Source organism: Streptomyces sp. NPDC056296 (assembly GCF_042268605.1).
Taxonomy (GTDB): Bacteria; Actinomycetota; Actinomycetes; order Streptomycetales; family Streptomycetaceae; genus Streptomyces.
The window spans coordinates 1-54759 of record NZ_JBHJRX010000006.1; the positions used below are offsets into that span (position 1 = coordinate 1).

Consider the following 54759-nt stretch of genomic DNA (forward strand, 5'->3'; position numbering starts at 1 on the left):
GACGCGCACGAGCCGGGCTCGCGCCCCACAGCGGCGCGGACGACGCGGGCCGGGCCACTGACGGCACTGACCGGCCTCGACCACTGACGCGCACGAGCCGGGCTCGCGCCCCACAGCGGCGCGGACGACGCGGGCCGGGCCACTGACGGCACTGACCGGCCTCGACCACTGACGCGCACGAGCCGGGCTCGCGCCCCACAGCGGCGCGGACGACGCGGGCCGGGCCACTGACGGCACTGACCGGCCTCGACCACTTACGCGCACGAGCCGGGCTCGTGCCCCACGGCGGCGCGGGCGACGTGGGCCGGGCCACTGACGGCACTGACCGGCCTCGACCACTGACGCGCACGAGCCGGGCTCGCGCCCCACAGCGGCGCGGACGACGCGGGCCGGGCCACTGACGGCACTGACCGGCCTCGACCACTGACGCGCACGGGTCGGCGGGCCTCACCCCAGCGGAACGCTCACCTCCCCGGCGCCCTCCGCGCTCGCCCCGCCGGCGACGCGCACGGTGAACGGGCGGTCGGTGCCGCTCGCCGTGACCCGCAGGAGGTCCCCGTCGCGCCGCACGCGGAACGTCGCGGCGGGCGTGCCCAGCAGGTCGGGCACCGTGACCTCGGTCGCGTAGTCGGGTCCGGCGGGCGGGTGGACCAGCAGGGCCGGGGCGTCCAGCCAGTCGCCGTCGGGGCGGCGGTCGTCGGAGGCCAGCGGCAGGACGGCGCCCTCGCGGACGTAGAGCGGCAGGCTGTCGTAGTCGTGCCGTTCGGTGCGCCAGGCCGGTCCGGTGACGCGCTCGCCGCTCAGGAGGTGGGTCCAGGTGCCCTCGGGGAGATAGACCTCGACCTCGCCGTCCTCGGTGAAGACCGGGGCGACCAGGAGGTCGGGGCCGAGCATGTACTGGCGGTCCAGCGGGCGGCAGCCCGGGTCGTGCGGGTACTCCAGGAGCATCGGCCGCATCATCGGCACGCCGGTGCGGTGGGCCTCGGCGGCGACGCCGTACAGGTAGGGCATCAGGCGGTGCTTGAGGAGGGTGAAGCTCCGGGCGACGCCGACCGCCTCCTCGCCGAACTCCCACGGCACCCGGTAGGAGGAGGAGCCGTGCAGGCGGCTGTGCGAGGAGAGCAGGCCGAAGGCCAGCCAGCGCTTGAAGACCGCCGGGTCGGGCGTGCCCTCGAAGCCGCCGATGTCGTGGCTCCAGAAGCCGAAGCCGCTCAGGGACAGGGACAGGCCGCCCCGCAGCGACTCGGCCATCGCCTCGAAGGACGACCAGCAGTCGCCGCCCCAGTGGACGGGGTACTGCTGGCCGCCCGCGGTCGCGGAGCGGGCGAAGAGCACGGCCTCGCCCTGTCCGCGCTCCTTCTCCAGGAGTTCGAAGACGGTGCGGTTGAAGAGGTGGGTGTAGTAGTTGTGCATGCGCTCCGGGTCGGAGCCGTCGTGCCAGACGACGTCGGTGGGGACGCGCTCGCCGAAGTCGGTCTTGAAGCAGTCCACGCCCTGGTCGAGCAGCGGCTTGAGTTTTCCGGCGTACCAGTCGCGGGCGGTGGGGCTGGTGAAGTCGACCAGGCCCATGCCCGCCTGCCACAGGTCCCACTGCCAGACGTCGCCGTCCGGCCGGCGCACCAGGTGGCCGAGGGCGGCGGCCTCGTCGAAGAGCGGGGACTTCTGGGCGATGTAGGGGTTGATCCAGGCGCTGACCTTCAGCCCCTTGGCCTTGAGCCGGGCGAGCATGCCGTCCGGGTCGGGGAAGACGTCCGGGTCCCACTCGAAGTCGCACCACTGGTACTCGCGCATCCAGAAGCAGTCGAAGTGGAAGACGGACAGCGGGATGCCCCGCTCGGCCATGCCGTCGACGAACCTCGTCACCGTCTCCTCGTCGTAGGAGGTGGTGAACGACGTGGTGAGCCACAGGCCGAAGGACCAGGCGGGCGGCAGGGCGGGGCGGCCGGTGAGGGCGGTGTAGCGGGTGAGGACGTCCTTCGGGGTGGGGCCGGCGACGACGTAGTACTCCAGCGTCTGATCCTCGACGCTGAACTGCACCTGGCCGACGGACTCGGAACCGACCTCGAAGGAGACGGCGCCGGGGTGGTTGACGAAGACGCCGTAGCCGCGTGAGGAGAGGTAGAACGGGATGTTCTTGTAGGCCTGTTCGCTGCTGGTGCCGCCGTCGGCCTGCCACATGTCGACGACCTGGCCGTTCTTCACGAACGGGGTGAAGCGCTCGCCGAGGCCGTAGATCTGCTCACCGACGCCGAGCGCGAGCCGGCTCAGCATGTGGTGGCCGCCGTCGCCGGTGGTGGCGAACGCGGTGCTCTTGGCGTCGGCGCGGGTCAGCTCGCGTCCGTCCGCGTCGTGGAAGGTGAGGCCCCAGGGGCCCTCGCGGTCCAGGCGGAGGGACAACGGGCCGCTGGTCAGCTCGGTGACCGTGCCGTCCTGGTGTACCGCGCCGGCGCCGTCCGCCGCGCCCGTGAGGGCGAAGTCGGGACCCGGCCGGCGTTTTCCGGCGTGGTGGGTGACGCGGACGCCGATGACGCCCTCGGCGGGAGAGAAGCACTCGACCGTGAGGAGCGGCGCGTTGAGCGTGTCCCCCCTCCGCGTCACCTTCTTCACGGCGGCATGGGCAGTGAAGCGCTTCGATTCGGGGCGCACATCGCGTACTTCAGTGGCGTACGAGAGATGCACGCCCTCGCGGATGAGCCAGAAGCCGTCGGTGAACTTCATGATCTTCCTCGGGTGGGACGGGAGCTGTCGGATGGGAGCACGGGGGCCGTCTCACAGCATTTTGATCGTACACAAAACAAACCCGGGCGAGGAGGTCCCCGAACCGGGCTCACTGCGCTGAACAGGCATTATTACCCATGAGAACAGTTCACTCACCCCCCGAAGTGGCGAGACCGAGGCCACTTTGCTCTAGCGCGACAGCAGGCCCTTGACGTATTAGTCATCACATCAAACAAAACGGTCCGGCAAGGAAGCCGGACGGTACGACAGCAAGGGCCGCACCATGTCGAAGCGCTTCACCTCCCTCGCCTTGACAGCACATCCTCCGGCTGCCACGCGCCGCGGGCGAGGACGCTCACGCCGAGCCGTCACCCCGTTCGCCGCCGTCTCCGTCCTCGTCGCCGGGGCGGCGCTCACGGGCTGCGGACAGCAGCGCGACGCCGACGTGTACACCGTGATGAACTCATCGACCGACGAGTCGTACCACCGCTGGGACGCGGAGGCGATGGCCCGCTGCGGCAAGCAGCTGGGCATCACCATCGAGCAGCAGAGCGTCCCGGCGTCGCAGGTGATGACGAAGGCACTGCGCATGGCATCGTCCAAGTCGCTGCCGGACATCGTGCAGTTCGACGCGTCCGAGATGCCGACCTTCGCCGACGCCGGCGGACTGGTCGACCTGCGGACCCTCGGACTGAGCACCGAGGAGATCCCCAAGGGCATCGTCGACTTCGGCTCGTACGAGGGGACGTACTACGGCGCGGCCCGGTCCGTGAACACGCTCGCGCTCTTCTACAACAAGGACGTCCTCGACGAGGCGGGCGTCGAGGTGCCCACCACCTGGGCGCAGTTGCGCGAGAGCGCGGAGAAGCTCACCGAGGGCAAGCGGTACGGGCTGGCGCTCAGCGCGGGCGGCGCGGAGGACGGCGTCTTCCAGTTCATGCCGTTCATGTGGTCCAACGGCGGTGACGAGACCAAGCTGGACAGCCCGCAGGTCGTCGAAGCCCTCGACTACTGGAAGGGCCTGCTGAAGGACGGTTCGCTGTCGAAGTCGACGGTCAACTGGACGCAGGCGGACGTCAACGACCAGTTCATGGCCGGCAACGCGGCGATGATGATCAACGGGCCGTGGCAGGTGGAGACACTCAACACCGACAAGTCGCTGCACTGGGGCATCGCGCCGATCCCCGTGCCCGAGGCCGGCGACGACTCGGTGGGCCCGCTCGGCGGTGCGGTGCTCACCGTGCCCAACACCGGGGACGAGGCAAGGGAGAAGACCGCAGGCAAGATCGTCGCCTGTCTGGCGAGCGAGAAGGAGCAGCTGACCTACGCGCTCAACAGCTGGATGGTCCCGGCCAACGCGAAGGCCGCCGCCGTCTGGCGCGAACGGGTGCCCGAGCTGGACTCCCTCGCCGACCAGGTGGCCGTCGCGCGGTCCCGCACCGCGAAGCTCGGCGCCGGCTGGTCGAGCGTGTCACTCGCCCTGCAGAGCGCCTTCCAGTCCGCCCTGACCGGCCAGTCCAGTGAGACCGCCCTGAAGCGCGCCCAGCAGCGGGCCACGAGCGGGAACTGAGGTACGCGCCCATGAGCACCACATCCACCGTCACCGCGCAGGCGCCCGCCGAGGCGTCCACGACGGCCGCCGCGCCGGACCCGGCCCGGCTCAGGCGCCGGCGCAGGTTCGCGCAGTGGGGGTTCGTCGCCCCCGCCGTCGTCTTCATGCTGCTGTTCTTCGGCTACCCGCTCGTCCGCAACGTCGTGATGAGCTTCCAGCACTACACACCGAAGACCTTCTTCACCGGTGAGGCGCCCTTCAACGGCACCGACAACTGGTCCGACGTGTTCCAGGACGCCCTGTTCGGCAAGGCGCTGTGGCACACCCTCGTCTTCACCGCGGGTTCGCTGCTCGGGCAGTTCTGCATCGGCTTGGCGCTCGCGGTGTTCTTCAGCCGCCGCTTCCCGCTGAACGGGGTGCTCCGCTCGCTGATCCTGTTGCCCTGGCTGGTGCCCATGGTGGTGTCCGGCATCGTCTGGCGCCGCATCCTCGACCAGGACACGGGCGTGCTGAACTCGTTCCTGGAAACCGTCGGGATCGGCGGCAGCACGCCTTGGCTGACCAGCCCGGAGATGGCCCTGGTGTCGGTCATCCTGGTCAACATCTGGATCGGCATCCCGTTCAACATGGTCATCCTCTACGGCGGTCTCCAGGAGATCCCGAGGGAACTGCACGAAGCGGCCGCCCTTGACGGCGCCTCGGCCTGGCGGACCTTCCGCTCCGTCACCCTGCCGTTGCTCAGGCCCGTCGTCACGGTCGTGCTCGTCCTCGGCTTCATGTCGACGGTCAAGATCCTCGACCTGATCCTCGCCCTCACCGACGGCGGACCCGCCGACGCCACCCAGACGCTCGGCACGCTGACGTACCAGAACTCCTTCGTGCAGCTGGACTTCGGCGCGGGCGCCGTCGTCGGCAACGTACTCATCCTGATCTCCGCCGTGTTCGCGGTGTTCTACCTGCGGGCCAACCGCACCGAGGGGAAGTGACCGACGATGGCAACCCACACGCCCACCGCGTCCCGGCGCCGCTGGGGCTCCACCGCCGCCGGTGTGCTCGTCCTCGCCGTGATGCTGTTCCCGCTGTACTGGATGCTCAACACCGCGCTCCAGCCCGAGTCGGGGCTGCTCCAGGTCGACCCGGTGCCGGACGGCCTGGATCTGTCCGGCTTCTCCAAGGCCATCAGCGACCAGGGCGGGCACCTGCTGACCTCGCTGGCCGTCTCGCTCGGCGCGGTCGCCATCTGCCTGGCGATCTCGGCGCCGGCGGCGTACGGGCTGGCGCGGTTCGGGCTGCGCGGCTCGCGCACCATCGTGTTCGGCACGCTGATCACCCAGATGGTGCCGGGCATCGTCATCGCCAACGCGCTCTACAACTCGTACGTCGATCTGGGCCTGGTCAACTCCTACTTCGGCCTGATGCTGGCGGACGCCTCGCTGGGCATCCCGTTCTCCATCGTGCTGATGCGCTCCTTCATGGTGTCGATCCCGGGCGAGGTGATCGAGGCGGCGCAGATCGACGGTGCCGGGCCGGTGCGGACGTTCGTGCGGGTGGTGCTGCCGATGAGCCGCAACTCGCTGATCACGTCGGGGCTGTTCGCGTTCCTGTTCTCGTGGAGCGACTTCATGTTCGCGCTCACCCTGAACACGACCGACGACGTCAAGCCGATCACCCTGGGTATCTACCAGTACATCGGCGCGCACGTCGGCGACTGGGGCTCGGTGATGGCCGCCTCCGTGCTCTCCGCGGTGCCGGCGGCGATCCTGCTCGTCCTGGCCCAGAAGTACATCGCCGCCGGGATCACCGGCGGATCCGTCAAGTGACCACGTCTGTTCAGGAGATGAGCTGCACAGCATGAGTGAGTACCCCAGCTTCCCGCCCGGTTTCGTCCTCGGCGCCGCGACCGCGTCGTACCAGATCGAGGGCGCGGCACGGGAGGACGGCCGCGGCCCGTCGATCTGGGACACCTACAGCCACACCCCCGGCCTGGTGGCGAACGGCGAGACCGGCGACGTGGCCTGCGACCATTACCACCGCTACCCCGATGACGTGGCGCTGCTGCGCGACCTGGGCGTGGACTCGTACCGCTTCTCGATCGCCTGGCCGCGCGTCGTGCCGGAGGGTTCGGGCGCGGTGAATCCGAAGGGGCTGGACTTCTACTCCCGCCTGGTCGACGAGCTGCTCGCGGCGGGCATCGAGCCGGCCGCCACCCTCTACCACTGGGACCTCCCGCAGGCCCTGGAGACGCCGTCCAACAGCGGCTCCGCCGCGGCAGGCGGCTGGCGGGTACGGGAGACGGCGGAGCGGTTCGCCGAGTACACGGCCGTGGTCGCGGAGCACCTGGGCGACCGGGTGCCGCGCTGGATCACGCTCAACGAGCCGTGGTGCAGCTCCTTCCTCGGCTACTCCATCGGCCGGCACGCACCCGGCGCGAAGGAGGGCCGGGGCGCGCTGGCCGCCGCCCACCACCTGCTGGTCGGCCACGGTCTGGCGATGTCGGCGCTGCGGGCGGCCGGGGTGCGCGAGGCCGGCATCACGCTCAACCTGGACCGCAACCTGCCGGCCACCGACTCCGCCGCCGACCTGGCGGCCGTGGTCCGCGCGGACACGCAGCACAACCTGGTGTGGACCGAGCCGATCCTCGCGGGCCGCTACCCGGCCACCGAGGAGGAGACGTGGGGCGAGCTGATCACCGGGGAGGACTTCCGGCGGGACGGCGACCTGGAACTGATCTCCCAGCCGCTGGACTTCCTCGGCGTCAACTACTACCGGCCGATCGTGGTCGCCGACGCCCCGCACCGCGAGAGCGACCCGGCGCGGCGCGTGGCGACCGACAACCGCTACGAGGAGGTCCGGCTCCCCGGCGTCCGGCACACCGCGATGAACTGGCCGGTCGTCCCGGACTCCTTCACCGACCTGCTCGTCCGGCTGAAGAAGCAGTACGGTGACGCGCTGCCACCGATCCACATCACGGAGAACGGCTCGGCGGAGGACGACGCGCCCGCCGCCGACGGCACGGTGCACGACGCCGACCGCGTCGCCTACCTGCGCGACCACCTCACCGCGCTGCGGGCGGCGATGGACGCGGGCGTGGACGTACGCGGCTACTACGTGTGGTCGCTGCTGGACAACTTCGAGTGGGCGTACGGCTACGACAAGCGGTTCGGCATCGTCCGGGTCGACTACCCCACGCAGGAGCGCACACCGAAGGACAGCTATCGCTGGTACCGGGAGATGATCGCCGCGAACCGCGCCTGACGGTGAGCGCCGGGGGCCTCGGCCGGGCGGGCGCCCGGCCCACCCGCGTCAGCTCCGCTCGCGCTCGGCGTACGCCGCCGGGTCGGCCAGCACCTCGCGGACGATCACGCCGGCCGCGCCCCGGGCCGCGTCACCGAGGGAGGACGACGCGCGCAGCCGCTTCCCGCCCTCGCTCCACAGCCCCGAGACGACGCGGAGCGCGAGTTCCCGGTCGACGGCGGGGGCCAGCCAGTCCATCAGCTCGCGGTAGACACCGCCGAGCATCACCGCGTCGGGGTCGAAGAGGTTCACCGCGCCCGACACCACGACGCCCAGCTGCCGCCCGGCATGCTCGATCGCCGACAGGGCGGCCGGGTCGCCCCGCCGGGCACGGCGTTCGAGTTCGGCGACGCCCTGCACGCCCGCGTCCGCGTCGATGCCCGCGGCCCCCAGCAGCGCGGCCTGGCCGGCGTACTGCTCCAGGCAACCGCGAGCCCCGCACCGGCACAACGGTCCGTCCGGATCGACGACCATGTGCCCGATCTCCCCGGCGAAGCCGTGCGCGCCGCGCAGCAGTTCGCCGCCCAGCACCAGGGCACCGCCGATGCCGATCTCGCCGGTCAGGTACAGGAAGCTGCGCACGCCCTCGGTGCCCGCGCCGAACCACAGCTCGGCGAGGGCGGCGGTATTGGCCTCGTTGTCGGAGCTGACCGGCAGGGGGCGCTGGGCGGGGCGCAGGGCGAGGAGCGCCTGGGCGAACAGCCCCTCGACCGCGACCCGTTGCCAGCCCAGGTTGGGGGCCTGGCGCACGGTGCCGCCGGTCACCAGGCCCGGCAGCGCGACGTGGACGCCGGCCGGCGCGAGGTCCTGTTCGGCCGCCGAACCGATGGCGCGGGCCGCCAGCCGGGCCGCACGGGCCAGCACCTCGGAGGGCTGGACCCCGCGGTTGTCGAAGTGCTCCACGAGCCGGACCCGGTCGGTGCCGGCGAGGTCGACGACGCATACGGTGACGTAGTCGATGTTGATCTCGACACCGAGGCCAGCCGGGCCCGACCTGGACACCTTCAGGACGGTGCCGGGCCGCCCCGCCTGACCGCTGCTGGTCTTGCCCCACTCGGAGACGAAGCCGTACTCCAGCAACTGCTCGACGAGGGACGACACCGCCGCACGCGTCAGTCCGACATGCGTGGCGATACCGGCCCTGGTCGACTCCCCCGCGTCGTGCACGGCCCTCAGGACCAGGCTGAGGTTGTGCCGTCTGACCGTGGCCTTGTCGGCCTTCGGCTCCAGGGGGGTGAGGTTGTTCTTCATGGTGGTGTCGAGCGTATGCGACGCCAGGGGCGCCGCCCCGTGGCCCCGCGCCCGGCCGGGACGCCCTTGCCCCACCCTCGGCCCCGCGCCCGGCCGGGACGCCCTTGCCCCACCCTCGCTCCACCCCTAGCCTGACTTTGTGCCGCAAATAAACAAAGCCCGATCGCACAACGCCGTGCCGGGCCCCAGCGACAACCTCACCCGCCTCCGCATCGCCCTGACCGCCTTCTTCGCGCTCGACGGCTTCGTGTTCGCCGGCTGGGTCGTGCGGATCCCCGCCATCAAGGAGCAGACCGGCGCCTCCGCCAGCGCCCTGGGCATGGCGCTGCTCGGTGTCTCGGCGGGTGCCGTCGTCACCATGACGCTCACCGGACGGCTCGTCCGCCGCTACGGCAGCCACTCCGTCACCGTCGCCTGCGCGGTCCTGCTCTGCCTCAGCATCGCCCTGCCCCCGCTCACCCACTCCGCGCTCGCGCTCGGCGCCGTACTGCTCGTGTTCGGCAGCGCGTACGGCGGGATCAACGTCGCCTTCAACAGCGCCGCCGTCGACCTCGTCGCCGTACTGCGGCGCCCGATCATGCCCAGTTTCCACGCGGCGTTCAGCCTGGGCGGCATGATCGGCGCCGGGCTCGGCGGACTCGTCGCCGGGTCTCTGTCGCCGGTGCGGCACCTGCTCGGTCTCACCGTGATCGGCCTGCTCGTCACGCTGGTCGCGGGTCGCGCCCTGCTGCGCTGCGAACCCGCCGTGCCGCCGGACCGTACCGACCGGGCCGCCAGCGCCCCGCGCCGGCTCGACCGCCGTACGCGCCGCCTCGTCATCACCTTCGGCCTGATCGCCCTGTGCACGGCGTACGGCGAGGGCGCCATGGCCGACTGGGGCGCCCTGCACCTGGAGCAGGACCTCGACGCGTCGCCGGGCATGGCGGCGGCGGGCTACTCCTGCTTCGCGCTCGCCATGACCGTCGGCCGGCTGACCGGCACGACGCTGCTGGAGCGCCTCGGCCGGACGACCACGGTGGTGGCCGGCGGCACGACCGCCGTGGCCGGCATGCTGCTCGGCTCGCTCGCCCCCTCCGTATGGGCGGCGCTGTTCGGCTTCGCGATCACCGGGCTCGGGCTCGCCAACATCTTCCCGGTCGCGGTCGAACGGGCCGGCGCGCTGGGCGGCCCCAGTGGTGTCGCGACGGCGTCCACCCTGGGCTACGGCGGCATGCTGCTCGGGCCGCCCGCCATCGGCTTCATGGCCGACTGGTTCTCCCTGCCCGCCGCGCTCACCAGTGTGGCGGCGCTGGCGGCGGTGGCGGTACTCGTCGCGATCGCGACCCGACGCGCGGCGGCATCGGGCTGAGGCGACGAGAGCTGGGGCGCACCTGCCGACCCGGAGGGGAACGAGTTCTGCGTCCTGGCGGGCCGCCGGCCCCGATCGACGCTTCGGTCCTTCCCCTCCAGCCCCTTCCATCCGGCACACTCCCTGCCATGGAGACTGCCACGTTCATCGAAATCCTGGACCGCGAGGGTGTGTTGCTCGCCGCGGCCGCCGAGTCGGCGGGCGCCGACGCCAAGGTGCCGACCTGCCCCGGCTGGCAGGTGCGGGACCTGCTGCGGCACACGGGGATGGTGCACCGCTGGGCCGCGGCGATCGTCGCCGGGGGCCACACCGGCCCCATCCCCGACGGCGGCCTGCCCGACCTCGACGGCTCCGCGCTCCTGACCTGGTTCCGGGAGGGCCACGGGCAGCTCGTCGACACCCTCGCCGGCGCCTCGCCCGACGTGCGCTGCTGGCACTTCCTGCCCGCGCCGTCGCCCCTGGCCTTCTGGGCCCGGCGGCAGGCGCACGAGACGACCGTGCACCGCATCGACGCCGAGTCGGCCAGGGGTGGCGTCCCCACCGGCATCGACACGGACTTCGCCGTGGACGGCATCGACGAGTTGCTGTGCGCCTTCCACGCCCGCCCGAAGAGCGCGGTCCGCACCGAGGAGCCCCGCACACTGCGGGTGCGGGCGACGGACGCGCCCGGCGCCGTGTGGACCGTGCGGCTGTCGGCGCGGCCACCGGAGACGGAGCGCGGCGACGCCGGGGACACCGACTGCGAGCTGACCGGACCCGCCGCCCGGCTGTACCCGGCGCTGTGGAACCGCCACCCGTTCCCCGAGGTGACCGGCGACGCCTCCCTCGCCGCGTTGTGGCGTGAGAGGTCGGGCGTCACCTGGAACTGAGCCCCGGCGGTTGCGGTCGACGCCGCGCTGCCGAATCGGCGCCGGTCTGGGAAACTTGCCGGCATGGACACCTACGGGGGACGGCGTACGCAGGGCGAGCGGGACGCGATCACGGTCGAGATCGGGTACGCGCTGTGCAGCGCCGTGTTCGCGGCGGCCGTGCTGTTCGGGGCCGTGGCGGGGCCGGCGTACCTCTTCGGCCTGCCGTCCGGCGTGCGGGGCGTGCTCGTCGGCTCGGGTGCGGTGCTGGCCGTGGCGGTGTTCTTCGTCCGTGTGGTGAGCGTGCTGGTCCGGTTCGCGCGCGGCGATCAGCCCAGCCAGCCCGGCCGCACCAACCCCGACTCGTAGGCCAGCACGACCAGTTGGGCCCGGTCGCGGGCGCCCAGCTTCACCATCGTGCGGCTGACGTGGGTCTTGGCGGTGAGGGGGCTGACGACCAGACGCCGGGCGATCTCCTCGTTGGACAGGCCGATGCCGACCAGGGCCATCACCTCCCGTTCCCGCTCGGTCAGCCGGGCCAGTTCACCGGCCGCCGCGGGTTCCTTGGAACGGGCCGCGAACTCGCCGATCAGGCGGCGCGTCACCCCCGGCGAGAGCAGCGCGTCGCCGTCGACCACCGCCCGTACGGCGCGCAGGAGTTCCTCGGGCTCGGTGTCCTTGACCAGGAAGCCGGAGGCACCGGAGCGGATCGCCTCGAAGACGTACTCGTCGAGTTCGAAGGTGGTGAGCATGACGACTTTCACGTCCCGCAGCCCGGCGTCCCCGGTGATCCGGCGGGTCGCGGCCAGGCCGTCGAGGAGGGGCATGCGGATGTCCATCAGGACGACGTCGGGGCGCAGTTCGCGGATCGCGCGCACCGCCTCCTCGCCGTCGGCGGCCTCACCGGCCACCTCGATGTCCGGCTGCGCGTCCAGCAGCGCCCGGAAGCCGGCCCGTACCAGTGACTGGTCGTCGGCGAGCAGTACGCGGATCACCGGTCCTCCTCCTTGACGTCCTTGGCGCTCTTGTGGCTCTTGTCGTCCTCGGTGATTCTCACGTCGATCGGCAGGGCCGCGAGCACCCGGAAGCCGCCGTCGGGGCGCGGGCCCGCCTCGATGGTGCCACCCAGCGCCGCCGCCCGCTCCCGCATCCCGGCCAGCCCGTTGCCGCTGCCGCCCGCCTCGGCGCCGGTCGCGGGACCGTCGTCGTCGACGCGCAGCCGCAGCGTGTTGCCGTCCCGGCCGACGTGCACCCGCGCGTGCCGCGAACCCGAGTGCCGTACGACGTTGGTGAGGGCCTCCTGGACGATGCGGAACGCGGCCAGGTCGGTACCGGGCGAGAGCCGCGGCACCTCCCCTTCGACCTCGACGGTGAGACCCGCGCTCGCCGCCTGCTCGACCAGTTCGGGAAGCCGGTCCAGCCCGGGGGCCGGCGCGCGGGGCGCGTCTCCGGGGCTGCGGAGCGTGTCCAGGACCTGGCGCACCTCGCCGAGCGCCTCCTTGCTCTTGGCCTTGATGGTGGTGAGCGCGGTACGGGCCTGCTCCGGATCGGTGTCGAGGAGGGCGAGACCGACGCCGGCCTGCACATTGATGACGGAGATGCTGTGGGCGAGGACGTCGTGCAGTTCGCGGGCGATCCGCAGCCGCTCCTCGTCCGCGCGCCGCCTGGCCGCCTGGGCCCGTTCGGCCCGCTCCCGCGCCCACTGCTCGCGCCGGGTCCGGGTCAGCTCCGACAGGGCCACGATCGCCACCACCCAGGTGGCGATCACGATCTCCTGGCCCCAGGACGCGGCCGAGTCACCGGACGGTGGCAGCCACTGGTAGAGCCAGTGCGTCAGCAGGGCCAGCCCGGCCCACATCGTCCCCATCGCCGCCCACGCGGCTCTGCGGTGCCCGGCGACGACGGCGCTGAAGCAGGCCACCGCGACTGCCACGAACACCGGCCCGTACGGGTATCCGACGAAGAGGTAGACGAGGGTGGTGACCGCCGTACCGAACACCACGGGCACCGGGTACCGCCGCCGCCACAGCAGCGCTGCTCCCGTCAGGAACAGCAGCACGCGCGCGAAGGGGTCCAGCGGGACCCGCTCGCTCTCCTGCGCGTGGGCGGCGAAGTTGGAGCCGACCAGCACGAACGCCGTGATCAACGCCGTGGAGCGCCAGGGCCACCGGGCGTGGTGCTCCTCCTCGCCCCGGTGGTTCCACCACGGGGGCCCGTGCCGCCACCACTGCGGCGGCCCGCCCCCGTGCTCGCGCTGTCCGTCCATGACCGCCACGCTAGACGCCGTGTGCCGCGGGCGGCGTCACCCGCGCGTGGTGATCACACGTACTCCCGGCGAAGTACGTCCTCCCCGCCCTGGTCATCCTCCCCGCCCGGGCCGTCCGCCCTGTCCGCCGGGGTCCGGGCCGGCGCCTCCTTCACCCGGAGGCGGCGCAGCGGTCGGGGCGCCCACCAGTTCGCGCGTCCCGCGAGCCGCATCGTCACCGGCAGCAGCACCACCCGGATGAGGGTGGCGTCCACGAGGATCGTCAGGGCCGTGCCGATCCCCAGTTCCTTGAGGAACACGACGCCGCCGGTGGCGTACGACAGGAAGGACAGCGCGAGGATGCCGGCCGCGGCGGTGATCAGCGGGGCGCTGCGCCGGATGCCCTCGCCGACCGCGCGTACGGTGTCCCCGGTGCGCTCGTGCTCCTCCGTGATGCGCGCCAGCAGGAAGACCTCGTAGTCCATGGACAGGCCGTACGCCACGCAGAACATCAGCACCGGGATGCTGGGCTCGATGGAACCGGTCGGGGTGAAGCCGAGCAGCCCGGACAGGTGCCCGTCCTGGAAGACCCACACCAGGCAGCCGAACATCACGGACAGACTGAGCAGGTTCAGCACGGTCGCCTTGGCGGGCAGCAGCACACTGCCCGTCATGAGGAAGAGGATCACGTACGTGGCCACCAGCACGATCCCGACGGCGTACGGCAGCCGGTCCAGGAGCGTGGCGCGGAAATCGGTGGTCTCGCCGGGGTAGCCGCCGACCATGGCGGGCGCCGGGGCCGGGGTGTCCCGGACGCGCTCGACGAAGGCGGGGACGTCGCCGTACATGGCCTCCTGCGTGGGTACGACAGCCAGCCGCACCCGCCCGTCCGGTGCCGTCAGGCGGTCCTGGCCGGGGGCACCCGTGCGCTCGCCCTGGCGGTAGGTGCCCTCAGGCGCGTCGACCTGGAACACGCCGGGGAGCCGGGAGAGCGCGGCGGCGTACGCGCTCGTGCCGGCGCCCTGGCCCGGGGCGACTCCCTCCAGTCCTTCCAGGACGACCTGGACCGTGTCCGTGGGTTCGGCGGGGAACTCCCGGTGCACGATCTCGGAGGTGGTGCGCGAGGAGGTGCCCTCGGGCAGGGTGCGTTCGTCGGGCAGCCCGAAGCGCAGGCCCAGCAGCGGCGAGGCGGCCACCAGCAGCACGGTGAGGACCCCGGCGCCCGCCAGGAACGGGCGGCGCATGGCCGCGAGCGCGGTGCGGTGCCAGAAGCCGGAGGCGGGCACGGTGGGCCGCTCGACGCGGTGGCCCCAGCGGGCGAGCGCGGCGGGCAGGAACAACACGGCCCCGGCGACAGCGGTGAGTACGACGAAGACGCCCGCGTACGCGAACGAGCTGAGGAAGAAGAAGGGGAACACCAGCAGCGCGCACAGCGACACCGCGACCGTGACCCCGCTGAAGACGACCGTCCGCCCGGCGGCGCGGGTCGCCCCGACGACCGCCTCCGGCTGGGCGTGCCCGGCGGCGCGCTCCTCGCGGTAGCGGTTGATCACGAACAGGCCGTAGTCGACGCCCAGTCCCAGGCCGAGGACGAGCGCGAGGTTCGCGGCGAACGTCGACACCTCCGTGACCTGCGCGACCGCCCGCAGCCCGGCGAGCGTGCCGACCACGGAGAACAGGCCGACGGCCACGGTCAGCAGCGCGGCGACGGTGCGCCGGTAGACCAGGATCAGCAGGAGCAGTACGGCCGGCAGGGCGAACAGCTCGGCGCGCAGGAAGTCGGCGCGGGCCTGCTCGCCGACCTGCCGGGAGATCTCCTCCTGGCCGCCCACCCGGACGTCGAGTTCGGGGGTCGTGCGGGTCAATTCCGCCGACAGGGTGGCGAGTTCCTCGCGTGTCTCGGTGGCCGTGCCTTCGAGGCGGGCGAGGATCAGGGCCCGGCGGCCGTCCTCCCCGCGCAGGGCCGCGCTCCTGGCGTCCCAGTACGCGGTGACGTCCGTGACGAGCGGCAGATCCCCTACCTCGGCGGCCAGTTCACGGGCGGCCCGTTCGGTGCGCGGGCTGTCCACGTCGCCGTCCCGGGCCGTGACCAGGAGGGCGAGGTTGGGGTTTCCGGTGCGGAAGTGCTCGCGCAGCCGGTCGCCGGCGTGCACGGACTCCGTGCCGGGAGCGTCCCAGCGGGAGAGGTCGAGGTCGCTCTGCGCGCCGGCGCCGTACGCGCCGAGGCCGAGGAGGGCGAGCAGGAAGCCGAGCAGCACCGCGCGGCTGCGCCGCACGGCCAGGCGGCCGAGCCGGGTGAGCATGGAGGGGCCTTTCTACCGACGGGTTGGTCCGCACACCGTCGGCCCGGCCGCTGGAAGGACGGCTGGAAGGACCGCTGGAAGATCCACTGGAATGCGGAGCCCGGGATACGCTCGACGCATGGGTGAGGGGACATCGGGGGCGTCGGCGGCATCGGTGACGACGGGTTCGGTGACGACGGGACCGACCGGCGCGACGGGCGCCCTGCGCTGCGAACTGCTCGGCCCGCTGCGCGCGTTGCGCGACGGCGTGGAGATCCCGCTCGGCCCGCCGAAGCAGCGTGCGGTGCTCGCGGTCCTGCTCCTGCAGGAGGGCCGCCCGATCTCGTACGACGGTCTGGTCGAAGCCCTGTGGGGCGGGGCACCGCCGGTACACGTGCGCAATCTCGTGCAGAAGTACGTCTCCGGGCTGCGGCGCGCACTCGGCGACGGCGCGGAGCTGGCGTGGACCGGGAGCGGCTACCGTCTCACCGGGGTCCAGGCCGACGACCTGCGGCAGCGTCGGGAACTGGTGGCGGAGGCAGTGGCCGCCCGCGACACCGGCGAGCTGAGCCGGGCCACCGAACTGGCCGGGCGGGCGGAGGAGTTGTGGCGCGGCGAGTTCGCCGAAGGCCTCCAGGTGCCCTACCTGGCGGCGGAAAGGCTGCGCTGGGCCGAGAAACGGCTCACCGTCCTGGAGGCTCGGCTGGCCGGCCAGATCGACCTCGGGCACTCCTTCGAGTACGTCCACGAACTAGTCCGGCTCGTGGCGGCACACCCCTTGCGGGAGCGCCTCAGCGAACTGCTCATGCTCGCCCTGCACCGCGCGGGCCGTCCCGCCGACGCGCTCACCGCGTACGAGGCGGTACGGCAGCGGCTCGCCGAGGCGATGGGCGCCGACCCGGGGCCCGGACTACGGTCCCTGCACGCGCGCATCCTGCGGCAGGAACCGGCATCGGCGCCCGGGGTTTCGACCGGGGTCGCGGTGGGGGGCGGGGTCAGGGTCGCGGTCGATTGAGGAACGCCGAGGTCCCCTGAGCCCTGCACCACACCGCACCGCCCCCGCACCGCACCGCCCGGCCCCGCCCCACTACGGGAAGACCAGGCCCACCCCATGGGCGAGCCGTTCCGCCGCGTGGCGGAAGAACGTCTCCCGGTCCTCCACGACCCGGTTGAACTGCCCGAACAACTCGAACCCGATCAGCCCGAACAGCTCGGCCCAGGCCGCCACGAACGCCGCCACCGTCTCCGGTGGCAGGTCGGAGGCGAAATCCGCCGCCATCCGCTGGGCCTCGGGCCGCAGTTCGGCGGGCAACGGCGGCTTGGCGAGGCCCGGGCCCTGGTGTGCGTCGCGCACGATGCCCATGAACACGTAGGCCACCCGCCCGGCGGCCGGGATGGTGTCGTCGGGCGCGGTGTAGCCGGGCACCGGCGAACCGTAGATCAGCGCGTACTCGTGGGGATGCGCCAGCGCCCACGCGCGCACCGCCTCGCACACCACGGTCCAGCGTCGGACGTGTCCGGCGTCGGCCACCGTGCCGCCGGCCGCCTCGGCTGCCTCGGCTGCGTCGGCCGCCTCAGCCAGCTCAGCCGCCTCGCCTAGCGAGTTGTAGGCGTCGATGATGAGGGCGGTCAGGAGGTCGTCGCGGCTGGGGAAGTAGCGGTAGAGGGCGGAGGACGCCATACCCAGCTCGCGGGCCACAGCCCGCAGCGAGAGCTTGGCGGCGCCTTCCGCCGCGAGCTGTCCGCGTGCCTCGTCCTTGATGGCGGCGGTGACCTCGATCCGGGCGCGGGCGCGGGCTCCCTTGGCGCCTTGTGCGGTGCTCATGCGAGCCAGTGTGCCAAAAGGAGAGCAGTGCACGCAATCGCGATCATCGCTCTCGATCGAGAGCGGCGCTCCCAAATCGGAGCACCGCTCTTGCTTTGGGCACCACTCTCGTGCAGACTCACCACCAAGCGAGAGCACTGCTCACAAAAGCGATCGGCGCTCTCCCTCATCCTTCGAGCAACCCTGGGGGCTCCCATGTCCACGCACGTCCAGAAGCCCGGCTGGCTCACCGTCAACGTCCTCAACCGCACCGTCGCCTGGCTGACCCGCCGCGGCCTCAGCGTCTGGGGTTCACGCGTCCTCGCGGTGCGCGGCCGCAAGAGCGGCCAGTGGCGCACCACACCGGTGAACCTGCTGACCGTCGACGGACAGCAGTACCTGGTGGCCCCGCGCGGCCACGTCCAGTGGACCCACAACATGCGCGCGGCCGGCGGCGGCGAACTGCATCTCGGCAAGCACGTGGACGAGTTCACCGCCACCGAGATCGGCGACGACGACAAGCCACTGCTCCTGCGCGCCTACCTCAAGCGCTGGAAGGCGGAGGTAGGGGCCTTCTTCAACGGCGTCGGCCCCGACTCCTCCGAGACGGAGCTGCGCCGCATCGCGCCCGACCACCCGGTGTTCCGGATCGAGATCAGGAAGTGACCTCGTCACCGGCGGGGTTCGCGGTGCCCGCGGTGCCCGGCGCTCCCGCCGAGCCCTCCGCGCCCGCGGGCCGGCGGTCGATCGCCGCCAGTGCCCGCTGCGCCAGCGGATGGCCGCGGACCAGCTCGCCCAGCGAGGTCGAACCCTGCGTAATGTCCTTGAACGCCTTCCAGGCCGGACGGAATCCGGTCAGCGCCGCGTGGAAGAGCCCCGGGCGGCGCTCGAACACCGCCAGCATCCGCTTGCCGACGCTCATCTCGACGCCGAGCCCGGCCTTGATGGCGAAGGCGTAGTTCAGGGCCTGCTTGCGCGCGTCCACGGCGTCGTGCGCCTCGGAGATCCGCACCGCCCACTCCCCGGCGAGCCTCCCCGAACGCAGCGCGAAGGAGATCCCCTCGCGCGTCCACGGCTCCAGGAGCCCCGCCGCGTCCCCGCACACCAGGACCCGGCCGCGCGACAGCGGTGAGTCGTCGGCACGGCAGCGCGTCAGGTGGCCGGAGGAGATGCTCGGTTCGAACCCGGCGAGGCCGAGCCGGCCGACGAAGTCCTCCAAGTACCGCTTGGTCGCCGCGCCCTCGCCGCGCGCCGAGATCACACCCACGGTCAGCGTGTCGCCCTTGGGGAAGACCCAGCCGTAACTGCCGGGCATCGGCCCCCAGTCGATGAGGACCCGCCCCTTCCAGTCCTCGGCGACCGTCTCCGGCACCGGAATCTCCGCCTCCAGACCGAGGTCGACCTGGTCGAGCTTGACCCCGACGTGCGCCCCTATCCGGCTGGCGCTGCCGTCCGCGCCGACGACGGCCCGCGCGAGCACCGTCTCTCCGCCCTGGAGGACGACGGCGACCGTGCGCCGGTCCGGCACCGCCGACCCGTGCTGCTCCACCCGCGTCACCGTCGCTCCGGTGCGCAGTTCGGCGCCCGCCTTCTGGGCGTGCTCGACGAGTTGCTGGTCGAACTCGGGCCGGTTGATCAGTCCGAACAACATCTGCCGGGAGCGCCTGGTCCGGGTGAACCGCCCGTTGTTCGAGAAGGTCACCGCGTGCACACGGTCCCGGAAGGGCAGTTCGAAGCCGGGCGGGAGGGTGTCGCGCGAGGGACCGATGATGCCGCCGCCGCACGTTTTGTAGCGGGGCAGGTCCGCCTTCTCCAGCAACAGCACGCGCCGCCCCGCGACCGCCGCCGCATAGGCGGCCGAGGCCCCCGCGGGTCCCGCGCCCACCACGACCACGTCCCAGACCTGACGCGCGTCGTCCGCCGAAGAGTTCTCGCTGCTCACGATGGTCTACTGCTCCCAACAAACCGCATGCCGCACCTGACCCCCGCATCCTACGGCGGGCATCGCCGCAGGCCACTGTGGGAGGATCGGGCCTACCAATCCCAGTACTCGTCGTACCCCTGTACTCCTCGTACTCCTCGTACTCCTCGGTACAACGTCGCACCCACAAGGAGCGTGCCCATGTCGTCGAATCCGGTCGCCGAGACCGTCTCCTCCCTGATGCCCAGGGCGAAGGAGGAGCTCACCGCGCTGGTGGCCTTCAAATCGGTGGCGGACTTCGACCAGTTCCCGCGCAGTGAGAGCGTGGGCGCGGCCAACTGGATAGCGGCCGCACTGCGCGCCGAGGGCTTCCAGGACGTGGACCTGCTCGACACGCCGGACGGCACGCAGTCGGTGTACGGGTACCTGCCCGGGCCCGAGGGCGCCAAGACGGTGTTGCTCTACGCCCACTACGACGTGCAGCCGCCGCTGGACGAGGCCGGGTGGGCCACCCCGCCGTTCGAGCTGACCGAGCGCGACAGCCGCTGGTACGGGCGCGGCGCGGCCGACTGCAAGGGCGGCGTACTCATGCACCTGCTCGCGCTGCGCGCGCTGAAGGCGAACGGCGGCGTCCCGGTGCACGTCAAGGTGATCGCCGAGGGTTCGGAGGAGCAGGGCACGGGCGGCCTGGAGCGGTACGCCGAGCAGCACCCCGACCTGCTCGCCGCCGACACCATCGTCATCGGCGACGCGGGCAACTTCCGGGTCGGGCTGCCGACGGTCACCTCGACGCTGCGCGGCATGACCCTCGTCCGTGTCCGGGTCGACACGCTCGAGGGCAACCTGCACTCGGGCCAGTTCGGCGGCGCGGCCCCCGACGCGCTGGCCGCCCTGATCCGCGTACTGGACTCGCTGCGCGCCGAGGACGGTTCGACGACCGTCGACGGGCTGGCGGGGGACAGCCGGTGGGAGGGCCTGGCGTACGACGAGGAGCAGTTCCGCCGGGACGCCCGGGTACTGGACGGCGTGGAGCTGATCGGTTCCGGCTCGGTCGCCGACCGGATCTGGGCGCGCCCGGCCGTCACGGTGATCGGCATCGACTGCCCGCCGGTCGTCGGCGCGACCCCGTCGGTACAGGCGGGCGCCCGTGCGCTGGTCAGCCTGAGGGTGCCGCCGGGCGTGGACGCCGCCGAGGCCACCAAGCTGCTCCAGGCCCACCTGGAGGCGCGTACGCCGTGGGGTGCCCGGGTCGGCGTCGAGCAGATCGGTCAGGGCCAGGCGTTCCGTGCCGACACCACCAGTCCGGCGTACCAGGCCATGGCGGACGCGATGGCGGTGGCGTATCCCGGCGAGGAGATGCAGTACGCCGGTCAGGGCGGCTCCATCCCGCTGTGCAACACCCTGGCCGCGCTGTACCCGCAGGCGGAGATCCTGCTGATCGGCCTGAGCGAGCCGGAGGCCCAGATCCACGCCGTGAACGAGAGCGTGTCCCCCGAGGAGCTTGAGCGGCTGTCGGTCGCGGAGGCGCTTTTCCTGCGCAACTACGCGGCGAGCTGAACCCGGCAGGCTCCGGTTCTGCCGTCGGCAGAGGGGTCTCGCCACCCGGCGGGGCCCTGCCTACGGTCGTCCCATGGACGTCATCGAGCTCCTCCCCCGCCTGCACCTGCTGCGCTTCCCGGTCGGCCAGGCCTACCTCTGGCGCGACGGCGACGACCTGACGCTGATCGACGCCGGGCCGGCCGGGTCGGGCGAGCGCATCGCCGCCTCGGCCGGGGCGCTCGGTCGCGTACGGCGTGTCGTCCTCACCCACTTCCACGAGGATCACGCGGGCGGGGCGCAGGAGGTCGCCGCGCTCACCGGGGCCGAGGTGGTGGCACACACCCTGGAGGCGCCGGTCGTGCGGGGCGAGGTGCCGGGCCCGCCGCCCGTTTTCGAGGACTGGGAGCGCCCGCTGCACGCGGACGCCGTAGGGCGGCTTCCGCAGGGCGGATTCGACCGGCCGGCGCGGGTGACCGAGGTGTCCGACGGTGACGTCCTGGACTTCGGCGGCGGGGCGCGCGTCGTCCACGCCCCGGGCCACACGGACGGCAGTGTCGGGCTGCATCTCCCGCTCCACGGCGTGCTGTTCACGGGGGACGCCGTCGCCGCGTCGCCGGTCGACGGCAGCGTCATGCTCGGTGTCTTCAACGTCGACCGGGACCGGGCCGTCGGCTCCTTCGGGCGGTTGGCCGGCCTCGACACGGAGGTGGCCTGCTTCGGTCACGGCGATCCGGTGACCGGCGGGGCCGGCGAGGCGCTCCGGGCATCGGCGCGGACCTACGGGGCGGTCGGCTGACGTCAGCCGACCGGGGTGCCCGCCTCCAGGTACAGTGCCGCGCCGCGTTCCCGGGCCCGCAGGGCCCAGCGCAGCCGCTCGTAGCGGACCGGGGGCAGCAGGCCGGCGGCCTCGTCCTCGCTGACGAAGCGCCAGTCACGCAGTTCGGGGCCGGGCAGCAGCACGCGGGCGGCGTCCGCGGAGTCGAGCCGGCCGCCGTCGAAGAGCAGCCGCAGTCCGCCGTAGCCGGGGGGCACGGGTGATTCCCAGTCGACGACCAGCAGGGCGGGTACGTCGGCGAGGCGGATCCCGGTCTCCTCGGCGACCTCGCGCATTCCGGCGCGGGCGGGGGCCTCGCCGGGTTCGACGACGCCGCCGGGGAACTCCCAGCCGGGCTTGTAGGTGGGGTCCACGAGCAGCACCCTGTCCCGCTCGTCGAAGAGCAGGACGCCGGCGGCGAGGGTCTCGGCGGTGGGCTCGGGCGTCTGCACGATGTCGCAGGCCGGCACGGCGCCGGTGCCGACGGCCTCGGCGATCCGGGCGGCGGCCTCGTACGGGGAGAGCGCGCCGGTGTCGATCGGGTGGGCGTCGGCGGTCAGCCAGGAGGCGAGTGCGGCACGGTACGGCTCGATGTGGTCGTAGGACCACTGACGTACGCGTATCTCGCCGTCGGGCAGGTCCGCCGGTATCTCGCGGCCCGCTATACGCTCCCGCAGGATCGTTTCCGCCGGAGCGAGCAGAACGTGCCGGACCGCGATCCGGCGGGCGGCGAGGCCGCCGAAGATCTCGTCGCGGTACTCCTGCCGCAGCAGTGTCATGGGGACCACGAGGGTCCCACCGAGCTCGGCGAGCATCGCGGCCGCCGTGTCGGTCACCAGACGGCGCCATATCGGCAGGTCCTGGAAGTCGCCGACCTCGGCGAGGCGTTTGGGCGGCAGCAGATGTGCGAGTGCGCCGCCGATGACCTCGGGGTCGAAGAGTGTGCTGTTCGGGATCAGTTCGATCAGTTCCCGGGCGGTGGTGGTCTTCCCCGCACCGAACGCGCCGTTGATCCAGACGACGGTCACAGGTCCCCCTCTTCTGTTGGCCCCCTGTGGCTTGCCCGCTCCACCCTGCCACGGAAACCAGGCCCAGTTGAGGGCGTACGACAGCGGCGCCGGCGTCCCCGGGGAGGGACACCGGCGCCGCGTGGTCCGGGCGGTGCGTGAGGGGCGGTGTGCGTCAGCCCAGCTGCCCGAGGGCGTCGTCGTCCACGTGCAGGCTGTCGACGGCGACGGTGTCCTGGACGGTGCTGACGGTGTCGTCCACGTCGAGGTTGAGCGGGAGGTCGGCCGGGGCGGCGTGGGAGGGGCTGACGGCCGCGACGACGAAACCGGTGGCGAGGGACGCGATGGCGAGCATGCTGCGCTTCTTCATGCCTGCTTCAACTGCGCGACGGCGTGGGGGTCACGGGTGCGGGCCCGGCAGCGGCGGAATCGACCCGGGCTCCCTGCTCAGGGCCCCGGGCCCGGCCGACCCACACCTGCCGGACTGCCGCCTGCCGCCTGCCGGGCCAGGGTGTCCCGTGCTCCTACTCCCGCCCTCCTGCTCCCGTATCCGTACTCCCGTGTCCGTACTCCCGCGCTCGGGCCGCAGGCCACGTATCAACGCACCCCGCGCGCACCCCGCGCGCACCCGTCGCGCAGCCGCCCGCGGCTCAGACCCGCGCCGGCGTGGCCCCCGCCGTCCTCGTGAGTGCCGCCGCGGCCGCCCCCACCAGCCCCGCGTCCGTGCCCATCTGGGCGGGTACGACGGCCAGGCGCTGTACGAAGGACAGGGTCGCGTAGTCGGTCAGGGCCTTGCGCAGGGGGGCGAAGAGCACGTCGCCCGCCTTGCCGACGCCTCCGCCGACCACAGCGATGTCGATCTCGACGAGGGTCGCGGTGGCGGCGATGCCGGCGGCCAGTGCCTGCGCGGCCCGCTCGAAGGACGCCACGGCGACGGGGTCGCCCAGGCGGGCCGCGGCGGCGACCGCGGCGGCGGAGGTGTCGCCGTCCGGGCCGGGGCGCCAGCCTCCGTCGAGGGCGCGCCGCGCGATGTTGGGGCCGCTCGCTATGCGCTCCACGCAGCCGCGCGCACCGCACGGGCACGGATCGCCGTCCAGGTCCACGCTGATGTGGCCGATGTGACCCGCGTTGCCGGTCGGGCCGGGGTGCAGCCGGCCGCCCAGGACCAGACCGCCGCCGACGCCCGTCGAGACCACCATGCACAGCGCGTTGTCGTGGCCGCGGGCGGCGCCCTGCCAGTGTTCGGCCGCCGTGATGGCCACGCCGTCGCCGATCAGCTCGACGGGCAGGTCGCCGGCGGCGTCGCGGACCCGCCGGACGAGCGGGTAGTCGCGCCAGCCGGGCACGTTCACCGGGCTGACCGTGCCGGCGGAGGCGTCCACCGGTCCGGCGCTGCCGATGCCGACGGCCGTCACCCGCCCCCACAGCGGAGACGCGGTCAACTCCCCGAGCACCGCCTCGACGGCGCGCATCACGGTGTCGCCGTCCTCCCGGGCGGGCGTGGCACGCTGCGCGCGCGCCTGGATGCGGCCGTGGCCGTCCACCAGCGCCCCGGCGATCTTGGTGCCGCCGATGTCCAGCGCTGCCACGAGGTCGGTGTGCATCAGAGTCGGATCTCCCCGTCGGACCGAAAAAAGCAAAAAATGACGAACACAAGAGCGCGCAGCGGACCGGCCCCACGGTGGGGACGAGGGCCGGAGAGTGCGATGGACAGTGTCTCTTGCATCTGACAACGTTGTCCAGGCTCTATGCTCGACGCCACATCCTCATACAAACGCATGACCGACACATCCCCCGTGGACGACAGGAGCCGACGCACTCCCGTGGACGACAGGACAGGACACCGCCGCACCGTGCCCGACACGCCCCGCCGCGCAGACCGGCTCCCCGGGAACCGTTACGGCAATCGCCCGACCATGAAGGACGTCGCCGCCCGGGCCGGGGTCGGTCTCAAGACCGTCTCCCGCGTGGTCAACGGGGAGCCGGGCGTCACCCCGGAGACCGAGCGCCGCGTCCAGGAGGCCATCGACGCGCTCGGCTTCCGCCGCAACGACAGCGCGCGAGTGCTCCGCAAGGGCCGTACCGCCAGCATCGGCCTGGTCCTGGAGGACCTGGCCGACCCCTTCTACGGGCCGCTCAGCCGCGCCGTGGAGGAGGTGGCCCGCGCCCACGGCGCCCTGCTGATCAACGGGTCCAGCGCGGAGGACCCGGACCGTGAGCAGGAGCTGGTGCTGGCACTGTGCGCGCGGCGCGTGGACGGGCTGGTGGTGATCCCCGCCGGGGACGACCACCGGTACCTGGAGCCGGAGCTCAAGGCGGGCGTCGCCACGGTGTTCGTGGACCGTCCGGCGGGGCAGATCGACGCGGACGTGGTGGTGTCCGACAACTTCGGCGGCGCCCGCGACGGCGTGGCGCACCTCATCGCGCACGGGCACCGCAGGATCGGTTTCATCGGCGACATGCCCCGCATCCACACCGCCGCCGAGCGGCTGCGCGGCTACCGGGCCGCCATGGAGGACGCCGGCATACCGGTGAAGGACTCCTGGATGTCCCTGGGCGTCACCGATCCCGTGCGGGTGCGCCGGGCGGCCGAGGAGATGCTCACCGACCCGCATCCGGTCACCGCGATCTTCACCGGCAACAACCGGGTGACGGTCACCGTGATCCGGGTCCTGGCCGAGCACGCGCGCGGCGTCGCGCTGGTCGGCTTCGACGACATCGAGCTGGCCGACCTGCTCCAGCCGGGCGTCACCGTGGTCGCCCAGGACGCGGCCGCCCTCGGCCGCACCGCCGCCGAGCGGCTCTTCAGGCAGCTGGACGGCTCCCTGATCGCGCCCGACCGCATCGAACTGCCGACCAGGCTGGTCACCCGGGGTTCGGGCGAGCTGCCACCGGCGGACTGAGCGGCCCGTGTCGAAGCCACTGGGCGGGGACCCTGCCCGGCCGCCCCGGCCCCCGGAGAGCGGCCGGGCCCCGGCGCGCCCGACCGGCGAGGACCGGACGTTGCGGGCGCTCGGGCTGGCGGGGGTGCCGCGGGAGGAGCCGCTGCTGTACCCGGGCGCGTGGCCCCGCGAGTCGGGGCTGCTGGACGGGGATCGGCTGCTGCCGCTGGACCGGCCGGTCCACGAGGACGGGGACGGCAGGGTTCCCGTGCTCGCGATCGGCTCCAACGCCAGCCCGGGCCAGCTGCGCCACAAGATGGCCGAGTTCGGAATCGACTCGCCGATCCCGATGGTCAGGACGCGGGTCACCGGCCTCGACATCGGTGTCTCCGCCCATGTGAGCCGCATGGGCTACGTGTCCGCCTCTCCGGTGGGCGCTCCGGGCGTCGTACGGGAGCTGTTCGTCCTCTGGCTCGACGCCGAGCAGCTGGCCGTGATCGACGCGAGCGAGGGAGTGCCGATGGTGTCCGGCAACTTCGACCGCGCCTGGCTCCCCGCACCGGCCGTGCGTGTCGAGCCGGTGGGCGGGGACGGAACGGTGCTGTGCGGCGCGTACGCCTACGTCAACCGCCACGGCGTCCTGCACGACGGCACCGGGGCACCCCGCCGGCACCCGGGCGACCAGCGCGTCCTGATCACCGATCTGCTCCAGGGTTCGCCCCGGCTGCGGGAGCTGTTCGGGGCGACGCCGGAGGAGTTCTGCGCGCGGGCGCGGGCCGACCGGCGGCTGTGCGCCCGGGGGACGCGGTTGTTCGCCGAGGAGAAGCGGGCGACGGAGTCCGGCCTGGAGCGCTACGTGCGCTCCGGCCGGACCGGCGAGCCCCTCCCCCGCTCCTAGGGCATGCCGTTGGATCATGCCGGCGTCGCGGGGCGTGGCACGCACATCTGCCGCGTTGTCGTCGGTTGCCAGGGCTCCGCCCTGTCGCCCTCCTCCGCCTTGCAGCTGCACGCACCACGCCCCGCTCGGGTGGGCTGAAAAGGCGCCGTCCCTCGCAGCCGACCTGACCCAAACGACAGGCCCCAGCCGCCGCCTACTGCGCCGATGCCGTGAGGTCGCCGCGCCGCGGGGACGAGAAGCCCTCCAGGTCGGCGCGGGTCAGGCCGGTCAGCCGGGCGACCTCGCCGATGTCGAGGGCGCCGCAGTCCAGGCCGCGCAGCAGGTAGCCGCTGAGGGCCTTCGCGGTGGCGGGCTCGTCCATGACGTCGCCGCCGGCGCGGTTGGCGTAGCGGGCGAGGCGGGCGGCGGCCTGCTCGAAGCCCTCCCGGTAGAAGGCGAAGACCGCCGCGTACCGGGTGGGGATGTGGCCGGGGTGCATGTCCCAGCCCTGGTAGTAGGCGCGGGCGAGGGCGCGGCGGGTGAGGCCGAAGTGCAGGCGCCAGGCGTCGTGCACCTTGGCGGTGGGGCCGACCGGCAGGACGTTGGTGGAGCCGTCGGAGACGCGTACGCCGGTGCCGGCGGCGGCGACCTGCATGATCGCCTTGGCGTGGTCGGCGGCCGGGTGGTCGCTGGCCTGGTACGCGGCGGAGACGCCGAGGCAGGCGCTGTAGTCGAAGGTGCCGTAGTGCAGTCCGGTGGCGCGGCCCTCGGCGGCCTGGATCATGCGGGCTACGGCGGCGGTGCCGTCGGCGGCCAGGATGGACTGGCTGGTCTCGATCTGGATCTCGAAGCCGATCCGGCCGGGCTCCAGGCCGCGCGCCTTCTCGAACGCCTCCAGGAGCCGCACCATGGCGGTGACCTGCTCGGGGTAGGTCACCTTCGGCAGGGTGAGGACCAGCCCGTCCGGGAGGCCGCCGGCCTCCATCAGGCCACTGAGGAAGACGTCGAGCGTACGGATGCCGCGGGCGCGCACCGGGGCCTCCATGCACTTCATGCGGATGCCCATGTACGGGGCCGCCGTGCCCTGTTCGTACGCCTCGGCGATGAGCCGGGCCGCGCGGGCGGCGGACTCGTCCTCCTCGGCGTCCGTGCGGTTGCCGTAGCCGTCCTCGAAGTCGACGCGGAGGTCCTCGATCGGCTCGCGCTCCAGCTTGGCGCGTACGCGGCTGTACACGGCCTCGGCGAGGTCGTCGGTGAGGCCGAGGACGGCGGCGAAGGAGGCGGCGTCGGGGGCGTGTTCGTCGAGGGCGGCGAGCGCCTGGTCGCCCCAGGAGCGGATCGTGTCGGCGGCGAAGACGTCACCGGGTACGTAGACGGTGTGGACGGGTTGCCGGGTGCCCGGGTCTCCGGGGTAGCGGCGCTCCAGCTCCGCGTCGACCGGCGCGAGGGAGGCACTGATCTCCTCGCCGACGCCGCCCGCGAGACTCGTCGCCACCTTCTCCTGCTGACCCATCCCACACCCTCCTGTTTTCCGCTGAACGGAATCAATAATCCGTAGAGCGAAGTTATCTGCCGGTCTCTCGCCGGTCAACACCATCCTGCGCAGACGCCGAGGCCCCCGCGACCAGGAAGGACGGTCGCGGGGGCCTCGGCGGCGCTGCGAGGGGAGGTTCAGCCCTTGCGGGTCTTGACTTCCTCGGTCAGCTGCGGGACGACGTCGAAGAGGTCGCCGACCACGCCGTAGTCGACCAGCTCGAAGATCGGGGCCTCGGCGTCCTTGTTGATCGCCACGATCGTCTTCGAGGTCTGCATACCGGCGCGGTGCTGGATCGCGCCCGAGATGCCGGAGGCGATGTACAGCTGCGGGGAGACGGACTTGCCGGTCTGGCCGACCTGGTTGGTGTGCGGGTACCAGCCCGCGTCCACCGCGGCACGCGAGGCGCCGACGGCCGCGCCGAGCGAGTCGGCGAGCGCCTCGATGATCGAGAAGTTCTCCGCGCCGTTGACGCCACGGCCGCCGGAGACGACGATCGCGGCCTCGGTCAGCTCGGGGCGGCCGGTCGACTCGCGCGGCGTGCGCGAGGTGACCTTGGTGCCGGTCGCGGCGGCGGAGAAGGACACCGACAGGGCCTCGACCGCACCGGCGGCCGGAGCCGGCTCGACGGCCGCGCTGTTCGGCTTGACCGTGATGACCGGGGTGCCCTTGGAGACGCGGGACTTGGTGGAGAAGGCGGCGGCGAACACCGACTGCGTGGCCACCGGGCCCTCGTCGCCGGCCTCCAGGTCGACGGCGTCGGTGATGATGCCGGAGCCCAGGCGCAGCGCCAGGCGGGCGGCGATCTCCTTGCCCTCGGCGGAGGACGGGACCAGTACAGCGGCCGGGGACACGGCCTCGTGGGCGGCCTGGAGGGCGTCCACCTTCGGCACGACCAGGTAGTCGGCGTACTCGGCGGCCTCGTGGGTCAGGACCTTCACCGCACCGTGCTCGGCGAGCGCGGCGGCGGTGTCGGCGGCACCGGCGCCCAGCGCGACCGCGACCGGCGAACCGATGCGACGAGCGAGCGTCAACAGCTCCAGGGTGGGCTTGCGGACGGCACCGTCCACGTGATCGACGTAGACGAGAACTTCAGCCATGGGACTTCTTCTCTCCTGCTTGCGAGATGTGAGGGGCGATCGGCGAAACCGGGGCTCAGATGAACTTCTGGCCCGCGAGGAACTCAGCGAGCTGCTTGCCGCCCTCGCCCTCGTCCTTGACGATCGTGCCCGCGGTGCGCGCCGGGCGCTCGGTCGCGGAGTCGACCTTGGTGTAGGCGTTCTCCAGGCCGACCTCGTCCTCGTCGATGTCGAGGTCGGAGAGGTCCCAGGACTCCACCGGCTTCTTCTTGGCCGCCATGATGCCCTTGAAGGAGGGGTAACGCGCCTCGCCCGACTGGTCGGTGACCGACACGACGGCCGGCAGCGACGCCTCCAGCTGCTCCGTGGCGGAGTCGCCGTCGCGGCGGCCCTTCACGGTGCCGTCCTCGACGGAGACCTCGGACAGCAGCGTCACCTGCGGTACGCCCAGGCGCTCCGCGAGCAGCGCCGGTACGACGCCCATGGTGCCGTCGGTGGAGGCCATGCCGGAGACGACCAGGTCGTAGCCGGCCTTCTCGACGGCCTTGGCCAGCACCAGGGAGGTGCCGATGGCGTCGGTCCCGTGCAGGTCGTCGTCCTCGACGTGGATCGCCTTGTCCGCGCCCATGGACAGCGCCTTGCGCAGCGCGTCCTTCGCGTCCTCCGGACCCACCGTCAGGACGGTGATCTCCACGTCGTCGTCGGAATTCTCCGAGATCTGCAGCGCCTGCTCGACCGCGTACTCGTCCAGCTCGGAGAGCAGACCGTCCACGTCGTCCCGGTCGACGGTCAGGTCATCGGCGAAGTGCCGGTCGCCAGTGGCGTCGGGCACGTACTTAACAGTGACAACGATCCTCAAGCTCACGCCGGCTCTCCTACTGCGTCGACATTTCAGTGCTGCCTCTTGCAGGCAGCATAGGCGCCCCAAGCGGCCGATCCCGGTCGGGGCGACCCGCGCTCCGCCCGGAATATTACTCGTCAGTACACCCAGTTCCTGCCCGCTAAGCAAGCGCTTTGAACTGTGACCTTCGCAACGCAGCGTAACCGGAACCCGACGGCTTCGCGGAAGCGCCTCCCGGTGACCGGTCAGTCGCGCAGAGCGTGGTAACGCCCCTGGTGGTACAGCAGGGGACGGCCGGCACCCGTGGGGTCGCCGAGGAGAACCTCGGCCAGCACGATGCGGTGGTCCCCCGCGGGAACGCGGCCGACGACGCGGCACACGAGCCAGGCGAGGACGCCGTCCAGCACGGGCACGCCCACGGGGCCCTCGCACCAGGCGGTCGGCGCCGCGTAACGGTCGGCGCCACTGCGGGCGAAGGTGGCCGCCAGGTCCTCCTGGTGGTCGCCGAGCAGGTGGACGCCGACGTACTCGGCCTCGGACACCGCGGGCCAGCTGGAGGAGCCGGTGCCGATGCCGAACGAGAGCAGCGGCGGCTCGGCGGAGACGGAGGTGAGGGAGGTGGCCGTGAAACCGACCGGGCCGGCGTCACCGCGGGCGGTGATCACGGCGACTCCCGCCGCGTGCCGCCGGAAGGCGGACCGCAGCAGGTCGGCGGTGGCGAGCCGCGGCGCGGCGACGTCGGGTGTGGCCGTCATACGGGGTGTCCTTCTGCGTTGCGCCTCGGTCCGGGGAGCCGGGAGCGAGGGCCTACGGGCAGGCTGACGACGGGTGGCACACACAGTCAAATACGTCCTGGGTCGTGGGGGCTGTGGAGAACGCCTCACGGGTGACGTGGCGGTGGTCACACCGCCTCGCCCAGTGCGGCGATCACGTCCGCCTTGCGCGGCTGCCCGACGGCGCGCCGCACGACACGGCCGCCGGCGTCGAGGACCAGCACGGTGGGCGTCTTGAGTACGCCGAGTGCGCGGACCAGCTCCAGGCGGGCCTCGGCGTCGATCTCGACGTGGGTGACTCCGGGGACCATGCCGGCCACCTCACCGAGGACCCGCCGGGTGGCCCGGCAGGGGGCGCAGAAGGCGCTGGAGAACTGCACGAGCGTGGCGCGTGCGCCGAGCTCCGTGCCCAGGTCGGCCGCGTCGAGCCGCGGGCCGGAGGTGTCGAGCCCCCCGCCGTCGCCCTGCCCGCGCACCCGTTCGCCCCTGTTCCGCCGCCACCGCGGCACTCCTGGACGCACGCGACACGCGCGCCACCAGTCCGGTCGTCCCCAGGTGCAGCGTTCACGGGGCGCCGGAGATTCCCGGGCTCACCGTCGTGTTTCGGCCACGAATCGGCCGAGGAAGTGATGAGGATCTCGCCGCGGGCGGGCACCAAGGCTGGTACACCGGCCGTTCTTGGGGCACGATCTGCGACAAGCCGTAAACCTACGGCTGCGTAACTTTCGACTGGGAGTCCCCTTCCCAGGCTGATAAGGAAGGGTCCGACCCGCCCATGGCAGAACTCGCCTACCGCCCGGCCATCGGTCTCGCCCGCACCCTGTTCAAGGTGTGGGACCTCAAGATCGACTGCCAGGGTTCGGAGAACATCCCGCGCTCGGGCGGCGCCGTGCTGGTGAGCAACCACATCAGCTACCTGGACTTCATCTTCGACGGCCTGGCGGCGCTGCCCCAGAAGCGGCTGGTGCGCTTCATGGCGAAGGAGTCGGTCTTCCGGCACCGGGTCTCCGGTCCGCTGATGCGCAACATGAAGCACATCCCGGTGGACCGCAAGCAGGGCGAGGCGGCGTACGCGCACGCCCTGGACTCGCTGCGGTCCGGCGAGATCGTCGGAGTCTTCCCGGAGGCCACGATCTCCGAGTCGTTCACGCTGAAGAGCTTCAAGTCGGGCGCCGCGCGCCTGGCGCAGGAGGCGGGCGTCCCGCTGGTCCCGATGGCGCTGTGGGGCACGCAGCGACTGTGGACCAAGGGTCACCCGCGCAACTTCAAGCGCAGCCACACCCCGATCACGATCCGGGTCGGCGAGGCGATGGAGGCCTCCCGCGAGCAGTACGCGGGCGCCATCACCCGTCGGCTGCGCGGGCGGGTGCAGGAGCTGCTGGAGGCCGCGCAGCGCGCCTACCCGGTGCGTCCCAAGGGTGCGGACGACACGTGGTGGATGCCGGCCCATCTCGGCGGCACCGCCCCGACGCAGGAGCAGCTGCGCACGGCCGAGGCGCGCTGAGCCGAGCGCGTCACAGGGCGGGCGGCAGCGTCCGCCACAGGTGGGACCGGTCGGTGGCCGCCTTCAGCACGTCCACCACGGCGGGATGCGGCGCGGCGTACAGGTCCGGGTAGTCCGCCTCGCCGGCCGCGGTGTCCGGCGTGAAGGCCAGCTGTTCCCGCTCCAGGGAGAACCGGGCGTTCACGCCGGGTTTGTTGCCGCGCGGGTCCTGCCGGTGCCAGGCACCGTTGAACCGTACGGCGACCAGCCCGTGCACCACGTCGAACCGCTGGTAGCACAGGGCGGTCGGGATGTCCTCGGCCCGCAGCAGCGCGGTCAGCGCGTGGGCCTTGGCGTAGCAGATGCCGGTGCGCTGCTCCAGGACGTCGGAGGCGCGCCAGGTGACGCGGGGGTCACCGGAGTCCTGTGAGTGCGGGATGGTGTCGCGCACGAACTCGAAGGCGAGCCGCGCATAGGCATACGAGTCCTCCGCGTCCGCGGCAAGCCGCCCGGCCACTTCCCGTACGCGCGGGTGGTGGTGGTCGATGACCTCGTCGGCGGCCAGGTAGGCGGACAGGTCAGGGGTTTTCTGGATCAGCTCCATGCGGCAGAGCATAGGAACGCGATCACCCGTCAGTCAATGACTTTTCAAGTGACCGCATACCTATGCATCACGGGAGAGGCCCGTAGTCAGCGTGCCGTCTCCTCCTTGAGGGCGGCCACGAACGCGTCGACGTCGTCCTCGGTGGTGTCGAAGGCGCACATCCAGCGCACGTCGCCGGCGGCCTCGTCCCAGAAGTAGAAGCGGAACCGCTTCTGAAGGCGCTCGCTCACCTCGTGCGGCAGCCGGGCGAAGACCGCGTTGGCCTGCACCGGGTAGAGGATCTCCACGCCGTGCACGGCGCGCACGCCCTCGGCCAGGCGCTGGGCCATCTCGTTGGAGTGCCGGGCGTTGCGCAGCCACAGGTCCTTGGCGAGCAGCGCCTCCAGCTGTACCGAGACGAAGCGCATCTTGGAGGCGAGCTGCATGGACAGCTTGCGCAGGTGCTTCATGTGGCTGACGGCGTCCTGGTTGAGGACCACGACCGCCTCGCCGAACAGGGCTCCGTTCTTGGTGCCGCCGAGCGAGAGGAGGTCGACGCCGACCGCGTTGGTGAACGTGCGCATCGGCACGTCCAGGGAGGCGGCGGCGTTGGCTATCCGGGAGCCGTCCAGGTGCACCTTCATGCCGTGCGCGTGGGCGTGCTCGCAGATGGCGCGGATCTCGTCGGGCGTGTAGAGCGTGCCGAGCTCGGTGCTCTGGGTGATCGAGACGACCTGCGGCATCGCGCGGTGCTCGTCGTCCCAGCCGTACGCCTGCCGGTCGATCAGGTCGGGCGTGAGCTTGCCGTCGGGGGTGGGGACGGTGAGCAGCTTCAGGCCGCCCATGCGCTCGGGGGCGCCGCCCTCGTCGACGTTGATGTGCGCGCTCTCGGCGCAGATCACCGCGCCCCAGCGGTCGGTGACCGCCTGGAGCGCGACGACGTTGGCGCCGGTGCCGTTGAAGACCGGGAACGCCTCGGCGCCGGAGCCGAAGTGGCCGCGGATCACGCGCTGGAGGTTCTCGGTGTACTCGTCCTCGCCGTACGCGACCTGGTGCCCGCCGTTGGCCAGGGCCAGCGCGGCGAGCACCTCGGGGTGCGCGCCGGCGTAGTTGTCGCTGGCGAAACCGCGGACCTCGGGGTCGTGGTGGCGACGCGCGTCGGTCTTCGGGGGGTTCACGGCTTCTCGGTCAGCCACAGACGGTTTCCGTTCACTTCCGCGGCGGGCTTCTCCCAGACTCCGGCGACGGCCTCGGCGAGGTCACGCACGTCCGTGAAGCCCGCGAACTTCGCGTTGGGGCGCTCGGCGCGCATCGCGTCGTGCACCAACGCCTTGACCACCAGGATCGCAGCCGCGGACGTCGGCCCCTGCTCGCCCCCCGCCTTGCGGAAGAAGTCCGCCATGGCCAGCGTCCACGCCTCGGCGGCGGCCTTCGCGGCCGAGTAGGCGGCGTTGCCGGCGGTCGGGTTGCTCGCGCCCGCGGCGCTGATCAGGACGTAGCGGCCGCGGTCGCTGCGCTGGAGCGCCTCGTGGAAGGCCAGGGAGGTGTGCTGGACGGTGCGGATCAGCAGCTTCTCCAGGAGGTCCCAGTCGCCGAGTTCGGTCTTGGTGAAGGTCTGGCTGCCGCGCCAGCCGCCGACGAGGTGGACCACGCCGTCGACCCGGCCGAACTCCTTCTCGATGCGGTCCGCCCAGGCCCGGGTGGAGTCCAGGTCGAGCAGGTCGACCGTCTCGCCGGTGACGGTGGCGCCGCCGTGCGCGTAGCGCGCCGCGTCCACCGCCTCCGCCAGCCGCTCCGGGTCGTTGTCCGAGCCGACGACCGTCGCACCCGCCTCGGCGAGCCGCAGCAGCGCGGCCCGTCCGGCGGGTCCGCCCGCTCCGGCCACCGCGATCACCGCGCCGTCGAGCGTCCCGTTCCCCATGGTCCTCGCCTCCCGAGCCTGCTGTGTCTGCCTGTCCGTACCGTCGCTCACGCGGCGGCCCGCTCGGCGCCGTCCGCCGTCGCCGTGATGCCCCGGGTCGAGGCGATCACGTTCTTGAGCTTCTTGGACAGTGCCTCGTAGAACATGCTCAGCGGAAACTCGTCCGGAAGCACGTCATCGACGAGCTTGCGCGGCGGCAGCGTCAGGTCCAGGGCGTCGGGGCCCTTGGCCCACTTCGAGCCCGGGTGCGGGGCGAGGTAGGTGGAGACCAGCTCGTAGCCGGCGAACCAGTGCACGATCTTGGGGCGGTCGATGCCGTCCCGGTAGAGCTTCTCGATCTCGGCGCACAGCTGGTTGGTGACCTGCGGGGCGCGCTGCCAGTCGATGAAGAGCTTGTTGTCGGTCCAGCGCACGACGTCGTGCTTGTGGAGGTAGGCGAAGAGGAGCTGGCCGCCCAGACCGTCGTAGTTGCGCCGGCGCTCGCCGGTGACCGGGAAGCGGAACATGCGGTCGAAGAGGACGGCGTACTGCACGTCACGGGCCTGCGGGACACCCTCGTCCGCCAGCTTCACGGCCTCCCTGAAGGCGGTGAGGTCGCAGCGCAGCTCCTCCAGGCCGTACATCCAGAACGGCTGGCGCTGCTTGATCATGAAGGGGTCGAAGGGCAGGTCGCCGTGGCTGTGGGTGCGGTCGTGGACCATGTCCCACAGGACGAAGGCCTCCTCGCAGCGCTTCTGGTCGTGCACCATCGCGGCGACGTCCTCGGGCAGTTCCAGGCCCAGGATGCCGACGGCGGCCTCGGTGACGCGCCGGAAGCGGGCGGCCTCGCGGTCGCAGAAGATGCCGCCCCAGGAGAAGCGCTCGGGCGCCTCGCGTACGGCGATGGTCTCCGGGAAGAGGACGGCGGAGTTGGTGTCGTAGCCGGCCGTGAAGTCCTCGAAGGTGATGCCGCAGAAGAGCGGGTTGTCGTAGCGGGTGCGCTCCAGTTCGGCCAGCCAGTCGGGCCAGACCATGCGCAGCACGACCGCTTCGAGGTTGCGGTCCGGGTTGCCGTTCTGCGTGTACATCGGGAAGACGACCAGGTGCTGGAGGCCGTCCGCGCGGCTCGCGGCGGGCTGGAAGGCCAGCAGCGAGTCGAGGAAGTCGGGCACTTGGAATCCGCCGTCGGCCCAGCGGCCGAGGTCCGTCACCAGGGCCTCGTGGTAGGCGCGGTCGTGCGGCAGGAGCGGGGACAGCTCCTCGACGGCGCCGGCGACACGGCGTACGGCGTCCTCGGCGGCGGACCGGTCGGGCGCGCCCTCGGCGGCGAAGTCGATCGACCCGTCCTTGGACTGCCATGGCCGGATCCGCTCCACGGCATCCTTGAGCACGGGCCACGCCGGGTGCTCCACCACCCTGCTCGCCGGAGGAATGTTCTCCTCCACACCCACCTGCACAAGAATTTCCGTCATGTCCCATCCTCCGCGGGAGAAGCTCGCGTCAGGACACCGTATGCATACGAGGTTTCTCCCAGCAAGGGGCACCTCAATAAATTATCCTGCCCGACCCTGCCTTTCGCCGCACTTTTTCCTGCGGGATGCTGGAGTCCGGATACCAGGCGCGGCAGAGGGGAAACGGTCCCGCAGGGCCGTTAGGCTGCCGCCCTGCCATCGCCGACGTCGACGGAAGCGAGTCGAGCCTTGAACTTCCTCACCATCGGTCACCGTGGAGTGATGGGTGTCGAACCCGAGAACACTCTGCGTTCCTTCGTCGCCGCCGAGCAGGCCGGCCTCGACGTCGTCGAACTGGACCTGCACCTGAGCAAGGACGGCGCGCTCGTCGTCATGCACGACGCGGACGTGGACCGCACCACCGACGGCACGGGCGCGATCGCCGAGCAGACACTCGAGGAGTTGCGCGCGCTGGACGCGGGCCGCGGGGAGCGGGTCCCGGTCTTCGAGGAGGTACTGGACTCCGTGTCGGTGCCGTTGCAGGCCGAGATCAAGGACGCGGCGGCCGCGCGGAAGCTCGCCGAGGTGATGCGTCGGCGGGACCTGGTGGACCGGGTGGAGGTGATCTCGTTCCACGACGAGGCCATCGTGGAGATCGCCCGGCTGGTGCCCGGGGTGCGGACCGCCCTGGTCGCGCAGTACTACGGCCCCGAGGTCGTGGACCGTGCCGTCGAGGCCGGCGCCGGCACCCTGTGCCTGGACATCAACCGGATCACGCTGGAGATCGTGGAGCGGGCCCGCAAGGCGGGTCTGCGGGTCTTCTGCTGGACGGTGAACACCCAGGACCATCTGCGGCTGGTGCGCGCCCTCGGGCTGGACGGCGCGACGACCGACTACCCGGAGATCAAACGCACCGGCCGCTTCACCGCGTGAGCATCACGTTCACCGCGTGAGCGTCATATTCACCGCGTGACCGTCACCGGTGGACGTCACGCCAGCGGCTTGACCAGCAGCTCGAACTGCAGGTCGTCCCGCTGCGGAACGCCGAAGCGCTCGTCGCCGTACGGGAACGGGGTCATCTCTCCCGTACGGCGGTAGCCGCGGCGCTCGTACCAGGCGATGAGGTCCTCGCGCACCGAGATCACGGTCATGTGCATCTCCGTCACGCCCCACGCCTCGCGGGCCCACCGCTCGGCCTCCGCGATGATCGTCTTGCCCAGTCCCTCGCCCTGGAGCGCCGGGCTCACGGCGAACATCCCGAAGTAGGCGTGCGCCCCGCGGTGCTCCAGCTGGCAGCAGGCCACGATCCCGCCGTCCCGCTCGACCGTCAGCAGGCGGCTGTCCGGCGACTTGACGACCTCCAGCACACCCTCCGGGTCCGTGCGCTGCCCCTGGAGGATGTCCGCCTCCGTGGTCCACCCGGCGCGGCTGGCATCCCCGCGGTACGCGGACTCTATGAGCGCGACGATCCCGTCCACGTCGGCGTCGGTGGCGGCGCGGTAGGTCAGTGGGCTGGCGGCGGTGTCCATGCGGGGCGGCTCCGGTTCTTTCTCGGCGGTTCGCTCTCGGGCGCGGGGCGGGCACCGATGAGAGTAACGCCGCCAGTAGTCTCGGGACGCATGGTGCATGTACTCAGCAGCCGAATCCTGCTCCGCCCCACCGACCCCGACCGCTCCCGCGCCTTCTACGGCGAGCAGCTCGGCCTCGCCGTCCACCGGGAGTTCGGCGCCGGACCCGAGCGGGGCACCGTCTACTTCCTCGGCGGCGGCTTCCTGGAGGTCTCCGGCCGCTCCGAGGCGCCGCTCACCCCCGCGCTGAAGCTGTGGCTCCAGGTGGCGGACGCGGCAGCGGCCCACGACGAACTGCGCGCGAAGGGCGTCGAGATCGTCCGGCCGCCGGTCCAGGAACCGTGGGGGCTGGTGGAGATGTGGATCGCGGACCCGGACGGCACGCGGATCGTGCTGGTGGAGGTGCCCGCGGATCATCCGCTGCGCTACCGGCCCGGGATCTGAGCCACCGGGCGGTACGTGCCGGATGGCCGCGGTCCGGGCCGGGCCTTAGCGTGCTGGAGAGGACGGACGGTCCCCCGGCTCTGCGGAAGGACGCCCCACGCGATGAAGCTCCACGAACCGGTGATCGGCGGGCCCTGCTGGGCCGAGCTGGGGACCAGCGACCTGGCAGCGGCCAAGCGGTTCTACACCAAGCTGTTCGGCTGGCGCCCCGAGTCGGACTCCCGGCAGCAGGCGGGCGGCTACACGATCGCGCGCCTCGGCGACGCGGCGGTCGCCGCCCTGGCGCCGCTGTACCAGCCGGCGCAGCCGGTCGCGTGGAACGTGTCGTTCGCCGTGCGCGACGCGGACGACGCCGTACGGCAGGTGACCGCGGCCGGCGGGGCGATCGCGCAGGGCCCCACGGACGTCTTCGACTCGGGCCGGTTCGTGGTGACCGCCGATCCGACCGGGGCGGTGTTCCAGCTGTGGGAGGCACGCTCGTTCCCAGGGGCCGGGCTGTTCAACGCGCCCGGCTCGCTGGGCTGGGTGGAGCTGCTGACCCGGGAGCCCGACCGGGCCGCCGACTTCTACACCACGGTGTTCGGCTGGAGCGTCACCACCTCGGACCGCTACCCGCAGTGGGGGATCGGCGGGGCGGACTTCGGCGGCATGGTGACGATGGACGAGAAGTTCCCGCACGAGGTGCCGGCGCACTGGCTGCCGTACTTCGCGGTGGCTGACGTGAACACCGCCGCGGTCGACACGACCGACAGCGGCGGCACCGTGCTCATGGAACCCACCTCGCCTCCCGAGGGACCACGCATCGCGGTGCTGCGCGACCCGCAGGGCGCGATGTTCGGCGTGTATCGGGCGGGCGACGAGCGCTGAGACGGTTTCCGTCCCTGGGTCGCGGTGCCGCCGGGCCGGCGGAGCGTCAGACCCGCAGCGCGCCCAGGCGGCCCTCCAACTGGCCCAGCAGAGCCCCGAGAAGCGCCGCCAGTTCGCCCTGTTCCGGGCCGTCCACGCCGGACAGTACGGCGGACTCGTAGGCGAGCTGTTCGGGCAGGATGCCGTCGACGAGGTCGCGTCCGGCGTCCGTGAGGCGGACGTGGGCGACCCGGCGGTCGCGGGTGTCGCCGCGCCGCTCCACCAGGCCGCGCTCGGTGAGCTGCTTGAGGCGCTTGGTGACGGCGGCGCCGGAGGAGAAGGTCTCGCGGGCCAGGTCACCGGGGGTCAGCTCGTGCCCGGTGCGGCGCAGCGCGCCGAGCAGGTCGAACTCGGCGCGGCTGAGGCCCGCCCGGCGCAGCGGGGCGTCCTCGGCCTGCTGCAGAAGGGCGGCGCAGCGGTTGATGCGGCCGATGATCTCCATCGGTCCGGTGTCGAGGTCGGGATGGACGGCCCGCCACTGCCGCACGACCGCGGCGACGGTGTCCCCGCGCGGTCCTCCCCTGCCGTCGCCGACTCCCCCGTCGCCCCCGGTCGCCGAGCCCCCGTCGGTTGCGGTCATGGCCGTACGTCCTCCGTTCTCGTGCCCGTGTCGCGGTCCGGACGCGCTGCCTGGCGCCGCACCGTCTGGGCGAGCGTACGGTGTCCGGACTGCTCGGCGAGCACGACCCTCTCCTGGGGCAGGGCGCGTCCCCACCATTCGCCGGACGCGGCGTCGACGGTGACCCGCAGGTCGGTCAGCGCGGCGGCGAGTCCCCGGCGGGCGGCCTCCAGGGCGCCGGGGGCGGGGTCGGGCTCCGCCAGGAGGCGGGCGGCGCGTTCGCGGGCGCGGTCGGCGGCGGTCACCGCCTGTCCGACGCGGCTGCCGGCCCGCCGGTTGGTGACGGCGACGGCGGCCAGGAAGCCGACCAGGGCGCCGACGAGGGTGTCCACCACCCGCTCGGTGATCAGGTCTCCGGGCTCCTGGTAGCCGGCGAACTCCGTGATGAGCAGCGCCATCGGGGTGACGCAGACACTGCCGAGCCAGTAGTTGCGGGTGATGAGCGCCTCGGCGCCGAAGTTGAGGGCGAGGCAGAGGACGACCAGGAGGGCCTGCCCGAGGTGGGCGAGCGGTGCGATGGCCGCGAACAGCAGCACCCCGGCGACGTTGCCGACCACGCGCTGCACGGCGCGGCTCCAGGTCAGGGTCATGTTGGCCTGGTAGAGCGCGGCGGCGGTGACCAGGGCCCAGTAGGGGCGGCCGATGCCGAGGGCGAGGGAGGCGTAGCCGGCCAGGGCGCAGCCGAGGGCGGTGCGCAGGGCGATCGGGGTCAGCGGGCCGAGCCGCTGCCACAGGCGCGCGGGAGGGGCGGCGAGCTCGGCGTCCACGCCGAGAAGTTCGTCGGCGGCGGCCGGGGAGTCCCCGGTGCGGGGGATCCGGCCGGTGCCGCGCAGGGCGCGGGCCCAGGCGCGCAGCCGCTCCGGGTCCGTGTCGGCGGGCGCGGCGAGCGCGACCTCGGCGCGGACGACGAGGTGTTCCAGGGCGTGCCGGGTGGTGGCGCGGGTGCCCTTCGCCGGGAGGGACAGCAGCGTCTGCCAGGCGGCCTGTACGGCGGCGTACCCGGCGGTGCGGGTGGCGACGTGGCCGTCGCCGGTGCCGCCGGTGTCGGCGTACGCGGCGGCGGCGTTCAGGGCCTGGGCGGTGGCCCGGCGCTCGGGGCCGTGCGGGCGGACCGGGGCGGGTGCCATGCCGACGAGCCAGGCCCAGGCGCCCGCGGCGGCGGCCAGCGCCAGATGGCCGGGGATCTGGCCGAGGGTCTGCGGGACGAACAGGGCGGCGGAGCTGATGAAGGTCAGGACCACGTTGCCCGGCGGGCCGACGCGGGTCGCGTCGCACAGGGCCTTCTGCACGGCGGCCAGCAGGGCGCCGACGGTGACGAGGACGACGGCGTTACGCGTGAGCGAGGCGGTGACCAGGGCGACGGCGACGCCGCCGAGCATGCCGAGCACCACCCGGGCGAGGGTGCGGGCGCGGGCGGCGTAGGGGCGGTTGTGGGCGTAGAGCGCGCACAGCGACCCGGCCATGGTGTACATCGCCAGGTCGAGGCGGCCGAGCGCCAGCAGGATCAGGTTGGGCGGGGCGACGGCGGCGACCGAACTCAGGGCGGGCTTGAACCAGATCTCGGAGGGCCGACGCAGACGCAGCACACCTGTCAGGGACAGACGTCGGCCGAGTGAGGTACCGGAGGTGGGGGTCGCACTGCTCATGGGATTGAGCTTAGCAGGTGTTTTACCAGTAAATCATTACCTTGGATGTGACGTCGACCCCGTCGCCCACCTGCGACGATGCGCCGCACTCCCCCGAATACCCCCCGTGTACACCCTTGCGCTCGCGTGCGCGCCGCACGGCCCGGGCAGTTCTTGACCGACCGTCGAGCGTCGAGCGGGGAGGCATCTGTGCACGGACCGGCGTCGTCCGGCTGGCTGCTGGTCGCGCTCTGCGCGGCGACCGGCGCCTACTGCCTGCTGCGGATGCGCAGCAGCGTCGAGGAGCAGCGCCGCGCCGCGGGCGGCGAAGCCCTCATGGGGTTCGGCATGGCCGCCATGGCCGTGCCCGCGGCGGTGTTCACCCCGCCGGAATGGGCCTGGCCCGGTTACGCGGTGGTGTTCGGTGCCGCGGGGCTGCGCGCGCTGTGGGCGGCCCGCTCGGGGGGTCACCATCTGCACCACCTGGTCGGGGCCGCGGCCATGGTCTACATGGCGGTGGTGATGGCCGGCTCCCCCGCACACGCCCACGGCACCTCCGGAATACCCGTGCTGACCGGGGCTCTGCTGCTCTACTTCACCGGATACGTCCTGGTGACCGGCGTACGTCTGATGCCGGTCGTCGCCGTGGCCGGGGGTGGTCCGGCGGCCGGATGGGGCGACCGGCCGGAGTTGGCGCGAGCCTGCCGGCTCTCCATGGGGATCGCGATGCTGGCCATGCTGCTGACCATGTGACACCGGCTGCCCCGCACCGCGTACCCGGCATACCCCGTGCGCAACCGTTGCCTGCGTCACTTCGCGCGGCGGGCCGTACTGCCGACGGCGCCACGCTCATAGGCTGCCCCCATGATTCTCCCCGCGGCACTGTTGCTGCTCGGCACCCTGACCGCCGTGCTCGCCCCCAGGCTGCTCGCCCGGGCCGACTGGCCGGACCGGGAACCGGTGGTCGCGCTGTGGGTGTGGCAGTGCGTGGTGGCGGCCGTGCTCATGTGCTGCGCGCTGTCGATGACGTTCAGCGCGGCCGCGGCCTGGCACGCGGTGGGTGGGCACGTGTTCGCGACGGCGCCGCGCCCGGTGGTCGAGGCCTACGCGCTCGGCACCTCCGGCCTCTGGGCGGACACGACCGCCGTCACGCTGGCCTGCGGCGGGCTGTGGAGCGCCGCGATGCTGACCCGGGAGGTCGTACGGGCCCGCACCCGGCGTCGGCGGCGCCGGGCCGAACTCCTGCTGCGTGCTCCCGTGTTGCCCGGCGAACTGCCCGGTTCGGACCCGCTCGTCGTGCTGGAGGGTGAGCGGCCCGACGCCTGGTGGCTGCCCGGCACTCCCCCGCGGCTGGTCGTCACCACCGCCGCGTTGCGCCGTCTCAAGGGCCGGCAGCTGGACGCGGTCCTGGCCCACGAGAAGGGGCACGCGCAGGCGCGGCACGACTGGCTGCTGCACTGCTCGTCCGCGCTGGCGGACGGGTTCCCGCAGGTTCCGGTGTTCGCGGTGTTCCGCGACGAGATGCACCGCCTGGTCGAACTGGCCGCCGACGACGTGGCCTCCCGCCGATTCGGCCGGCTGACGACCGCCCTGGCACTGGTCGAACTCAACGAGGACCGGGGCGTGTTCGGCCCGTGCCCGACCGCCGAGGCCCATGTCCCGCAGCGCGTGCACCGGTTGCTCACGCCGCCGAACCGGCTGTCGGCGGCCCGGCGGCTGCGGCTGACGGCGTCGGCCGCCCTGGTGCCGGCGGTGCCGGTATTGGTGGCTTTCGTACCGGGACTTCGGGCGCTGGGGTAGTCCCCCGCCGCGCTCCCGCCCCGGAAATTGGCCCCGGGCCCCCCGGGTCGGCGAGTATCGCAGCATGATGACGCCGCCCGTCGACTCCCCGCCCGGTCCACCGCAACCCCGCACCGCCCTCCGCGTCACCTGGACGCTGGCCGTGTTCTCCGCGCTGCTGCTCACCCTGGTGGCCGTGGAGTGGCACCCGTTGATCAGCCTGGACGACGACATCGCCGGCACGACGCACCGCTGGGCGGTCGACGAACCGGGCATCACGCACGCCATGCGGATCCTCACCGACTGGGTCTGGGACACGTGGACGATGCGACTGCTGTGCGCGGTGGTGGTGTTGTGGCTCTGGTTCCGGCGCGAAGACCGGTGGACGGCCGTGTGGCTGGGGATGACGTGTCTGCTGGGCAGCCTGTTGCAGCAGGCCCTGAAGGCGGCGGTGAACCGTTCCCGCCCGGTCTGGCCCGACCCCGTGGACTCCGCGCACTACGCGGCCTTCCCCTCGGGTCACGCCATGACCGCCACGTTCGTGTGCGGCCTGCTGGTCTGGCTCCTCCACCATTACGGCGCCGCCCACTCACTGCGCCTGACCGCACTGGCCGTGGCCGTGGTCTCCGTGGCCGGGGTCGGCGTGACACGGGTGTGGCTCGGCGTCCACTGGGCCACGGACGTCGTCGGCGGCTGGCTCCTGGGCGCCCTGGTCGTGGCCGTCGCGGTACTGATCCACCGGCGCCGGCACCCGTGACCACGCCGGCGCCGGGCCCCCGGCACGCCTACCGCTACGTGGGACTGCCCGAGCTGCGGGCGACGGTCCGGCCCGGCACCGAGGGCCATGCGATCCGCTCGCCCGCCGATCTCGACGCCTGGATGACGGAGCGGGGCCCGGCGGAGGCCACCGAGCCGTTCACCTACGTCGTCGGCCACGACGGTCTGCCGCGGCCGGCTCCGCGCCGCAGCGAGCACGTGGCATGCGCGGGCGGCCGGGACGTACTGGGCGCGGGCGGGATCGCCTTCGGCCACATCCCCTCGTAGGATCCACCCATGGCTGCCGTCCTGTTCGACTTCTCCGGGACCCTTTTCCGTATCGAATCCACCGGCGCCTGGCTGCGCGCGGCACTCGCCGGCACCGGACTGACGCTTTCCGCACCGGAGCTGGCCGAGACGGCTCAGGCCCTCGAAGCCTCGGGTGCGCTGCCGGGCGGCGCGCCTCCGCTGCGGGTACCGGAGGAACTCGCCGATGCCTGGGGGGCCCGGGACCTGGATCCCGAGCTGCACCGGGCCGCGTACACCGGGCTCTCCCGGCAGGTGCCGCTGCCTGACCCCGGGCTGCACGACGCGCTGTACGACCGGCACATGGCACCGGGGGCGTGGAACCCGTACCCCGACGCCGCCGAGGTGCTGAGCGCGCTGCGCGGGTACGGGATCGCCGTGGGCGTGGTCAGCAACATCGGCTGGGACCCGCGTCCGGTCTTCCGCGCGCACGGCCTCGACCGGTACGTGGACACGTACGTCCTGTCGTACGAGCACGGCGTCCGCAAACCCGACCCCCGGCTGTTCGCCACCGCCTGTGCGGCGCTCGGGGCCGGACCGGGGCGGACGCTGATGGTCGGTGACGACCGGCGGGCGGACGGGGGTGCGGCGGCCCTCGGGTGCGCGGTGCACTTCGTGGACCATCTCCCGGTGACCGAGCGGCCGGCCGGTCTGCTGCCCGTGCTTGATCTGGTGCGCCGACCGGGTCTGGGCGGAGAACGTCCACTCCGGTCGAGCAAGTAGCCCGGGGCAACCAGTCGGGAAATCCGTCCGCCTCGGACGATCCCCCGTGTCGCCCGAGGCAGACGGTAGCCGGACCTGACCCACTGGGGTCCGCCCGTCTGCGCTGAGTATAGTTGGCTGCCAGCCAGTCAACGCAGGAGTACAGCATGTCCCCGCGCAGCGCCTCGGTCAATGAAGAGTTGCGGAGGCGTTCGAAGGAACGGCTCCTGCAGGCCGCGGTGGAGCTGGTGGGCGAGCACGGATACGACACGACCACGCTGGGCGACATCGCCGACCGGGCGGGCTCGGCGCGCGGTCTGGTCTCGTACTACTTTCCCGGCAAGCGCCAGCTGGTGCAGTCGGCCGTGCACCGGCTGATGCACCGCACGCTGGAGGAGGCGCTGGAGCGGGAGCCGTGCACCGCCGAGGGGCCGGAGCGGATGGCGCGGGCCATCGACGCGATCCTGGGCCTCGCCCGGGACCGGCCGGTGCTCATGCGCCAGCACATGGCGGGCCTGCTCCAGGCCGAGGTGGGTTTCGTGCCCTGTCCGGAGCAGCGGCGGCTGGCGGAGCTGCTGCGGGACACCGTGGCCCGGCACGGCTCACGGGACGTCGACCGCGACTACCCGATGCTGCGCGCGCTGCTGATGGGCGCCGTCTTCGCCGCTCTGGTGCCGGGGGTGCCGATGCCCGTGCCGGTGCTGCGCGCCGAGTTGTTCAAGCGCTATCGGCTGGAGTGGGAACTGGGTGTCCCGCCGGACGCCGAGGCGCCCGACGGGACGGCGTGCGACACGGATCTGTCGCGGTTCTTCTCGACCGGAGTGCCCGATCAGCCGATCCTGACCGACCGTTCCGACCGGCCGACTCAGTCGAAGTAGTCCGGCTGCGTCTGCGTGTTGAGCTCGCGCAGATGGACCCGCTTGGCCGGGTCGGTGCGCCGGTCGCTGAGCTTGAGGACGTCGAAGCCCTTGGCGATGTCGTTCGAGTAGATGTAGCCGTTGTAGTAGTACGCGGACCAGGAGCCGCCGGTGGTGATGCCGTCCGTGGTCAGCGGGCCGCGCTCGAAGTAGGCGATCTCCTTCGGACGCTTGGAGTCGGTGAACTCCCAGACGGAGACGCCGCCCTGGTACCAGGCCTGGACCATGATGTCGCGGCCCTTGACCGGGATCAGCGAGCCGTTGTGGGCCACGCAGTTCTCGGTGTCCGCCTGGTGGCGGGGGATCTTGAAGTAGCTGCGGAAGACCAGCTCCCGGTGGTCGCCCCGGCCGACGATGTCGTAGATGCCGTCGGCGCCGCGGTTCGGGCCGATCTCCGCGTTGCAGGTGGCGGCGCCACCGCCGCCCAGCTCGTCGGTGAAGACGACCTTGTTCGCCCGCTGGTTGAAGGTCGCCGAGTGCCAGAACGCGAAGTTGACGTTGTCCTGGACCCGGTCGATGACCTTCGGACGCTCGGGGTCCTCGATGGAGAACAGGATGCCGTCGCCCATGCAGGCGCCCGCCGCGAGGTCCTTCGAGGGCAGCACGGTGATGTCGTGGCAGCCGGTGGTCTTGGAGACGCCCGGGTTGGTGGGCCCGCCCGGGTTGCCGCCGCCGTCGGGGCCCTCACCGGGGAACAGCACCGGGAAGTCCACCACGGCCGCCCGCTCGGGTGCCTTGCGCGGCACCTTGATGACGGAGATGCCGTCGTGCGGCGGCCGGCAGTCGGGGTAGGCGGCGTTCGGCGAGTACGAGGAGACGTAGACGTAGACGTTCTTGCGCTCGGGCACCAGCGTGTGGGTGTGCGAGCCGCAGGCGGTCTCGACGGCGGCGACGTACTTCGGGTTCCGCTTGTCGCTGATGTCGAAGACCTTCATGCCCTCCCAGGAGGACTTCTCGGTCGCGGGCTGCGTGGTGCTGTTGCAACTGCTGTCGCTGCGCGAGGAGTCGGTCGACAGGAACAGCAGGTCGCCGGAGACGGAGATGTCGTTCTGCGAGCCGGGACACAGCACCTGGGCCACGGTCCTCGGCTTCTTCGGGTTCTTGATGTCGAAGATGCGGAAGCCGTCGTAGTTGCCGGCGAAGGCGTACCGGCCCTGGAAGGCCAGGTCCGAATTGGTGCCGGACAGCGCGTCCTTGGGGATGTTGGCCAGGTGCTCGATGTTGTCCGAGTGGACTATCTCGTCCTGGCCGGGTATCTCGCCGCTCTCGATCGCGTCGCGCACCTCGGCGCGCGCGCTCTTGGACACCTCCTTCGACGCGGCCGGGCTGTCCCCGGGGTCGGGGGTCGCCACGGCCGGGCCGGCGGTGAGCAGCGCGGACAGGAGTCCGGCGGCGGCAGCCGCGACTCCCAGGCGTCTGCGCCGCGTTCGCGGGTCGTTGAACAGGGTCACTGTTTCCTCCCTACGTCCGTTCCCTTCGGAACGGTTCACGCACCCCCGCAGTATCGTCTTCACCATGCACATATCAACAGGGGGCAACAAACTCGCAATGAAGTTTTTTGATCAGTGACGCGCGGAAGCGTGCTAGGACGGTCATCGCACCCACAAGGTGCCTCGCATCCCGCCTGCCACAGGAGGTTGTTGTGCCCTCTCGTCCCACCTTGTCCCGAGCGTCGCTCGTCACGGCCTCGCTGACCTCACTGGCCGTGCTCGGGCTCGGGGCCTGCGACTCCGGTTCGGACACCGGGTCGGCGGCCGCGGCCGGGCCTTCGGTGATCGCTCCGGGCGAGCCGGGCGAGGGCAACCGCACGCTGTCCGCCGAAGAGGCCGAGAAGCAGCGTGCCGACGACGACTCCCCCAACTCGGCGGACGTCTCCTACGCGCGGATGATGATCCAGCACCACGCCCAGGCACTGGAGATGACCGAACTCGTGCCGGAGCAGGCCGAGTCCGGCCAGGTCGAGAAGCTCGCCGAACGGATCTCCGCCGCGCAGGGACCGGAGATCACGGCGATGAAGGGCTGGCTGAAGAACCACGGCGAGAAGGAGGCCGGGGGCGGGCACGACCACGCCGCGATGCCGGGGATGGCGACCGAGGCCCAGTTGGGGAAGTTGCGCGCGGCGAAGGGCAAGGCCTTCGACCAGCTCTTCCTCAAGCTGATGATCACCCACCACGAGGGTGCGATCACCATGGCCACGGACGTGAAGTCGCAGGGCAACAACGTGCAGGTCGAGGAGATGGCCGACGACGTGGTCGCCCAGCAGACGAGCGAGATCTCGCGGATGCGCGGGATGCTGTGACGGACCGCCGGCGGCGGCGCTTCAGCGCCGTGCGCGACGCGGGGTCAGAAAGCCCTCGTCGCGCGCCTGGCCGATCAGCCTGAGTGACCTCCGCCGGCTGTACCCGGTCGCGCGCATCACCGCGAGAACCGGGTCGCCGCCCACGTCCCGGGCCGCCCGGTACTCCTGTGCGACGAGCCGGCACCCCTCCCTGCCGCGCGGCCACGCGGGCCGGGCCCGCCGGGGCGCGGCGGGTGCGGCGCCGGCGGAGACCGGCACGCAGGCCTCGAAGAGCGGGCCCTCCAGCCACTCGGCGAGCACGGCCAGGTCGTCGAGGGACAGCGGCGGCTCGGCCCGTACGTCCTCGACCCGCACGCCCTGACCGGACAGCACGGCGAGCGCCTCCACCCGGGCGCCGTCGGGGAACGCCAGCCGGACGTCGAACCACGAGGTGGCGGCGGAGCCCTCACGCACCACCCAGGCGTGCCGCACGGACATCTCACCGTCGTCCGGACAGCGGTCGGAAAGCTGAAGAGAACGATCAACGAAGGATGCCTCAAGCACATACGCAACGTAACCGCATGATCACATTCCATACGAACGGAACACGCACGAACATCCGCCGTTCACCGGGCGCAGCACCCTGTCAGCGGAGCGGAAGCGGTGGGATGCTGGAAGCACCAGCGACCCCTCCGACTTCCGGACCATCCGCCTCCCGGACAAGGAGTTCCGCCGTGCTGCGTGTCGCCGTCGTCGGCTCGGGACCGAGCGGGTGCTACACCGCCCAGAGCCTCGTCCAGCTCGGCCGCGAAGTGCACGTGGACGTCCTGGACCGTCTGCCGTGCCCGTACGGACTGGTGCGGTACGGCGTGGCACCGGACCACGAGAAGATCAAGTCGCTGCAGAACACCCTGCGCACGGTCCTGGAACACGATCGGGTGCGGTTCCTCGGCGGCGTCCCGGTCGGCCCCGGGGGCGTGCCGACCGCGCGGCTGCGCGAGCTGTACCACGCGGTGGTGTACTGCGTGGGCGCCGCCACCGACCGGCGCCTCGGCATCCCCGGCGAGGAGCTGCCGGGCAGCTGGTCGGCGACCGAGTTCGTGTCCTGGTACAGCGCCCATCCGGACGCCGTGGACGACGGCTTCCTGCGCGGTGTGCGGTCGGCGGTCGTGATCGGGGTGGGCAACGTCGCCGTCGACGTGGCGCGGATGCTGGTACGCGGCGTCGCCGAGCTGAGCGGCACCGACATGCCGCAGGCGGCGCTCGACACGCTCGCCGCCGGGCGGGTGGCCGAGGTGCACATGGTGGGCCGGCGGGGCCCCTCGCAGGGCCGCTTCACCACCAAGGAGCTGCGTGAGCTGGGCGCCCTTCCTGACACGGCCGTCGTGGTGGACCCGGCGGAGCTCGCGCTGGACCCGGCGTACCGGGCCCCCTCCGGGCTGCCCGGTCCGCAGCGCCGCAACGTGGAGGTGCTGCGCGGCTGGGCCGGGCAGCCCGCTCCGGACGTCGCCCGGCGGATCCGGCCACGCTTCTTCCTGCGCCCGGTGGAGCTGACGGCGGACGGCGACGGCCACGTCCGCGCCGTGCGCTTCGAGCGGACGGCACCGGACGGACGCGGCGGCGTGACGGGCACCGGGCGGTACGAGGAGATCGAGGCCCAGCTGGTGCTGCGGTCGGTGGGCTATCGCGGGGTGCCGCTGGAGGGGCTGCCGTTCGACGCGGCGAGCGGCACGGTGCCGCATCGGGCGGGGCGTGTCCTGCGGGAGGGTGCCGTCGCCCCCGGGGAGTACGTGGCCGGCTGGATCAAGCGGGGCCCCACCGGTGTCATCGGCACCAACCGCCCGTGCGCGAAGGAGACGGTGACGTCCCTGCTGGCGGACGCCGCCGCGCTCGCGGAACGGGACCTTTCCGAGGACCCCCTCGCACTCCTGCGCGCCGAGGGGACCGAGCCGGTCGAGTGGGCCGGGTGGCGGGCCATCGAGCGGGCCGAGGCGGAACTCGGCGCCTCGCTGGGGCGGCACGTGGTCAAGCTGCCCGACTGGGTGTCGCTGCTGACGGCGGCACGGACGACCGCGGCCCGAGGGCGCGGCCGGCGAGGGCCCGAGTAGCGGGCTCCCGCCGCGGTCAGCCGGTGCCGAGGTGGGCGGCCTGGCGGGCCTCGGCGGCCAGGAGGGCGTCGAGCAGCCCGGGGAAGAGAGCGTCCAGGTCGTCCCTGCGCAGGCCGTTCAACTTGGCCGTCCCCCGGTAGGTCTGTCGGACCAGCCCACTCTCGCGCAGCACCCGGAAGTGGTGCGTGGTGGTGGACTTGGTGACCGGCAGGTCGAAGTACGAGCAGGAGAAGAGCTCGTCGCTGTCGGCGGCGAGGTCCCGCACGATCCGCAGCCGCACCGGGTCGGAGAGCGCGTGCAGCACCGACTCGAGCCGGATCTCCTCGCGTGCCGGGTGCGGCAGGTCGCGGGTGCCGGTGGCGGCGGGGGTCACGGTGGCTCCAGTTCGTCCGGGAGGGTCCCACCGTTCAGGAGGGGCCTTCATTGTACGAAGACTCCCGTAGTTTGACACACGCCGTACTACGAGAGCTATCGTACGAGCCGTTTCCTCCTGCCCCTCCTGCCGCGACCAAGGGAGTACCCGCCCATGAGCGCCCTCTTCCAGCCCCTCCAGCTGCGTGACACCACGATCCCGAACCGGGTCTGGATGCCGCCGATGTGCCAGTACTCCGCCGCCCCGGAGGGCCCGTTGGCGGGCGTTCCCGGTGACTGGCACTTCGCGCACTACGGCGCACGCGCGGTGGGCGGCACCGGCCTGATCGTCACCGAGGCCACCGGCGTGTCGCCGGAAGGCCGTATCTCCCCGCAGGACCTCGGCCTGTGGAACGACACCCAGGTCGAGGCGTTCCGCCGGATCACGGACTTCCTGCGGTCCCAGGGCACGGTCCCGGCGATCCAGTTGGCCCACGCGGGGCGCAAGGCGTCGACCGCGCAGCCCTGGAAGGGCGGGGCGCCGGTGGGCCCGGACGCGCACGGCTGGCAGCCGGTGGCCCCGAGCGCGCTCGCGTTCGACGAGCGGCACCCGGTGCCGACCGAGCTGACGACCACGCGGATCCAGGAGATCGTCGGTCAGTTCGCGGACGCCGCGCGCCGGGCCCTCGCGGCCGGTTTCGAGATCGTCGAGATCCACGGCGCCCACGGCTACCTGATCCACGAGTTCCTGTCGCCCCACTCCAACCACCGCACCGACGCCTACGGCGGCTCGTACGAGAACCGCACCCGGTTCGCCCTGGAGGTCGTCGACGCCGTGCGCGAGGTGTGGCCCGACGGCAAGCCGCTGTTCTTCCGCGTCTCGGCGACCGACTGGCTGGAGGAGGGCGGCTGGACGCCCGACGACACCGTCCGCTTCGCCCACGACCTCCGGGCGCACGGCATCGACCTCCTCGACGTCTCCACCGGCGGCAACGTCCCGCGTGTCCGGATCCCGACCGGGCCCGGCTACCAGGTCCCGTTCGCCGCGCGCGTGAAGGCGGACGCCCCCCTGCGGGTCGCCGCCGTGGGTCTGATCACCGACGTCGAGCAGGCCGAGAAGATCCTGGCCAACGGCGAGGCCGACGCGGTGCTGCTGGGACGCGAGCTGCTGCGCGACCCGTCCTGGGCCCAGCACGCGGCGCGAGAGCTGGGCGAGGACGTCCGCATGCCGGACCAGTACGGCTGGGGCATGTGAGGCGGCGCATCAGCGCGCGAAGCGTTGACTAGAAAGCGCTTACCCTCTACGGTCCGTTCATCAGCATGACCGTCGCGAACGCGGTGGGACCGCCAAGCCCCCACCCGTGCGCCCTCCGCGTGCGCGACGGCATCAGCAGGACGCACATCGTTCACGTACATGTTCCGTGCCACCCCCACCCCTCATGGAAGGGACCAGAACATGACTGCTGCGACACGACCCCGCGCGCGGCGACGCGGCGCGACCGGCGCGCTGGCCGCACTCGGACTCTCGGTTGGCATGCTCATGACCTCCGGAGCCTCCCCGGCGCACGCCGCCACCTGGCCGACCCCCAACGGCAGCGAAGGAGTCTCGTCGACCATCCCGGTCTCCGGCACCAAGGACTACGGGATGAAGCGCCTCTACGGCACCGGCGACCTCGGCTCCGGCGGCCAGGACGAGGACCAGGGCCCGATCCTGGAACTGGCCCCCGGCGCCGTCCTCAAGAACGTGATCCTCGGCGCCCCCGCCGCGGACGGCATCCACTGCAAGGGCAGTTGCACCCTGCAGAACGTCTGGTGGGAGGACGTCGGCGAGGACGCGGCCACCTTCCGGGGCTCCTCGTCGTCGAACGTCTACACCGTCTCCGGCGGCGGCGCCAAGGAAGCCGGCGACAAGGTGTTCCAGTTCAACGGCGCAGGCACGCTGAACGTCTCCGGCTTCTCCGTCAAGAACTTCGGCACCTTCATCCGCTCCTGCGGCAACTGCTCGACGCAGTACAAGCGGACGATCAACCTCGACACCATCGAGGTGAACTGGAAGGGCGGCCGAATCGCCGGCATCAACACCAACTACGGCGACAGCGCGACCCTGCGCAACATCACGATCGTCGGGGACAGCGGCAAGAAGATCGTCCCGTGCCAGAAGTACATCGGCAACGACGACGGCGACGAGCCGGACTCGAACGGCTCGGGCCCCGACGGCACGCACTGCAAGTACTCGTCGTCCGACATCACCTACAAGTGACGCGTCGGACGAGGATGGGTTGACGGGTTGATCCCGCCGCTTCAGGTCCGGGTGTTCCGCACCCGGACCTGTCCGGCCTGCTCCCGCTGGTAGTCCGTGTAGGCGTCGCGCAGGGCGGTGCCCGGCCAGTGGGCCGGGAGGAGCTCCGGGGGCAGGACCGGGTCGGCGAGCAGGTGGCGTACGACGGCCGCGAACGCGGTGAGCCGGTCGGCCGGCCGGCGGGACCGGTCGACATGGGCGAGCAGCGCCCGGGCCGTGGCGGACCAGGCGTCCAGCGGCCACAGGTTCGCGGCCAGTTCGGCGGCCGGACGGCCGGGGCGCGAGACACAGCGCTCGGCCACCAGGTCGAGTTCGGCGGGCAGTGGGCGGCGCAGGTTGGCGGGGCGCAGCCAGACGCCCTCGCGGAGTTCGGCGAGCCGCAGGGCGGTCAGCCGGGTGCGCAGGTCGGCGCGTTCGGCGGGAGCGCGCCCCGTCGCGGTGATCAGGAGCATCTCCCAGTCGCCCGCCCACGCGCGCGTGTGCGGGCGGACGGCCTCGTCCTGGCGCCGCCGGCGCTCCAGCAGCCGCTCACTGAGGCGGTAGCCGGTGTCCGTGCGCCGCAGGTCGCCGGCGGCGACCATCCGGCTCAGTGCCGCGCGCACGGTGGACCCGCCGACGTCGAAGCCCTCGACGACCCGCACCAGCTCCCGCACCGGCAGTTCGGGGCGACGGGTGCCGAGCAGCAGACTCAGGACGACCGACCGCGCGGACAGCGGGCGCAGCGTGAGCTCGCCGGGGGGCACGGAGTCGTTCATCCGCGTGGGCGCGTGTCGTCCATCCACATGAGCACGTACTGTACGTGCGCCTCGCGTGTTGCACTATTGCTGCGGCCGCAGAAGTGATGCAACATGCCTGTCATGACGACACTCGCGCAGGAGCCGTACGAGGAGTCCGCGGGCCATCACGAGGGGTACGCCACGCACGACGTCACCAATCAGCCCCCTCCCCCGGCCCCCTACGACGCCTCCGACGACACGGCCCTGCTGGAAGGGGTGCGGCGGGAGGAGGCCGGGTGGGCCGAGGAGGACCTGCGGCGGCTCGGCAAGCGGGCCGGGAGCGCGGAGGCGCAGGACTGGGGTGACCTGGCCAACCGCCACGAGCCGGTGCTGCGCACGCACGACCGGTACGGCAACCGGGTCGACGAGGTCGAGTACCACCCGAGCTGGCACCACCTGATGCGTGTGGCGGTCGGCGAGGGGCTGGCGGGCGCGCCCTGGGCCGACGACCGGCCGGGCGCCCATGTCGCGCGGACCGCCGGCGGGCTGGTCTGGGGTCACACGGAGGCCGGGCACGGCTGTCCGACGTCGATGACCTATGCGGCCGTTCCCGCCCTGCGCGCCCAGCCCGAGCTCGCGAAGGTCTACGAACCGCTGCTGACCAGCCGGGAGTACGAGCCGGGGCTGCGGACGCCCGCGGAGAAGCGCGGCCTGCTGGCAGGCATGGGGATGACCGAGAAGCAGGGCGGCTCCGACGTCCGCACGAACACCACGGCGGCCACCCCGACCGCCGAGCCCGGCGTCTACACGCTGCGCGGGCACAAGTGGTTCACGTCGGCGCCGATGTGCGACGTGTTCCTGGTGCTGGCGCAGGCTCCGGGGGGCCTGTCCTGCTTCCTGGTGCCGCGTGTGCTGCCCGACGGCAGCCGCAACACCTTCCGCATCCAACGCCTGAAGGACAAGCTCGGCAACCGGTCCAACGCCTCGTCCGAGCCAGAGTTCGACGGCACGGTCGCCTGGCTGGTCGGGCCCGAGGGGCAGGGCGTCAAGACGATCATCGAGATGGTCAACTGCACGCGGCTGGACTGTGTGATGGGCTCGGCGACGCTGATGCGCAAGACGCTCGTCGAGGCCGGGCATCACGTACGGCATCGCAGCGCGTTCGGCGCCCGGCTGGTCGACCAGCCGCTGATGCGCAACGTCCTGGCCGACCTGGCGCTGGAGTCCGAGGCCGCGACGACGCTCACCCTGCGGCTGGCGGGTGCGGCGGACCGGGCGGTGCGCGGGGACGCCGGGGAGGCCGCGTTCCGGCGGATCGCCACCGCCGTCGGCAAGTACTGGGTGACCAAGCGGGGCCCG

Annotated in this window: 54 protein-coding genes (1 of these 54 only partly in view); 28 read left to right on the forward strand and 26 right to left on the reverse strand. The window is 72.3% G+C overall.

Annotated features, from left to right (window positions below; all coding sequences use genetic code 11):
* Positions 1-447: 447 nt before the first annotated feature.
* Entirely contained in the window at positions 448-2718 is a 2271-nt protein-coding gene (gene yicI, locus ACFCZF_RS05845) for an alpha-xylosidase (protein WP_376670602.1), read from the reverse strand.
* Positions 2719-3001: 283 nt separating this feature from the next.
* On the opposite strand from yicI, the gene ACFCZF_RS05850 reads away from it, so the two are divergent.
* From ACFCZF_RS05850 to ACFCZF_RS05865, 4 genes are read left to right on the forward strand one after another with little or no spacing between them, the layout of a single operon-like run.
* Positions 3002-4288, forward strand: coding sequence for an ABC transporter substrate-binding protein (locus ACFCZF_RS05850; RefSeq protein ID WP_376670603.1), 1287 nt, complete (start codon positions 3002-3004; stop codon positions 4286-4288).
* Between the two features lie 11 nt (positions 4289-4299).
* Positions 4300-5256: a carbohydrate ABC transporter permease gene (locus ACFCZF_RS05855; RefSeq protein ID WP_376670604.1), complete on the forward strand. Its 957-nt coding sequence runs from the start codon at positions 4300-4302 to the stop codon at positions 5254-5256.
* A 6-nt stretch (positions 5257-5262) separates the two neighbouring features.
* Complete coding sequence (locus ACFCZF_RS05860; protein WP_375920610.1) at positions 5263-6090, forward strand: carbohydrate ABC transporter permease; 828 nt, start codon at positions 5263-5265, stop codon at positions 6088-6090.
* Positions 6091-6121: 31 nt separating this feature from the next.
* The gene (locus ACFCZF_RS05865; protein WP_376670605.1) at positions 6122-7525 is read left to right on the forward strand and encodes a GH1 family beta-glucosidase; all 1404 of its coding nucleotides are present in this window, start codon (positions 6122-6124) and stop codon (positions 7523-7525) included.
* A gap of 48 nt (positions 7526-7573) precedes the next feature.
* Here the strand turns inward: ACFCZF_RS05865 and ACFCZF_RS05870 are convergent, their stop codons facing one another.
* Positions 7574-8815, reverse strand: coding sequence for an ROK family protein (locus tag ACFCZF_RS05870; protein WP_376670606.1), 1242 nt, complete (start codon positions 8813-8815; stop codon positions 7574-7576).
* Between the two features lie 175 nt (positions 8816-8990).
* Here ACFCZF_RS05870 and ACFCZF_RS05875 point away from each other — a divergent pair, with 175 nt between their 5' ends.
* The 3 genes from ACFCZF_RS05875 to ACFCZF_RS05885 all read left to right on the forward strand — a co-directional run bounded on the left by ACFCZF_RS05875 (position 8991) and on the right by ACFCZF_RS05885 (position 11380).
* Positions 8991-10163: an MFS transporter gene (locus tag ACFCZF_RS05875; RefSeq protein ID WP_376670745.1), complete on the forward strand. Its 1173-nt coding sequence runs from the start codon at positions 8991-8993 to the stop codon at positions 10161-10163.
* 128 nt (positions 10164-10291) lie between these two features.
* The gene (locus tag ACFCZF_RS05880; RefSeq protein WP_376670607.1) at positions 10292-11032 is read left to right on the forward strand and encodes a maleylpyruvate isomerase family mycothiol-dependent enzyme; all 741 of its coding nucleotides are present in this window, start codon (positions 10292-10294) and stop codon (positions 11030-11032) included.
* Between the two features lie 63 nt (positions 11033-11095).
* On the forward strand, positions 11096-11380 hold the full coding sequence (locus tag ACFCZF_RS05885; RefSeq protein WP_375920622.1) for a DUF6332 family protein: 285 nt from the start codon (positions 11096-11098) through the stop codon (positions 11378-11380).
* On the opposite strand, the gene ACFCZF_RS05890 is transcribed toward ACFCZF_RS05885, so the two are convergent.
* Genes ACFCZF_RS05890 through ACFCZF_RS05900 form a run of 3 tightly spaced genes read right to left on the reverse strand, consistent with a single transcriptional unit; the run spans position 11341 to position 15559 of the window.
* A complete protein-coding gene (locus tag ACFCZF_RS05890; RefSeq protein ID WP_376670608.1) occupies positions 11341-12006 on the reverse strand; it encodes a response regulator in 666 nt (221 codons plus the stop codon). The genes ACFCZF_RS05885 and ACFCZF_RS05890 overlap by 40 nt on opposite strands.
* Positions 12003-13277, reverse strand: coding sequence for a histidine kinase (locus ACFCZF_RS05895; RefSeq protein ID WP_376670609.1), 1275 nt, complete (start codon positions 13275-13277; stop codon positions 12003-12005). The genes ACFCZF_RS05890 and ACFCZF_RS05895 overlap by 4 nt, the downstream gene beginning before the upstream one ends.
* Before the next feature lie 53 nt (positions 13278-13330).
* Positions 13331-15559, reverse strand: a complete 2229-nt coding sequence (locus tag ACFCZF_RS05900; RefSeq protein WP_376670610.1) for an MMPL family transporter — start codon at positions 15557-15559, stop codon at positions 13331-13333.
* A 118-nt stretch (positions 15560-15677) separates the two neighbouring features.
* Between ACFCZF_RS05900 and ACFCZF_RS05905 the strand changes: the two genes are divergently transcribed.
* Positions 15678-16553, forward strand: coding sequence for a BTAD domain-containing putative transcriptional regulator (locus ACFCZF_RS05905; RefSeq protein ID WP_376670611.1), 876 nt, complete (start codon positions 15678-15680; stop codon positions 16551-16553).
* 72 nt (positions 16554-16625) lie between these two features.
* On the opposite strand, the gene ACFCZF_RS05910 is transcribed toward ACFCZF_RS05905, so the two are convergent.
* On the reverse strand, positions 16626-17363 hold the full coding sequence (locus ACFCZF_RS05910; protein ID WP_376670612.1) for a TetR/AcrR family transcriptional regulator: 738 nt from the start codon (positions 17361-17363) through the stop codon (positions 16626-16628).
* Between the two features lie 195 nt (positions 17364-17558).
* Here ACFCZF_RS05910 and ACFCZF_RS05915 point away from each other — a divergent pair, with 195 nt between their 5' ends.
* Positions 17559-18008 carry a nitroreductase family deazaflavin-dependent oxidoreductase gene (locus tag ACFCZF_RS05915; protein ID WP_376670613.1) on the forward strand — a complete coding sequence of 150 codons (450 nt, stop codon included), beginning with the start codon at positions 17559-17561 and terminating at the stop codon, positions 18006-18008.
* Here ACFCZF_RS05915 and ACFCZF_RS05920 read toward each other — a convergent pair.
* Complete coding sequence (locus ACFCZF_RS05920) at positions 17998-19284, reverse strand: geranylgeranyl reductase family protein (RefSeq protein WP_376670614.1); 1287 nt, start codon at positions 19282-19284, stop codon at positions 17998-18000. The two genes, ACFCZF_RS05915 and ACFCZF_RS05920, sit on opposite strands and share 11 nt — an antisense overlap.
* Before the next feature lie 180 nt (positions 19285-19464).
* Here ACFCZF_RS05920 and ACFCZF_RS05925 point away from each other — a divergent pair, with 180 nt between their 5' ends.
* Together ACFCZF_RS05925 and ACFCZF_RS05930 are read left to right on the forward strand one after the other, a co-directional pair.
* The gene (locus ACFCZF_RS05925) at positions 19465-20820 is read left to right on the forward strand and encodes a dipeptidase (RefSeq protein ID WP_376670615.1); all 1356 of its coding nucleotides are present in this window, start codon (positions 19465-19467) and stop codon (positions 20818-20820) included.
* Positions 20821-20893: 73 nt separating this feature from the next.
* Positions 20894-21598, forward strand: a complete 705-nt coding sequence (locus tag ACFCZF_RS05930; RefSeq protein WP_376670616.1) for an MBL fold metallo-hydrolase — start codon at positions 20894-20896, stop codon at positions 21596-21598.
* A 2-nt stretch (positions 21599-21600) separates the two neighbouring features.
* Here the strand turns inward: ACFCZF_RS05930 and ACFCZF_RS05935 are convergent, their stop codons facing one another.
* The 3 genes from ACFCZF_RS05935 to ACFCZF_RS05945 all read right to left on the reverse strand — a co-directional run bounded on the left by ACFCZF_RS05935 (position 21601) and on the right by ACFCZF_RS05945 (position 24227).
* A complete protein-coding gene (locus tag ACFCZF_RS05935) occupies positions 21601-22644 on the reverse strand; it encodes an NUDIX domain-containing protein (protein WP_376670617.1) in 1044 nt (347 codons plus the stop codon).
* 154 nt (positions 22645-22798) lie between these two features.
* Positions 22799-22993 carry a hypothetical protein gene (locus ACFCZF_RS05940; protein WP_375920645.1) on the reverse strand — a complete coding sequence of 65 codons (195 nt, stop codon included), beginning with the start codon at positions 22991-22993 and terminating at the stop codon, positions 22799-22801.
* Between the two features lie 280 nt (positions 22994-23273).
* On the reverse strand, positions 23274-24227 hold the full coding sequence (locus ACFCZF_RS05945; protein ID WP_376670618.1) for an ROK family protein: 954 nt from the start codon (positions 24225-24227) through the stop codon (positions 23274-23276).
* A gap of 219 nt (positions 24228-24446) precedes the next feature.
* Here ACFCZF_RS05945 and ACFCZF_RS05950 point away from each other — a divergent pair, with 219 nt between their 5' ends.
* Complete coding sequence (locus ACFCZF_RS05950) at positions 24447-25526, forward strand: LacI family DNA-binding transcriptional regulator (protein WP_376670746.1); 1080 nt, start codon at positions 24447-24449, stop codon at positions 25524-25526.
* 100 nt (positions 25527-25626) lie between these two features.
* Positions 25627-26403 (forward strand): hypothetical protein, encoded by a 777-nt coding sequence (locus ACFCZF_RS05955; RefSeq protein WP_376670747.1) that lies wholly within the window; start codon positions 25627-25629, stop codon positions 26401-26403.
* A 193-nt stretch (positions 26404-26596) separates the two neighbouring features.
* Here the strand turns inward: ACFCZF_RS05955 and ACFCZF_RS05960 are convergent, their stop codons facing one another.
* The 5 genes from ACFCZF_RS05960 to ACFCZF_RS05980 all read right to left on the reverse strand — a co-directional run bounded on the left by ACFCZF_RS05960 (position 26597) and on the right by ACFCZF_RS05980 (position 31118).
* Positions 26597-27895, reverse strand: coding sequence for a DUF6986 family protein (locus ACFCZF_RS05960; protein WP_376670619.1), 1299 nt, complete (start codon positions 27893-27895; stop codon positions 26597-26599).
* A gap of 158 nt (positions 27896-28053) precedes the next feature.
* Positions 28054-29016, reverse strand: a complete 963-nt coding sequence (locus ACFCZF_RS05965) for an electron transfer flavoprotein subunit alpha/FixB family protein (protein WP_376670620.1) — start codon at positions 29014-29016, stop codon at positions 28054-28056.
* A gap of 55 nt (positions 29017-29071) precedes the next feature.
* Positions 29072-29860 carry an electron transfer flavoprotein subunit beta/FixA family protein gene (locus tag ACFCZF_RS05970; RefSeq protein ID WP_376670621.1) on the reverse strand — a complete coding sequence of 263 codons (789 nt, stop codon included), beginning with the start codon at positions 29858-29860 and terminating at the stop codon, positions 29072-29074.
* Positions 29861-30081: 221 nt separating this feature from the next.
* Positions 30082-30591 (reverse strand): flavin reductase family protein, encoded by a 510-nt coding sequence (locus ACFCZF_RS05975; RefSeq protein ID WP_376670622.1) that lies wholly within the window; start codon positions 30589-30591, stop codon positions 30082-30084.
* A gap of 146 nt (positions 30592-30737) precedes the next feature.
* On the reverse strand, positions 30738-31118 hold the full coding sequence (locus tag ACFCZF_RS05980; protein WP_376670748.1) for a thioredoxin family protein: 381 nt from the start codon (positions 31116-31118) through the stop codon (positions 30738-30740).
* A gap of 266 nt (positions 31119-31384) precedes the next feature.
* Here ACFCZF_RS05980 and ACFCZF_RS05985 point away from each other — a divergent pair, with 266 nt between their 5' ends.
* Complete coding sequence (locus ACFCZF_RS05985) at positions 31385-32113, forward strand: lysophospholipid acyltransferase family protein (RefSeq protein ID WP_375907597.1); 729 nt, start codon at positions 31385-31387, stop codon at positions 32111-32113.
* 10 nt (positions 32114-32123) lie between these two features.
* Here ACFCZF_RS05985 and ACFCZF_RS05990 read toward each other — a convergent pair whose 3' ends face one another.
* The 4 genes from ACFCZF_RS05990 to ACFCZF_RS06005 all read right to left on the reverse strand — a co-directional run bounded on the left by ACFCZF_RS05990 (position 32124) and on the right by ACFCZF_RS06005 (position 36047).
* Entirely contained in the window at positions 32124-32696 is a 573-nt protein-coding gene (locus ACFCZF_RS05990; RefSeq protein WP_376670623.1) for a transglutaminase family protein, read from the reverse strand.
* Positions 32697-32782: 86 nt separating this feature from the next.
* On the reverse strand, positions 32783-33853 hold the full coding sequence (locus ACFCZF_RS05995; protein WP_376670624.1) for a threonine aldolase family protein: 1071 nt from the start codon (positions 33851-33853) through the stop codon (positions 32783-32785).
* Entirely contained in the window at positions 33850-34596 is a 747-nt protein-coding gene (locus ACFCZF_RS06000) for an SDR family NAD(P)-dependent oxidoreductase (RefSeq protein WP_375907602.1), read from the reverse strand. Before ACFCZF_RS06000 ends, ACFCZF_RS05995 begins: the two co-directional genes overlap by 4 nt.
* 47 nt (positions 34597-34643) lie before the next feature.
* Positions 34644-36047, reverse strand: a complete 1404-nt coding sequence (locus tag ACFCZF_RS06005) for a DUF6421 family protein (protein WP_376670625.1) — start codon at positions 36045-36047, stop codon at positions 34644-34646.
* Positions 36048-36275: 228 nt separating this feature from the next.
* Between ACFCZF_RS06005 and ACFCZF_RS06010 the strand changes: the two genes are divergently transcribed.
* On the forward strand, positions 36276-36959 hold the full coding sequence (locus ACFCZF_RS06010) for a glycerophosphodiester phosphodiesterase (protein WP_375907608.1): 684 nt from the start codon (positions 36276-36278) through the stop codon (positions 36957-36959).
* A 56-nt stretch (positions 36960-37015) separates the two neighbouring features.
* Here the strand turns inward: ACFCZF_RS06010 and ACFCZF_RS06015 are convergent, their stop codons facing one another.
* Positions 37016-37555 (reverse strand): GNAT family N-acetyltransferase, encoded by a 540-nt coding sequence (locus ACFCZF_RS06015; protein ID WP_376670626.1) that lies wholly within the window; start codon positions 37553-37555, stop codon positions 37016-37018.
* A 90-nt stretch (positions 37556-37645) separates the two neighbouring features.
* On the opposite strand from ACFCZF_RS06015, the gene ACFCZF_RS06020 reads away from it, so the two are divergent.
* Positions 37646-38038, forward strand: coding sequence for a VOC family protein (locus ACFCZF_RS06020; RefSeq protein WP_376670627.1), 393 nt, complete (start codon positions 37646-37648; stop codon positions 38036-38038).
* A 102-nt stretch (positions 38039-38140) separates the two neighbouring features.
* Positions 38141-38905, forward strand: a complete 765-nt coding sequence (locus tag ACFCZF_RS06025) for a VOC family protein (protein WP_376670628.1) — start codon at positions 38141-38143, stop codon at positions 38903-38905.
* Positions 38906-38951: 46 nt separating this feature from the next.
* Here ACFCZF_RS06025 and ACFCZF_RS06030 read toward each other — a convergent pair whose 3' ends face one another.
* Both ACFCZF_RS06030 and ACFCZF_RS06035 read right to left on the reverse strand, forming a co-directional pair.
* Positions 38952-39524: a MarR family winged helix-turn-helix transcriptional regulator gene (locus ACFCZF_RS06030; RefSeq protein ID WP_376670629.1), complete on the reverse strand. Its 573-nt coding sequence runs from the start codon at positions 39522-39524 to the stop codon at positions 38952-38954.
* Positions 39521-41209: an FUSC family protein gene (locus ACFCZF_RS06035; protein ID WP_376670630.1), complete on the reverse strand. Its 1689-nt coding sequence runs from the start codon at positions 41207-41209 to the stop codon at positions 39521-39523. The genes ACFCZF_RS06030 and ACFCZF_RS06035 overlap by 4 nt, the downstream gene beginning before the upstream one ends.
* Positions 41210-41398: 189 nt before the next feature.
* Here ACFCZF_RS06035 and ACFCZF_RS06040 point away from each other — a divergent pair, with 189 nt between their 5' ends.
* From ACFCZF_RS06040 to ACFCZF_RS06065, 6 genes are all read left to right on the forward strand, one after another.
* On the forward strand, positions 41399-41941 hold the full coding sequence (locus ACFCZF_RS06040; RefSeq protein ID WP_375907625.1) for a DUF5134 domain-containing protein: 543 nt from the start codon (positions 41399-41401) through the stop codon (positions 41939-41941).
* A 111-nt stretch (positions 41942-42052) separates the two neighbouring features.
* The gene (locus tag ACFCZF_RS06045) at positions 42053-42988 is read left to right on the forward strand and encodes a M56 family metallopeptidase (RefSeq protein ID WP_376670631.1); all 936 of its coding nucleotides are present in this window, start codon (positions 42053-42055) and stop codon (positions 42986-42988) included.
* 64 nt (positions 42989-43052) lie between these two features.
* Positions 43053-43724 carry a phosphatase PAP2 family protein gene (locus tag ACFCZF_RS06050; RefSeq protein ID WP_376670632.1) on the forward strand — a complete coding sequence of 224 codons (672 nt, stop codon included), beginning with the start codon at positions 43053-43055 and terminating at the stop codon, positions 43722-43724.
* A complete protein-coding gene (locus ACFCZF_RS06055; RefSeq protein WP_376670633.1) occupies positions 43721-44011 on the forward strand; it encodes a hypothetical protein in 291 nt (96 codons plus the stop codon). The genes ACFCZF_RS06050 and ACFCZF_RS06055 overlap by 4 nt, the downstream gene beginning before the upstream one ends.
* A gap of 9 nt (positions 44012-44020) precedes the next feature.
* On the forward strand, positions 44021-44752 hold the full coding sequence (locus ACFCZF_RS06060) for an HAD family hydrolase (RefSeq protein WP_376670634.1): 732 nt from the start codon (positions 44021-44023) through the stop codon (positions 44750-44752).
* A 146-nt stretch (positions 44753-44898) separates the two neighbouring features.
* Positions 44899-45609: a TetR/AcrR family transcriptional regulator gene (locus ACFCZF_RS06065; protein ID WP_376670635.1), complete on the forward strand. Its 711-nt coding sequence runs from the start codon at positions 44899-44901 to the stop codon at positions 45607-45609.
* Here the strand turns inward: ACFCZF_RS06065 and ACFCZF_RS06070 are convergent.
* Positions 45597-47099 carry an LVIVD repeat-containing protein gene (locus ACFCZF_RS06070; RefSeq protein ID WP_375907642.1) on the reverse strand — a complete coding sequence of 501 codons (1503 nt, stop codon included), beginning with the start codon at positions 47097-47099 and terminating at the stop codon, positions 45597-45599. The two genes, ACFCZF_RS06065 and ACFCZF_RS06070, sit on opposite strands and share 13 nt — an antisense overlap.
* Positions 47100-47290: 191 nt before the next feature.
* Here ACFCZF_RS06070 and ACFCZF_RS06075 point away from each other — a divergent pair, with 191 nt between their 5' ends.
* Positions 47291-47947, forward strand: coding sequence for a DUF305 domain-containing protein (locus ACFCZF_RS06075; protein ID WP_376670636.1), 657 nt, complete (start codon positions 47291-47293; stop codon positions 47945-47947).
* Between the two features lie 21 nt (positions 47948-47968).
* Here the strand turns inward: ACFCZF_RS06075 and ACFCZF_RS06080 are convergent, their stop codons facing one another.
* Positions 47969-48424: a DUF6214 family protein gene (locus tag ACFCZF_RS06080; RefSeq protein ID WP_376670637.1), complete on the reverse strand. Its 456-nt coding sequence runs from the start codon at positions 48422-48424 to the stop codon at positions 47969-47971.
* Positions 48425-48660: 236 nt separating this feature from the next.
* On the opposite strand from ACFCZF_RS06080, the gene ACFCZF_RS06085 reads away from it, so the two are divergent.
* Positions 48661-50034, forward strand: a complete 1374-nt coding sequence (locus ACFCZF_RS06085) for an FAD-dependent oxidoreductase (protein ID WP_376670638.1) — start codon at positions 48661-48663, stop codon at positions 50032-50034.
* A gap of 16 nt (positions 50035-50050) precedes the next feature.
* Here ACFCZF_RS06085 and ACFCZF_RS06090 read toward each other — a convergent pair whose 3' ends face one another.
* Positions 50051-50407, reverse strand: a complete 357-nt coding sequence (locus ACFCZF_RS06090; protein WP_376670639.1) for an ArsR/SmtB family transcription factor — start codon at positions 50405-50407, stop codon at positions 50051-50053.
* Positions 50408-50560: 153 nt separating this feature from the next.
* On the opposite strand from ACFCZF_RS06090, the gene ACFCZF_RS06095 reads away from it, so the two are divergent.
* Complete coding sequence (locus ACFCZF_RS06095) at positions 50561-51640, forward strand: NADH:flavin oxidoreductase/NADH oxidase (RefSeq protein ID WP_376670640.1); 1080 nt, start codon at positions 50561-50563, stop codon at positions 51638-51640.
* Positions 51641-51841: 201 nt separating this feature from the next.
* Positions 51842-52645, forward strand: a complete 804-nt coding sequence (locus ACFCZF_RS06100; protein WP_376670641.1) for a pectate lyase — start codon at positions 51842-51844, stop codon at positions 52643-52645.
* Between the two features lie 41 nt (positions 52646-52686).
* Here ACFCZF_RS06100 and ACFCZF_RS06105 read toward each other — a convergent pair whose 3' ends face one another.
* The gene (locus tag ACFCZF_RS06105; protein ID WP_376670749.1) at positions 52687-53439 is read right to left on the reverse strand and encodes a PaaX family transcriptional regulator C-terminal domain-containing protein; all 753 of its coding nucleotides are present in this window, start codon (positions 53437-53439) and stop codon (positions 52687-52689) included.
* 102 nt (positions 53440-53541) lie between these two features.
* Between ACFCZF_RS06105 and ACFCZF_RS06110 the strand changes: the two genes are divergently transcribed.
* Positions 53542-54759: the 5' portion of a DNA alkylation response protein gene (locus tag ACFCZF_RS06110; RefSeq protein WP_376670642.1), read on the forward strand. It continues 465 nt past the right edge of the window; only the first 1218 of its 1683 coding nucleotides appear in the window; it begins with the start codon at positions 53542-53544; its stop codon lies off the right edge, out of view.

What these genes read in the sequence shown, in the direction of transcription:
- ACFCZF_RS05900 (WP_376670610.1), bottom strand. Translation starts at nt 15,559, where the DNA reads ATGCTCACCCGGCTCGGCCGCCTGGCCGTGCGGCGCAGCCGCGCGGTG.
- ACFCZF_RS05855 (WP_376670604.1), top strand. Translation starts at nt 4,300, where the DNA reads ATGAGCACCACATCCACCGTCACCGCGCAGGCGCCCGCCGAGGCGTCC.
- ACFCZF_RS05930 (WP_376670616.1), top strand. Translation starts at nt 20,894, where the DNA reads ATGGACGTCATCGAGCTCCTCCCCCGCCTGCACCTGCTGCGCTTCCCG.
- ACFCZF_RS05975 (WP_376670622.1), bottom strand. Translation starts at nt 30,591, where the DNA reads ATGACGGCCACACCCGACGTCGCCGCGCCGCGGCTCGCCACCGCCGAC.
- ACFCZF_RS06065 (WP_376670635.1), top strand. Translation starts at nt 44,899, where the DNA reads ATGTCCCCGCGCAGCGCCTCGGTCAATGAAGAGTTGCGGAGGCGTTCG.
- ACFCZF_RS06020 (WP_376670627.1), top strand. Translation starts at nt 37,646, where the DNA reads ATGGTGCATGTACTCAGCAGCCGAATCCTGCTCCGCCCCACCGACCCC.
- ACFCZF_RS05925 (WP_376670615.1), top strand. Translation starts at nt 19,465, where the DNA reads ATGTCGTCGAATCCGGTCGCCGAGACCGTCTCCTCCCTGATGCCCAGG.
- ACFCZF_RS05910 (WP_376670612.1), bottom strand. Translation starts at nt 17,363, where the DNA reads ATGAGCACCGCACAAGGCGCCAAGGGAGCCCGCGCCCGCGCCCGGATC.
- ACFCZF_RS05860 (WP_375920610.1), top strand. Translation starts at nt 5,263, where the DNA reads ATGGCAACCCACACGCCCACCGCGTCCCGGCGCCGCTGGGGCTCCACC.
- ACFCZF_RS05870 (WP_376670606.1), bottom strand. Translation starts at nt 8,815, where the DNA reads ATGAAGAACAACCTCACCCCCCTGGAGCCGAAGGCCGACAAGGCCACG.
- ACFCZF_RS06025 (WP_376670628.1), top strand. Translation starts at nt 38,141, where the DNA reads ATGAAGCTCCACGAACCGGTGATCGGCGGGCCCTGCTGGGCCGAGCTG.
- ACFCZF_RS05905 (WP_376670611.1), top strand. Translation starts at nt 15,678, where the DNA reads ATGGGTGAGGGGACATCGGGGGCGTCGGCGGCATCGGTGACGACGGGT.
- ACFCZF_RS06080 (WP_376670637.1), bottom strand. Translation starts at nt 48,424, where the DNA reads ATGTCCGTGCGGCACGCCTGGGTGGTGCGTGAGGGCTCCGCCGCCACC.
- ACFCZF_RS05880 (WP_376670607.1), top strand. Translation starts at nt 10,292, where the DNA reads ATGGAGACTGCCACGTTCATCGAAATCCTGGACCGCGAGGGTGTGTTG.
- ACFCZF_RS06005 (WP_376670625.1), bottom strand. Translation starts at nt 36,047, where the DNA reads ATGACGGAAATTCTTGTGCAGGTGGGTGTGGAGGAGAACATTCCTCCG.
- ACFCZF_RS06045 (WP_376670631.1), top strand. Translation starts at nt 42,053, where the DNA reads ATGATTCTCCCCGCGGCACTGTTGCTGCTCGGCACCCTGACCGCCGTG.
- ACFCZF_RS05965 (WP_376670620.1), bottom strand. Translation starts at nt 29,016, where the DNA reads ATGGCTGAAGTTCTCGTCTACGTCGATCACGTGGACGGTGCCGTCCGC.
- ACFCZF_RS05990 (WP_376670623.1), bottom strand. Translation starts at nt 32,696, where the DNA reads ATGGAGCTGATCCAGAAAACCCCTGACCTGTCCGCCTACCTGGCCGCC.
- ACFCZF_RS05985 (WP_375907597.1), top strand. Translation starts at nt 31,385, where the DNA reads ATGGCAGAACTCGCCTACCGCCCGGCCATCGGTCTCGCCCGCACCCTG.
- ACFCZF_RS06000 (WP_375907602.1), bottom strand. Translation starts at nt 34,596, where the DNA reads ATGGGGAACGGGACGCTCGACGGCGCGGTGATCGCGGTGGCCGGAGCG.
- ACFCZF_RS06015 (WP_376670626.1), bottom strand. Translation starts at nt 37,555, where the DNA reads ATGGACACCGCCGCCAGCCCACTGACCTACCGCGCCGCCACCGACGCC.
- ACFCZF_RS06035 (WP_376670630.1), bottom strand. Translation starts at nt 41,209, where the DNA reads ATGAGCAGTGCGACCCCCACCTCCGGTACCTCACTCGGCCGACGTCTG.
- ACFCZF_RS06100 (WP_376670641.1), top strand. Translation starts at nt 51,842, where the DNA reads ATGACTGCTGCGACACGACCCCGCGCGCGGCGACGCGGCGCGACCGGC.
- ACFCZF_RS06105 (WP_376670749.1), bottom strand. Translation starts at nt 53,439, where the DNA reads ATGAACGACTCCGTGCCCCCCGGCGAGCTCACGCTGCGCCCGCTGTCC.
- ACFCZF_RS05945 (WP_376670618.1), bottom strand. Translation starts at nt 24,227, where the DNA reads ATGCACACCGACCTCGTGGCAGCGCTGGACATCGGCGGCACCAAGATC.
- ACFCZF_RS06095 (WP_376670640.1), top strand. Translation starts at nt 50,561, where the DNA reads ATGAGCGCCCTCTTCCAGCCCCTCCAGCTGCGTGACACCACGATCCCG.
- ACFCZF_RS05940 (WP_375920645.1), bottom strand. Translation starts at nt 22,993, where the DNA reads ATGAAGAAGCGCAGCATGCTCGCCATCGCGTCCCTCGCCACCGGTTTC.
- ACFCZF_RS05960 (WP_376670619.1), bottom strand. Translation starts at nt 27,895, where the DNA reads ATGGGTCAGCAGGAGAAGGTGGCGACGAGTCTCGCGGGCGGCGTCGGC.
- ACFCZF_RS05865 (WP_376670605.1), top strand. Translation starts at nt 6,122, where the DNA reads ATGAGTGAGTACCCCAGCTTCCCGCCCGGTTTCGTCCTCGGCGCCGCG.
- ACFCZF_RS05850 (WP_376670603.1), top strand. Translation starts at nt 3,002, where the DNA reads ATGTCGAAGCGCTTCACCTCCCTCGCCTTGACAGCACATCCTCCGGCT.
- ACFCZF_RS06060 (WP_376670634.1), top strand. Translation starts at nt 44,021, where the DNA reads ATGGCTGCCGTCCTGTTCGACTTCTCCGGGACCCTTTTCCGTATCGAA.
- ACFCZF_RS05915 (WP_376670613.1), top strand. Translation starts at nt 17,559, where the DNA reads ATGTCCACGCACGTCCAGAAGCCCGGCTGGCTCACCGTCAACGTCCTC.
- ACFCZF_RS05895 (WP_376670609.1), bottom strand. Translation starts at nt 13,277, where the DNA reads ATGGACGGACAGCGCGAGCACGGGGGCGGGCCGCCGCAGTGGTGGCGG.
- yicI (WP_376670602.1), bottom strand. Translation starts at nt 2,718, where the DNA reads ATGAAGTTCACCGACGGCTTCTGGCTCATCCGCGAGGGCGTGCATCTC.
- ACFCZF_RS06050 (WP_376670632.1), top strand. Translation starts at nt 43,053, where the DNA reads ATGATGACGCCGCCCGTCGACTCCCCGCCCGGTCCACCGCAACCCCGC.
- ACFCZF_RS06030 (WP_376670629.1), bottom strand. Translation starts at nt 39,524, where the DNA reads ATGACCGCAACCGACGGGGGCTCGGCGACCGGGGGCGACGGGGGAGTC.
- ACFCZF_RS05885 (WP_375920622.1), top strand. Translation starts at nt 11,096, where the DNA reads ATGGACACCTACGGGGGACGGCGTACGCAGGGCGAGCGGGACGCGATC.